The sequence below is a fragment of the Bacillus jepli genome, assembly GCF_047238305.1.
Lineage (GTDB): Bacteria > Bacillota > Bacilli > Bacillales > Bacillaceae_L > Ferdinandcohnia.
Genome location: NZ_JBDFMO010000001.1, coordinates 3055648 through 3113318, shown reverse-complemented (window position 1 = coordinate 3113318; position 57671 = coordinate 3055648). Strand labels below are relative to the sequence as shown.

At 38.6% G+C, this 57671-nt stretch carries 57 protein-coding genes and 2 pseudogenes (2 of these 59 only partly in view); 15 read left to right on the top strand and 44 right to left on the bottom strand.

Annotated features, from left to right (window positions below; genetic code table 11):
• The 10 genes from ABC371_RS15930 to ABC371_RS15885 form a co-directional block, all read right to left on the bottom strand.
• Positions 1-26: the beginning of a CaiB/BaiF CoA transferase family protein gene (locus ABC371_RS15930; protein ID WP_412897674.1), read on the bottom strand. Its footprint begins 1153 nt before the window's first position; the window shows 26 of its 1179 coding nt (coding positions 1-26); its start codon is at positions 24-26; the stop codon falls past the left edge of the window.
• Between the two features lie 64 nt (positions 27-90).
• A complete protein-coding gene (locus ABC371_RS15925; protein WP_412897673.1) occupies positions 91-1221 on the bottom strand; it encodes a CoA transferase in 1131 nt (376 codons plus the stop codon).
• A gap of 246 nt (positions 1222-1467) precedes the next feature.
• The gene (locus ABC371_RS15920; protein WP_412897672.1) at positions 1468-2595 is read right to left on the bottom strand and encodes an NAD(P)-dependent alcohol dehydrogenase; all 1128 of its coding nucleotides are present in this window, start codon (positions 2593-2595) and stop codon (positions 1468-1470) included.
• 47 nt (positions 2596-2642) lie between these two features.
• Complete coding sequence (locus ABC371_RS15915; RefSeq protein ID WP_412897671.1) at positions 2643-4103, bottom strand: aldehyde dehydrogenase family protein; 1461 nt, start codon at positions 4101-4103, stop codon at positions 2643-2645.
• Positions 4104-4268: 165 nt separating this feature from the next.
• A complete protein-coding gene (locus tag ABC371_RS15910; RefSeq protein WP_412897670.1) occupies positions 4269-5486 on the bottom strand; it encodes a cytochrome P450 family protein in 1218 nt (405 codons plus the stop codon).
• A 142-nt stretch (positions 5487-5628) separates the two neighbouring features.
• Positions 5629-6699, bottom strand: a complete 1071-nt coding sequence (locus tag ABC371_RS15905) for an ABC transporter substrate-binding protein (protein WP_412897669.1) — start codon at positions 6697-6699, stop codon at positions 5629-5631.
• Positions 6700-6733: 34 nt separating this feature from the next.
• The gene (locus ABC371_RS15900) at positions 6734-7489 is read right to left on the bottom strand and encodes an ABC transporter permease (RefSeq protein ID WP_412897668.1); all 756 of its coding nucleotides are present in this window, start codon (positions 7487-7489) and stop codon (positions 6734-6736) included.
• Positions 7486-8358 carry an ABC transporter ATP-binding protein gene (locus tag ABC371_RS15895; RefSeq protein ID WP_412897667.1) on the bottom strand — a complete coding sequence of 291 codons (873 nt, stop codon included), beginning with the start codon at positions 8356-8358 and terminating at the stop codon, positions 7486-7488. The genes ABC371_RS15900 and ABC371_RS15895 overlap by 4 nt, the downstream gene beginning before the upstream one ends.
• 654 nt (positions 8359-9012) lie before the next feature.
• Positions 9013-11550 (bottom strand): AMP-binding protein, encoded by a 2538-nt coding sequence (locus ABC371_RS15890; RefSeq protein WP_412897666.1) that lies wholly within the window; start codon positions 11548-11550, stop codon positions 9013-9015.
• Between the two features lie 164 nt (positions 11551-11714).
• Positions 11715-12983 (bottom strand): CaiB/BaiF CoA transferase family protein, encoded by a 1269-nt coding sequence (locus ABC371_RS15885; RefSeq protein ID WP_412897665.1) that lies wholly within the window; start codon positions 12981-12983, stop codon positions 11715-11717.
• A 351-nt stretch (positions 12984-13334) separates the two neighbouring features.
• On the opposite strand from ABC371_RS15885, the gene ABC371_RS15880 reads away from it, so the two are divergent.
• Both ABC371_RS15880 and ABC371_RS15875 read left to right on the top strand, forming a co-directional pair.
• Positions 13335-14543, top strand: a complete 1209-nt coding sequence (locus tag ABC371_RS15880) for an MFS transporter (RefSeq protein ID WP_412897664.1) — start codon at positions 13335-13337, stop codon at positions 14541-14543.
• A gap of 484 nt (positions 14544-15027) precedes the next feature.
• Positions 15028-16020 carry a glycoside hydrolase domain-containing protein gene (locus tag ABC371_RS15875; protein WP_412897663.1) on the top strand — a complete coding sequence of 331 codons (993 nt, stop codon included), beginning with the start codon at positions 15028-15030 and terminating at the stop codon, positions 16018-16020.
• A 52-nt stretch (positions 16021-16072) separates the two neighbouring features.
• Here ABC371_RS15875 and ABC371_RS15870 read toward each other — a convergent pair whose 3' ends face one another.
• A complete protein-coding gene (locus ABC371_RS15870; RefSeq protein ID WP_412897662.1) occupies positions 16073-16768 on the bottom strand; it encodes an AIM24 family protein in 696 nt (231 codons plus the stop codon).
• Positions 16769-16944: 176 nt separating this feature from the next.
• Here ABC371_RS15870 and ABC371_RS15865 point away from each other — a divergent pair, with 176 nt between their 5' ends.
• Positions 16945-17253 (top strand): PadR family transcriptional regulator, encoded by a 309-nt coding sequence (locus ABC371_RS15865; protein WP_412897661.1) that lies wholly within the window; start codon positions 16945-16947, stop codon positions 17251-17253.
• A 19-nt stretch (positions 17254-17272) separates the two neighbouring features.
• Complete coding sequence (locus tag ABC371_RS15860) at positions 17273-18439, top strand: chromate transporter (protein WP_412897660.1); 1167 nt, start codon at positions 17273-17275, stop codon at positions 18437-18439.
• A 353-nt stretch (positions 18440-18792) separates the two neighbouring features.
• Here the strand turns inward: ABC371_RS15860 and ABC371_RS15855 are convergent, their stop codons facing one another.
• The gene (locus tag ABC371_RS15855) at positions 18793-19539 is read right to left on the bottom strand and encodes an AAA family ATPase (RefSeq protein ID WP_412897659.1); all 747 of its coding nucleotides are present in this window, start codon (positions 19537-19539) and stop codon (positions 18793-18795) included.
• 153 nt (positions 19540-19692) lie between these two features.
• Between ABC371_RS15855 and ABC371_RS15850 the strand changes: the two genes are divergently transcribed.
• Positions 19693-20214 carry an HD domain-containing protein gene (locus ABC371_RS15850; RefSeq protein WP_412897658.1) on the top strand — a complete coding sequence of 174 codons (522 nt, stop codon included), beginning with the start codon at positions 19693-19695 and terminating at the stop codon, positions 20212-20214.
• A gap of 40 nt (positions 20215-20254) precedes the next feature.
• Here the strand turns inward: ABC371_RS15850 and ABC371_RS15845 are convergent, their stop codons facing one another.
• From ABC371_RS15845 to ABC371_RS15815, 7 genes are all read right to left on the bottom strand, one after another.
• A complete protein-coding gene (locus ABC371_RS15845) occupies positions 20255-21193 on the bottom strand; it encodes a magnesium transporter CorA family protein (RefSeq protein ID WP_412897657.1) in 939 nt (312 codons plus the stop codon).
• 300 nt (positions 21194-21493) lie between these two features.
• Positions 21494-22738 (bottom strand): aminopeptidase, encoded by a 1245-nt coding sequence (locus ABC371_RS15840; protein ID WP_412897656.1) that lies wholly within the window; start codon positions 22736-22738, stop codon positions 21494-21496.
• Between the two features lie 59 nt (positions 22739-22797).
• Positions 22798-23745, bottom strand: coding sequence for an aminoglycoside phosphotransferase family protein (locus ABC371_RS15835; protein WP_412897655.1), 948 nt, complete (start codon positions 23743-23745; stop codon positions 22798-22800).
• A gap of 104 nt (positions 23746-23849) precedes the next feature.
• A complete protein-coding gene (locus ABC371_RS15830; protein ID WP_412897654.1) occupies positions 23850-24431 on the bottom strand; it encodes a YpmS family protein in 582 nt (193 codons plus the stop codon).
• A 24-nt stretch (positions 24432-24455) separates the two neighbouring features.
• On the bottom strand, positions 24456-25238 hold the full coding sequence (locus tag ABC371_RS15825; RefSeq protein ID WP_412897653.1) for a GDSL-type esterase/lipase family protein: 783 nt from the start codon (positions 25236-25238) through the stop codon (positions 24456-24458).
• Between the two features lie 176 nt (positions 25239-25414).
• A complete protein-coding gene (locus ABC371_RS15820) occupies positions 25415-26260 on the bottom strand; it encodes a metallophosphoesterase (RefSeq protein WP_412897652.1) in 846 nt (281 codons plus the stop codon).
• A 72-nt stretch (positions 26261-26332) separates the two neighbouring features.
• Entirely contained in the window at positions 26333-26884 is a 552-nt protein-coding gene (locus tag ABC371_RS15815; RefSeq protein WP_412897651.1) for a YkoP family protein, read from the bottom strand.
• 141 nt (positions 26885-27025) lie between these two features.
• Here ABC371_RS15815 and ABC371_RS15810 point away from each other — a divergent pair, with 141 nt between their 5' ends.
• On the top strand, positions 27026-27175 hold the full coding sequence (locus ABC371_RS15810; RefSeq protein WP_412897650.1) for a hypothetical protein: 150 nt from the start codon (positions 27026-27028) through the stop codon (positions 27173-27175).
• A gap of 369 nt (positions 27176-27544) precedes the next feature.
• On the opposite strand, the gene ABC371_RS15805 is transcribed toward ABC371_RS15810, so the two are convergent.
• Entirely contained in the window at positions 27545-28135 is a 591-nt protein-coding gene (locus ABC371_RS15805) for an SCO family protein (RefSeq protein WP_412897649.1), read from the bottom strand.
• Positions 28136-28313: 178 nt separating this feature from the next.
• Between ABC371_RS15805 and ABC371_RS15800 the strand changes: the two genes are divergently transcribed.
• The gene (locus ABC371_RS15800) at positions 28314-28934 is read left to right on the top strand and encodes a YitT family protein (protein WP_412897648.1); all 621 of its coding nucleotides are present in this window, start codon (positions 28314-28316) and stop codon (positions 28932-28934) included.
• 29 nt (positions 28935-28963) lie between these two features.
• Here ABC371_RS15800 and cysC read toward each other — a convergent pair whose 3' ends face one another.
• Genes cysC through ABC371_RS15775 form a run of 5 tightly spaced genes read right to left on the bottom strand, consistent with a single transcriptional unit; the run spans position 28964 to position 32733 of the window.
• Positions 28964-29563 carry an adenylyl-sulfate kinase gene (gene cysC / locus ABC371_RS15795; protein ID WP_412897647.1) on the bottom strand — a complete coding sequence of 200 codons (600 nt, stop codon included), beginning with the start codon at positions 29561-29563 and terminating at the stop codon, positions 28964-28966.
• 10 nt (positions 29564-29573) lie between these two features.
• Positions 29574-30722: a sulfate adenylyltransferase gene (sat, locus tag ABC371_RS15790; protein ID WP_412897646.1), complete on the bottom strand. Its 1149-nt coding sequence runs from the start codon at positions 30720-30722 to the stop codon at positions 29574-29576.
• A complete protein-coding gene (locus tag ABC371_RS15785) occupies positions 30709-31440 on the bottom strand; it encodes a phosphoadenylyl-sulfate reductase (protein ID WP_412897645.1) in 732 nt (243 codons plus the stop codon). The genes sat and ABC371_RS15785 overlap by 14 nt, the downstream gene beginning before the upstream one ends.
• Positions 31421-31981, bottom strand: a complete 561-nt coding sequence (locus ABC371_RS15780; protein WP_412897644.1) for a histidine phosphatase family protein — start codon at positions 31979-31981, stop codon at positions 31421-31423. Before ABC371_RS15780 ends, ABC371_RS15785 begins: the two co-directional genes overlap by 20 nt.
• A complete protein-coding gene (locus tag ABC371_RS15775; protein WP_412897643.1) occupies positions 31966-32733 on the bottom strand; it encodes a phosphosulfolactate synthase in 768 nt (255 codons plus the stop codon). The genes ABC371_RS15780 and ABC371_RS15775 overlap by 16 nt, the downstream gene beginning before the upstream one ends.
• A gap of 267 nt (positions 32734-33000) precedes the next feature.
• On the opposite strand from ABC371_RS15775, the gene ABC371_RS15770 reads away from it, so the two are divergent.
• The 3 genes and pseudogenes from ABC371_RS15770 to ABC371_RS15760 all read left to right on the top strand — a co-directional run bounded on the left by ABC371_RS15770 (position 33001) and on the right by ABC371_RS15760 (position 35129).
• Positions 33001-34224, top strand: a complete 1224-nt coding sequence (locus ABC371_RS15770; RefSeq protein ID WP_412899371.1) for an MFS transporter — start codon at positions 33001-33003, stop codon at positions 34222-34224.
• Positions 34225-34239: 15 nt separating this feature from the next.
• Positions 34240-34527, top strand: a complete 288-nt coding sequence (locus ABC371_RS15765) for a hypothetical protein (protein WP_412897642.1) — start codon at positions 34240-34242, stop codon at positions 34525-34527.
• Positions 34528-34650: 123 nt separating this feature from the next.
• Positions 34651-35129, top strand: a pseudogene (locus ABC371_RS15760) (PCYCGC motif-containing (lipo)protein).
• A gap of 466 nt (positions 35130-35595) precedes the next feature.
• On the opposite strand, the gene ABC371_RS15755 reads toward ABC371_RS15760, so the two are convergent.
• The 3 genes from ABC371_RS15755 to ilvA form a co-directional block, all read right to left on the bottom strand.
• Complete coding sequence (locus ABC371_RS15755) at positions 35596-36438, bottom strand: DegV family protein (protein WP_412897641.1); 843 nt, start codon at positions 36436-36438, stop codon at positions 35596-35598.
• A gap of 137 nt (positions 36439-36575) precedes the next feature.
• Positions 36576-36827, bottom strand: coding sequence for a DUF2535 family protein (locus tag ABC371_RS15750; RefSeq protein WP_412897640.1), 252 nt, complete (start codon positions 36825-36827; stop codon positions 36576-36578).
• A gap of 86 nt (positions 36828-36913) precedes the next feature.
• Positions 36914-38185: a threonine ammonia-lyase IlvA gene (gene ilvA / locus ABC371_RS15745; RefSeq protein WP_412897639.1), complete on the bottom strand. Its 1272-nt coding sequence runs from the start codon at positions 38183-38185 to the stop codon at positions 36914-36916.
• Between the two features lie 227 nt (positions 38186-38412).
• Between ilvA and trhA the strand changes: the two genes are divergently transcribed.
• Positions 38413-39066 (top strand): PAQR family membrane homeostasis protein TrhA, encoded by a 654-nt coding sequence (gene trhA, locus ABC371_RS15740; protein ID WP_412897638.1) that lies wholly within the window; start codon positions 38413-38415, stop codon positions 39064-39066.
• A gap of 223 nt (positions 39067-39289) precedes the next feature.
• Here the strand turns inward: trhA and ABC371_RS15735 are convergent, their stop codons facing one another.
• Positions 39290-41254: a LuxR C-terminal-related transcriptional regulator gene (locus ABC371_RS15735; RefSeq protein WP_412897637.1), complete on the bottom strand. Its 1965-nt coding sequence runs from the start codon at positions 41252-41254 to the stop codon at positions 39290-39292.
• Positions 41255-41361: 107 nt separating this feature from the next.
• On the opposite strand from ABC371_RS15735, the gene ABC371_RS15730 reads away from it, so the two are divergent.
• A complete protein-coding gene (locus ABC371_RS15730; RefSeq protein WP_412897636.1) occupies positions 41362-42081 on the top strand; it encodes a hypothetical protein in 720 nt (239 codons plus the stop codon).
• Between the two features lie 124 nt (positions 42082-42205).
• On the opposite strand, the gene ABC371_RS15725 is transcribed toward ABC371_RS15730, so the two are convergent.
• The 9 genes and pseudogenes from ABC371_RS15725 to ABC371_RS15685 form a co-directional block, all read right to left on the bottom strand.
• A complete protein-coding gene (locus ABC371_RS15725; protein ID WP_412897635.1) occupies positions 42206-42700 on the bottom strand; it encodes a dihydrofolate reductase in 495 nt (164 codons plus the stop codon).
• 68 nt (positions 42701-42768) lie between these two features.
• Positions 42769-43068 carry a thymidylate synthase gene (gene thyA / locus ABC371_RS15720; RefSeq protein WP_412897634.1) on the bottom strand — a complete coding sequence of 100 codons (300 nt, stop codon included), beginning with the start codon at positions 43066-43068 and terminating at the stop codon, positions 42769-42771.
• Positions 43069-43325: 257 nt separating this feature from the next.
• Positions 43326-43985, bottom strand: a pseudogene (locus tag ABC371_RS15715) (thymidylate synthase); the annotation flags it as partial.
• A 45-nt stretch (positions 43986-44030) separates the two neighbouring features.
• Positions 44031-44747, bottom strand: a complete 717-nt coding sequence (locus ABC371_RS15710; RefSeq protein WP_412897633.1) for an anthrax toxin lethal factor-related metalloendopeptidase — start codon at positions 44745-44747, stop codon at positions 44031-44033.
• 193 nt (positions 44748-44940) lie between these two features.
• Positions 44941-45531 carry a YpjP family protein gene (locus tag ABC371_RS15705; protein WP_412897632.1) on the bottom strand — a complete coding sequence of 197 codons (591 nt, stop codon included), beginning with the start codon at positions 45529-45531 and terminating at the stop codon, positions 44941-44943.
• 332 nt (positions 45532-45863) lie between these two features.
• The gene (locus ABC371_RS15700; protein WP_116352272.1) at positions 45864-45995 is read right to left on the bottom strand and encodes a YuzL family protein; all 132 of its coding nucleotides are present in this window, start codon (positions 45993-45995) and stop codon (positions 45864-45866) included.
• A 46-nt stretch (positions 45996-46041) separates the two neighbouring features.
• Positions 46042-46824, bottom strand: coding sequence for a class I SAM-dependent methyltransferase (locus tag ABC371_RS15695; RefSeq protein ID WP_412897631.1), 783 nt, complete (start codon positions 46822-46824; stop codon positions 46042-46044).
• 39 nt (positions 46825-46863) lie between these two features.
• Positions 46864-47298, bottom strand: coding sequence for a BrxA/BrxB family bacilliredoxin (locus tag ABC371_RS15690; protein WP_412897630.1), 435 nt, complete (start codon positions 47296-47298; stop codon positions 46864-46866).
• Positions 47299-47413: 115 nt separating this feature from the next.
• On the bottom strand, positions 47414-48538 hold the full coding sequence (locus ABC371_RS15685) for a conserved virulence factor C family protein (protein WP_412897629.1): 1125 nt from the start codon (positions 48536-48538) through the stop codon (positions 47414-47416).
• Positions 48539-48949: 411 nt separating this feature from the next.
• On the opposite strand from ABC371_RS15685, the gene ABC371_RS15680 reads away from it, so the two are divergent.
• Complete coding sequence (locus tag ABC371_RS15680) at positions 48950-49993, top strand: C40 family peptidase (RefSeq protein WP_412897628.1); 1044 nt, start codon at positions 48950-48952, stop codon at positions 49991-49993.
• Positions 49994-50029: 36 nt separating this feature from the next.
• Here the strand turns inward: ABC371_RS15680 and ABC371_RS15675 are convergent, their stop codons facing one another.
• Both ABC371_RS15675 and ABC371_RS15670 read right to left on the bottom strand, forming a co-directional pair.
• Positions 50030-51916 carry an ABC-F family ATP-binding cassette domain-containing protein gene (locus ABC371_RS15675; protein ID WP_412897627.1) on the bottom strand — a complete coding sequence of 629 codons (1887 nt, stop codon included), beginning with the start codon at positions 51914-51916 and terminating at the stop codon, positions 50030-50032.
• Positions 51913-52560, bottom strand: a complete 648-nt coding sequence (locus ABC371_RS15670) for an HD domain-containing protein (protein ID WP_412897626.1) — start codon at positions 52558-52560, stop codon at positions 51913-51915. The genes ABC371_RS15675 and ABC371_RS15670 overlap by 4 nt, the downstream gene beginning before the upstream one ends.
• Positions 52561-52697: 137 nt before the next feature.
• Here ABC371_RS15670 and ABC371_RS15665 point away from each other — a divergent pair, with 137 nt between their 5' ends.
• Positions 52698-52943, top strand: coding sequence for a hypothetical protein (locus tag ABC371_RS15665; RefSeq protein ID WP_412897625.1), 246 nt, complete (start codon positions 52698-52700; stop codon positions 52941-52943).
• Positions 52944-52945: 2 nt separating this feature from the next.
• Here the strand turns inward: ABC371_RS15665 and ABC371_RS15660 are convergent, their stop codons facing one another.
• The 3 genes from ABC371_RS15660 to ABC371_RS15650 form a co-directional block, all read right to left on the bottom strand.
• On the bottom strand, positions 52946-53791 hold the full coding sequence (locus ABC371_RS15660) for a DegV family protein (protein WP_412897624.1): 846 nt from the start codon (positions 53789-53791) through the stop codon (positions 52946-52948).
• A gap of 125 nt (positions 53792-53916) precedes the next feature.
• Complete coding sequence (locus ABC371_RS15655) at positions 53917-54426, bottom strand: hypothetical protein (RefSeq protein WP_412897623.1); 510 nt, start codon at positions 54424-54426, stop codon at positions 53917-53919.
• A gap of 14 nt (positions 54427-54440) precedes the next feature.
• Complete coding sequence (locus ABC371_RS15650; RefSeq protein WP_412897622.1) at positions 54441-56126, bottom strand: formate--tetrahydrofolate ligase; 1686 nt, start codon at positions 56124-56126, stop codon at positions 54441-54443.
• Positions 56127-56517: 391 nt separating this feature from the next.
• Between ABC371_RS15650 and metA the strand changes: the two genes are divergently transcribed.
• Entirely contained in the window at positions 56518-57423 is a 906-nt protein-coding gene (gene metA, locus ABC371_RS15645; RefSeq protein WP_412897621.1) for a homoserine O-acetyltransferase MetA, read from the top strand.
• Positions 57424-57455: 32 nt separating this feature from the next.
• Here metA and ABC371_RS15640 read toward each other — a convergent pair whose 3' ends face one another.
• Positions 57456-57671 carry the final stretch of a class I SAM-dependent methyltransferase gene (locus tag ABC371_RS15640; RefSeq protein ID WP_412897620.1) on the bottom strand. It continues 465 nt past the right edge of the window, so the window shows 216 of its 681 coding nt (coding positions 466-681); its start codon lies beyond the right edge, outside the window; the stop codon is at positions 57456-57458.

Below are 57671 nucleotides of genomic sequence, written 5' to 3'. Positions count from 1 at the left end.
GGGAATTCATTCATTTTTCGTCCCATTTGTCTGCCCCCTTAATTTTTCCGTTAACATTTTCATCCCAAATATTGATCCAATCTAATTGGGTCAATCATTGCGAACATTTACTCCAACAACATCAATCTTACGAATCAGGTTGGCTGTATCTTGAGGTGAAAATTCCTGGAGTTCTCTCGATACAGAAGCCCACGGACGCCCAGGGATTTGAACGACTCTACCATTCTTCGTAGTTAATTGGTCGAAGAAACTACGATAGAGAAGTTGTTTGTCTTCGGTCACCTCTTTGACATTACGTACGGGAGCAACAGGAACTGCATACTTTTGAGCGAGTTCAAGGAGCTCATCTCGAGTGTGATTCATCAGCCAAGGTCTAATTAACTCATCAATTTCTTCAGGATACTCAATAGCTATTGCATAAAGATCCAGGTAGCGGTCTTGCTTTGACCATTCCGGGTTCCCCATCATTTGAAGAAGACTCTGCCATTCTCTATCGCTTCGACATATCATGGCAACATAGCCATCCTTACAGGGAAATAAACCAAATGGATATCGTCCTCCAGACCCCGGTGCACGTCGACCTTCTCTTCTCAGTTGTATATCGTAGTAGGAGGCAACAGCACCATAAATTCTTACGTAAGAGGCCAATACTTGAGTCCCTGAAATTTCAATGTAATGACCTCTACCATTGATTTCAGTCTCATAAATGGCAGCTGTTATGGCGGCAGCACCTTGGAGGCCAAGCTGTACGGCGCCAATACCATACGGCAACGCAAGCGGTTCCCGATCTTGATGACCAACCATATACATCAGACCACTAAGTGCTTGCATAGACAGTTCACCCTGAATTTGTTCTTGATCGTCGCCCCACCCTGTAGGTGTCAAAGATACATAATTCAACTTTGGAGCAATAGCGTGAACCCTTTCAAAATCTAGCCCTCGCTTCTTAAGCTCACTTTGCGGCAAATCTGTGATAAAAGCATTTGCGTGTGGGAGTACTTTTGTAGCAAGTATCGTATCGGTCTCCGCATTCCATGTAATAACATCTTTGCCAGTATCCATGTACATACGCGCATAACTTGTCATATTTTTTTCACGTCCAACATCCTGGATAGTAATGACATCGCTGCCTGCATCAGACATTAGTTTCGCTGCATATCCTGCTGCTCGAGTACGACCGACCTCGATTGTCAGCTTGTTATTGAATAAATTTGAAATCATCCCAACCCCTCCTTCTAGAAATAACTTCTCCCCTTAAATTGTTACGTTCATCTCGAAGATTCACCAAGTATCTGTCTATAATCTCTATATGATTAGCTATAAAAAAGACAACACCTTCGCAATAATTGTATAATTGTATACAATATTAATGAAAGAACTGTCTATCTCAATCAATTAGTTGCACACATGATAAAATTCTCATTTTTTTGATAAAGATGCCTATACCATAGGCATCTCAAACGATTCTTATTCATGTATTCTATGAACATAATCCTCATCGATGATTAATATTGGTTTAATAACTTTACCTGACAATGAATCCTCAGAAGCTTGATTAATCTCATCAAATTTATAGAATTTTACTAACTTATCAAATGCAAAAGAACCGGCTTCATAGAATTCAATAAGCTGAGGAATCGATAATTGAGGAATGGCATTCCCTATTAATACGCCTTTAATGGAACGATTGTACATGGTTAAATCGGCTAGTGGATTTATTTCCATTGATTTGGGTGTTGCGGCAACAGGTGCTGCCACTCCACCAATGGCTAATACTTCAACAGAAGTTCTCATTACTGCCGGCACACCAGTAGTATCTACTGTGTAATTGACCCCTTTGTTCTTCGTAATTTTTTTTATTTCCTCTAAAACATCTAAATTTTTACTGTTTATGGTATGTGTAGCACCTAGTTCTCTGGCAATTTCCAAACGATTATCATGTATATCTATGCAAATAACTCTTGTACAACCTGAGATTTTTGCTGCCATCATTGCCGCTAGACCTACGGATCCTGTACCAAATATGGCAATGGATGACGCTGGTTGCGGCTTTAAACCATTAAATACTGTACCACTGCCAGTGAGAAAGCCACACCCTAAAGGCCCTACTAGACGTAAATCTACAGATGGATCTACTTTTGTTAAGTTTGCTTCATGTACTAATGAATAGGTACTAAATGATGATTGACCAAAGAAATTAGTAACTGGCGTACCATCTTCTCTATTAAATACATAAGAACCATCATCACGAGTACCCAGCAAATTGAAATCAACCCAGTGATTACAGGAAGCGGGATGACCAGTTTTACAATTCTCACATTGTCCACAGTAGTGATAAGAAATGACTACATGATCACCTTTATCGAATTCCCTTACATTTTTACCTACTACTTCCACAATCCCTGAACCTTCATGCCCAAGTACAGTAGGAAAAGAATGAATAGAAACACCAGTACGTCGGCCATCGTCAGAGTGACAAATACCTGAAGCGACTATCTTGATTAGAATCTCATCGTCACGCATTTCTGAAAGAATTAATTCTTCAATTTCATATGGTTCGTTCACTTTATTAACTACTGCAGCTTTTATTTTCATGTTATTCTCCTTTTCCTGTTATTTCTTCTAAATCTATTTCAATAAAATTAAAATGGGTATTGATAATTTTTTGTTTGAACAGTAACCCATTTCGTATAGGTAAATTCCTCCACAAGCCACTCATACCCAAATCTACCAATTCCACTTTGCTTTACACCGCCAAAAGGAACATGAGCTTCATTCAGTGCTGAATTGTCATTGATATGAGTCATTCCAGATTCAATTTCGAATGCTAATCTTTCTCCTTTTTCTAAATCAGATGTAATGATGGAAGCTGAAAGTCCGAATTCCGTGTCATTTGCCAGTCTGATCGCTTCTTCGTCCGTTTCAGCGGGAATAATTTGAGCTACTGGACCAAAAAGCTCAGTATAAGCAAGAGAAGAATCATTTGGAACATCTATAAATACAAATGGCGAGATAATATTACCTTTACGTTGACCTTCAACTGCCAACTTTAGTCCGTCTTGTTTTGCTTGTTCGATAAATCCCATAATTTTATCTGCTTGGCGTTCGTTTATAACCGGACCAATTATCGTATCCGGATCTTTAGGGTCGCCAACCTTCAAACCTTTCACCCTTTCTACATATTTAGTCACAAATTCATCGTAAATATCTTGGTGAACAATGATCCGATTTGAACACGCACAAACTTGGCCATTGTTTCTGAATTTGCTATAAATCCCGATATCTACCGCTCTATCCACGTCTGCATCACTCAAGACGACAAACGGGTTGTTACCACCCAGTTCTAGCGCAACTTGTTTTAACTGTTCACCTGCAATTTTTCCTATGTGCTTACCGACAGCAGACGATCCAGTAAAGCTAATAAAGGGAGAATTATTATTTGTTAAAAATTCATCACCAGATTCTTGCATGTCTGTTAAAATCATATTGAATACTCCAGGAAAAAGGCCACCTTCTTCCAATGCTTTTGCAATAATGGATCCACCTGTAAGGCCTGTTTGTATATCTGGTTTATGGACAACACTGTTTCCTAAAGCAATTGCCGGGAAAATCGTTCTGATCCCCAAGACCAATGGTGAGTTAAATGGAGTGATCGACGTAATCACGCCAAGAGGTATTTTATATACTCGGCTGATTTTGTCAGGGATAACAGATGTATAATCTTTTGGAACGTAAATCTCGTCTACCATTTTAATTGCTGAAAGAACATTGTCCATCATACCAATGAATTCCTGATTGGATTTAAGAATGGTTCCACCTGTTTCACGAGTAATTAAATCTAAAATTTCTTTTTTGTTTTTTTCAAAATACTCTTTCGCCTTTACAAGAACTTCTCTTCTTTGCTCTGGAGTTGTTTTTCCCCACTTTTTTTGGGCGTTCTTAGCCATTTCAAAAGCATCCTTAATTTGTTCTAAATTGGCTAAGTTTACGGTCGTGATCACCGTATTGTCAAAAGGATCGGTGATTTCATAGATTCTACCGCTTTTTCCATCTAGCCACTCACCATTGATAAAACTTTTATTTAAATTTTTAAAAAGTTGCATGGTCATCCTCCTCGGTTATATACGTATATCAAAATCTTGTAAGACCTTTTAGTGATGTGCTTTGAAAAAAGAACACGGGCAGTTCGCACAATCAAAATAATAAATGAACCTGCCAAGCCGCATGTATAACGGAATAAACAGGTTCTCTTGTTTTATTTCACCACATTAGAGGCGTACTGGTAACTGCTCCAAACCTCTCGATACTACCACCCCCGTTTTCCACTTGAGTTCTTCAAGTGTTCCTTCTACTCGGAGATTAGGAAACCTCTTCAAAATGGTCGTTATCGCAATATCCCCTTCTAAACGGGCAAGGGGTGCCCCCAGGCAAAAATGTATGCCATTTCCAAAACCAATATGTTTATTTTTTTTTCGTGTAATATCCAAGTAATCGGGATCTTCAAATATCTCAGTATCCCTATTGGCAGAAGCGATTCCGACAAACATTACATCTCCTCTTTCAATATTTTTGTCATACCAAGTAAAATCTTGGAGTGCCACACGGCTTGTTGCAAACTCAAGAGGACTGTAATACCTCACCAATTCATCAATAGCAGTAGAAGCGACAGTTGGGTCATCTTTCCACAAACGCATTTGATCAGGATTTTGCAGGAGAGCGAACAAACCACTGCTGATCAAACTACCTGTTGTTTCATGGCCGGCTACAATAAGCACAAAAATCGTGGAAGCTAGTTCTTCGGAGTTTAACCTATCTCCATTAACATGAGCCTGGACAAGAAGGCTTGTTAGATCAGATTTAGGATTTTTCTTTCTACTGGCAACCAGTTCATCAATATAGAGTCTGAATTCATTCAAGGATTGATAAATGGATTTTAGATTTCCAAAATTTTGAGAAGCTGTCATGTAATCATCGGACCATTTTCTAATCAAACTGTAATCCTCTTGAGGAATCCCAAGTATCCGACTGATAACAGCAGCTGGTAGCATAAAAGCGAAATCATTGACTACTTCCATACTTCCTCTCTCTTCAATTGGATCCAGTAATTCGTTTGTCAGCTCTTGAATTTCTTTACTCATCCCATTAATCATTCGTGGGGTAAATGCATTCGAAGCTATGGAACGAAGACGAGTATGATCGGGCTTATCCGTATAGAGCATGTGCCGGCTGACTAGGTTCATTTCTTTCTCAGGCAATAACGAAGCATATTGATCTGGATTAAAATAATGCACTCTTTTTGTAAAGCGCTCATTATCTTTTAAGACATTCACTGCATCATTATATCTAGTGATTAGCCATGTCCTTTGTCCATTTGGCATAGTAATTTCGTGAACTGGATCATGTTCTCGAAGTTCTTTATAAATTTTATAGGCATTCTGTTTAAATTCCAGTGAAGATAAATCAAGATTTGGGTACAATGATTTCATAGTGATTCTCCTATCATTTTTTATTTTATTTCCATATTAGTAAAATAAAGCTTTTAAGTAGATTGGTATCAAAATGTAATTATTAAAATTCTGAATTAAATGAAAATATTTTCCCAAAGAAAAAAGGATTACTGAAAAAGTTTTACTTTCGCCCAAGTTTCTCCACGGCTTTTTCTACAAAACTAGTATCTACTACTTTGTCTAAATCTAAAGGCTTATCCTGAGTACCAGTTGACAGAAAATACTCCTGATCTTCTTCCATTGTGTCGAGATTTAATTCTCCATTCGGGCTTAAACCTGCCATAACCATCTTGTCATAAATTGATGGATCTTCAATTTTCCCATGTTTCATGAGGATATCTATTACTTCTTTACGCTTTTCTTCATTTTTATCAACAAATGCTTCATCATAATCTCGGATACCTTTAAGGTATGCAACCATAAAGCGCTCAGCAATATCTGTTTTTTTAGCAAATGTTTCCGCATACATTAAAGCGCCTATCATATGGTCTGGCCAGAACTCATCATCTCGTACTAGTACCTTCCCAAAACCTTCTTCAACTGCTGATGTTAAGGCTGGTTCTACCATTTGTGCTGCATCAATTGCTCCAGTTGAAAGGGCAACTCCCATATTTGATAAAGGGATTGTTTCGACTTGTACATCATCGATAGAAATGCCATCTTGTTGCAGCCACTTATTTAAAGCTGCTTCCGGTGCCGTTCCATTTCCCAAAATTCCAATTTTCTTGTTTTTAAAGTCTTTTGGACGTTTTAGCTGATCAATCTGTTTACTGTCCACCACAATTGCCTGATAGCCAAAATCTTTAAAAGTACTTCCTTTATCCGCTACAATACGGACATTAATCCCACTATTAATAGCATTAAAAAGTCCTGCACTAATAGCACCACCCCCTACATCAAGATCCCCTGAACTTAGCGGAGCAATCATTTTACTCCCACTATCGAACTGCACTGTCTCTATGTCTAATCCCTCTTCCTTGAAATACCCCTTTTCAATTCCAATGTATATTCCAGCATCACTTACTGAACCTACGTGTCCGACCTTAACTTTGTCGATCTTGTTCGAGTCAGGCTCTTTTGTTGAAGTAGGATCTGAGGTTTCTCCACAACCAGCAAGCATAAAGAGTAGAAGTGCAATCCCCGCAGAAAAACATAATTTTTGCAAGGTAGTTCCTTTTAATTTAAAATTCATCCATTCCATTCCCCTTTCAATGAATATTAAGATTTTAATTCTTCCCTGGAACTAGCAATCTCTCAGCCTCATCTAAAAGAAGGGTAGATACATAGCCAAGTATCGAGGTTATTATGAGTCCAACATACATCTGTTCTATTGCAAATATATTCCAAGCGTTCATAATCATATATCCAATCCCACTTTTTGCTCCAACCATTTCAGCTACAACAACCAACACTAGCCCCATACCTAAAGCCAATTTTAGACCTGTTATGATAAGTGGAAGGGAGCCTGGAAGAGCAATGGTGGTAAAAACTCTGAGCCGTGACGCAGAAAAGTTCTTACCTACATCAAAATGGATTTTGCTTATTTGTAACACACCTGCTTGTGTGTTGATTAAGACTAAAAAGAATACACCAAAAGTAACAATTGCGACCTTTGAAGCTTCTCCTAAGCCAAAAATAAGTAAAAATAATGGAACAAGAGCACTTTTCGGAATAGGGTACAATGACGCTATAATTGGATCTACTATAGCCCGTACCCAACGTGACATTCCCATGATTATGCCAAGGATAATACCTGCAATGGATCCTATTGCAAACCCAGAAAGGACACGGTATAAGCTGGCAGAAAGATGCTCCCATAATTCACCAGTCCCTAACAAATGGAATAGAACTTGAATCACCTTCGTTGGAGGTGGAAAAAAACGAGCATCAATCCAATTCATACGTGCACATAACTCCCAAATTAGCAACAATACGATCGGTGAAAGAATCTTAACAATTCGCTCTGAAAGATTCGCATTCATTTCTTTTTCACCTCTAATTCTCTCGCTTTTTGCACTTCGTCATGTATTTGCTCCCATATTTTTTCCTGCAATTCACCGTAAAGTGGATTCGCCCTCATTTTCAGGACCTCTCTTGGCCGAGAAAAAGGTACTTTAAATTCATGTTTGATACGTCCTGGAGCAGCGGTCATAACAAAAATGCGATCACCAAGGATAATTGCTTCATCAATAGAGTGAGTGATAAATACAACAGTTTTTTTTGTTTCCTCACAAATTCGAAGTAATTCTTGCTGTAAAATGGTTTTATTTTGCTCATCTAAAGCTGAAAACGGTTCATCCATTAGGAGTACTTCAGGATCATTAGCAAACGCACGAGCAATACTAACTCGTTGCTTCATACCTCCGGAAAGTTGGTGTGGATATGCATCTTTGAAACGACTTAACCCCACCTTCTCAATCCAATTACTTGAAATTTCATCACGCTCCTTGCGGGGTATGCCACGGTTTTTTAAACCATATTCCACATTTTTCCTTACAGTCATCCACGGAAAAATAGATTGTTCTTGAAACACCATTGATGTTAAAGGGCGTTCGTCATTTTCTCGATTGATATGAATCTTACCGCTCGTTGCTGTTTCCAAGTCTGCTAATGTCCGCAGCAATGTTGTTTTTCCACATCCACTAGGTCCAACAATCACACAGAATTCACCCCGCTTAATCTCCAAATTGTTTGATTGCAAAGCTTCGATGGTTCCCTTTGAGGTTCGAAACAACTTGCTTACATCGCTTATTTGAATTTTGATTTCCCCTTGATCTTTCTTATCTCTCTTCATCATCGTTTCATTTATTTCCAAATCTTCTGTAGGGCTGAATTTTATTGCACCACTCATACAAGTTCCTCCTTTAAACTAAATTACCTACCTGATAGAACAATGCGTTCCAACATATTGAGTATTTCTTTGGTGTAATGTATACTTCGCATAATGCTCCTCCTTTCCCTTTGGAAGCTGAAAAAAACCTTTACTTACTTTTAGTTGATTCAGATCTTATGTAATCGCTACCATTTATATTGTTAATAACGTATAAAATATGGGAAAGGTAAAAACTTAGCGTACTTCAACATGGATGTTCTGCTAGTCCGATTTATAACGTATGTACGACAACGGTGTTCAACTTTTTTCTGAAAACCTAGCAAACTTTTTTGAATTCGTTCGTTATCTTTAAATGCCTCCATTGAATCGTCTAGCATGAGATGATAAAGATAAAAAACTATATGAACTTCTTATTGTATACAATAATACGAATCTCGTGATTAGTCAATGACTTTTTTGATAATTCACTATTTTTAATCATTTCTTTTTTTACCTCATAGGGAATTAGAATGAGCATTTAGAGAAATAGAAAAGGAAATCCAAATACGAGGATTTCCTTTTCTATTTTTTGGTTACTTTACCTACCGAAAGTTCTTAAACTTCTTTTATACAAGAGCAATCAAGAATATTTTCTCTTTTTTTTCAGTTAATGTTATCTGCTCCTGCTGACTCTTAGCTTCTATTAGATGAAGCCTCATCAAATTCAACAATATTTTGACCACCTTGTTCAATCCAAAGTCTCTGCACTTCTTTTCGTACAACTTTACCCATTGCATTTGTCGGCAATGGTGAACGACTAATCCACCATTTGGTAGGCAATTGGAAACGTCCAAGGCTACTCTTAGCATGATTTAATAGCTCATCAATTGTAACTTTAGCATCCAAACGAGTGACGATAACTGCACCGACTTCTTCACCCATTACCTCGTGTGGCAAGCCGATAACTGTTACTTCTGCCACTGCTGGATGGCTAATAAGGGCCTGCTCGACATGTACACTGGAGATATTTTCTCCTCCTCGAATAATGATTTCCTTTTTACGACCACTAAGATATAGGTAACCGTCCTCACTAACATGGCCTACATCTCCGGTATGTAAAAAACCTTCTTCATCGATTGGTGACTCTTCATTCCCTAAATAGCCGCTCATCATTCCAGGAGTCTGCACAAGAATCTCCCCATTTCCCTCTTCATCAGGGTCGAGGATCTTGACATCAACTACTGGCAATAATTTACCTACACAACCAGGACGATCCTCTAGCTGCTTTGAGCTTCCCATTGCGAGTAATCCCCCGCCTTCTTGGAGCCCATATAATGAGCCAGACCCACCACCTGATTTTAAGGATAGAAACGCTTCATTTACTTTTTGGCGAAAATCAGCATCGGCAGCAGAACCACCGACTTGAATCGATGTTAAACTTGATAAATCCTGTTTAGTGAAATCTGGGTGGTTCATCACACGGAGCACCATTGTGGGAACTGCACCCCAAGTTGTAATCTTCTCTTTTTCTATTAATCTCATCACTTCCTCTGCATTAAAGCGGCCAGCCTGATAGACAAGTTTTGCACCAGTTAGCAGCGACGCAGTCAGAACCTGGATACCTGCCCCATGGAAAAGCGGTAATGTAAGTAATGTAACTCTTTGTGGCCGATTTGGATCAATTTCATTTGGTAAACGTTTCTGTGCAACAAGCATGTTCTGGATGTTATTGACAATCGAACGTTGGGATAAGATGACACCTTTGGCCGAACCTGTCGTACCAGAGGTAAACGCTATAAGCGCTGGTGCATCCTCGTCCACCTTTGCTTGAGGAAGTGGAGGCGCTTCATTTCCTAGAAGCAAGTCAGTAAGATCCTCTACCAACGTACCGGTCATTCCCTCTGGAAGAAGCTTTATGGTTTCTTTATCACATAAAACCATCTTTGGGGTTGAAAATTCCAGCGCTCTGTCCACCTCTGCTTCACTCCACCATGGATTACCTAGGACAACGACTGCTCCAAGACAGTGTGAAGCCCAAAAGGCAATCGAACACTCCAATCGATTTCGTGCCAGCATCGCAACACGTGTCCCTTCTTTAATTCCATGACTTTTCATCCAATTCGCTACACGAGCAACTGCTTTTTCATGTTCCGCAAATGTTAGACGAACATCTCCTTGTATCGCATGCGTCCTTTCACTCCATCTGCGGGCATCAATGAGAAATTCAGCGACAGTTCGAGGCCTTTTTGAATATACACGTAATTTTCTACCCTTAACGAGCTTCTCGGAGGTCTCCCTACCCCATCGATTATTCTCCAATTTCGAACTTTTGGGATTACCTTTCGTTAACTGTGCCTTTTCTTCCTCAAGGATTTGTTCAAGCGGAGGAAGGTCTTCACGTGGGCCGAATCGTGGCTCTCGTCTCTCTGCCATAGCAGTTACCCCCTCGGTAAAATCTGGTTTATGCATTAAGGCACCGATATACCCTTTTGAATCTTCAATTGAGGCGCCGACATCATTCCTTAACAGCTCTGAATATAGTTGTCTTTTAGTAATAGTTGCAGCTGTAGGTGATACCTGTGTAGCAATGTACTTTGCAACTTCATAAACCTTATCAAGGAATTCCTCACCTCTAGGAAAAACACCATTTAAAAATCCCATTCGATACATTTCTTCAGAGGTCGTAATTTTTCCTGTGAATAGGATTTCAGCAGCATTTGTAACTCCAACTATACGCGGTAACGTCCACGATAATCCATACTCAGCAGGTAACCCTAACCTTGGTGTAGCCGTTGTGAACTTCGCGCCGGCTGCAGCATAGCGAAGATCGCAAAAATTTGCTATTGCAACGGCAATACCCGCGCAAGCACCATTTATGGCTGCAATTACAGGCACGCGCAACCCCCAATGCCAAACCAAATCATGATCAAACTGCGGGTTTACCCCATATCCAGGCAATGCATATTCGGCATTCTTAACCGTTTCCGAGTAGACCTCTTCTGACTCTGTATAGAAATCAAGTGCTTTCGTGTCAGCACCTACACAAAATTGCTTTCCAGTTCCAGTTACCACCACCACCCGAACTTCTGGATTCGCATCAAGAATGGACATAATCCAACGATACTCTGCATTCATTCGATTCGTCCATGAGTTTCCTCGACCTGGACGGTGCAACCAAACTGTAGCAATTCCATCTTCTCGTATTTCATATTTTGTTACTTTGAGTTCCATTTTTCATTCTCCTTTCATTAAATCCTTTTATATTTTTGAAATGTAAATGTTAAATGTAGTTTATAAAAATGAATGATGTACTTTCGATTGAAAATGGCAATAATAACAACCAGGGCATACAGAAAAAACTATCTCCATGTATGCCTCTATATATCTACCAAAACTCATTCCTTCGCTTTTGAAGATCCAGTACTCGCCATTTTATCCTCGAACTCAGTAACAATACCTTCATTAATCAGCTGATCTATTTCTTTAGTCGTATAACCATACTCTGCCAATACTTCTCGACTATGTTCACCAAGACGAGGGGCGTATCCTCGGGGTTGAGCCGGTGTCCCATGCATACGGATCGGGATGTTTGGAACAGGATAATCTCCGTGTTTCGGATGCTGTAGATTAATAATCGATTCATTATGGACTACTTGAGGATCCGTAAATACATCTTCTAAACGATTGACTGGGCTACAAGGAACACCCGCGGAATCAAGTTTTTCTAACCAATAAGATGCCTGCTTTTGTGCAAAAATCTCAGAGAGGATTGAGATCAGCTCTTGACGATTCTTAACCCGGTCTGGATTACTTGCATATCTTTGGTCATCTGACCATTCCGGTTTACCAATTACATGTGTAAGTCTTCTCCAGAATCCGTCGTTTAGACAAGCAAGGATGAAATAATCTCCATTAATGTCTTGAAATGGCTGATAGGGTACTAATTGAGGGTGGCCACCGCCTTCTGGTCGAACCGGGATCTGGGTTCGATTATAGTACGTTAAGATATTTGCTAAGGTAGAAACTTGACCATCAAGAAGATTCAAACTGATTTTCTGTCCACGTCCATTTAAATCTCTCGCTCTTAGTGCAGCGCTTACAGAAAAACCAACTAAATAAGAAGTCAAAAAGTCTGCAATTGGAACCCCTGCCTTAATTGGCGGGCCATCTTTTTCACCAGTTAAGCCCATCATCCCTCCTAGTGCTTGACCTAGTATATCCATTCCAGGCTGATGGGCCCTAGGTCCAGTCTCACCAAAAGCTGTAATTTGGCAGTAAATAAGTTGGTCATTAAGCTGTGAAAGCTTTTCATATCCAATCCCTAACCTGTCCACAGTTTCAGGCTTAAAACTGACAACGAATACATCTGAATTGCGAACCATTTTTTGAAGAACTTCTTGCCCCTCATAGCTTTTTAAGTCTAAAGTAAGTGAACGTTTGCTTCGATTTACACCATAAAAGTATGCGCTATCGCCATGACCAAAGAGATTATCGATGTATCTAAAACTCTCACCCTCTAGCGATTCAACTTTTACTACGTCCGCACCCATATCCCCCAACATTGAAGTTCCATACGGGCCAGCTCCAATCTGAGATAAATCTACAATTTTAATTCCATGAAGCGGTGGCAAAAAACCTGTAGATATTGTTTTAGAACAGTTCATATTTTTCACCCCTGTATATTGACATAAATCAAACACCTTCCGACAAAAATAGGCACATTTACCTTAACTTAGACTGTTAATAAGTCCTGGAAATATACCCCAAACAACAATCTATCGTGGACAATGTGTATTTGTATACAATAGTACAATAACTAACAACTCATTGTCAATTTATTTTTAGATAATTCATTCAATTTTGTTATTTCAAATGGATAAAAGCTAAATATTTTGCTTTCTTAACGATTTCGATTTATTTCATAATCCGAAAGTTTCGTTAATGAAAATAATCTACAATTGTGATATTATAACTCTACTAGTATATGTAGAATATTTTAGGAGATGGAACAAGCTATGCCGACTTGGCAACGAAATTTATGGGTTCTTTGGATTGGTGTTTTTTTTACAGCTTCCGGTTTTTCAATGGTTATTCCATTTTTACCAATCTTTCTATTGGAAATCGGAGTTCACGACCACACCGAATTATGGTCAGGACTCATCTACGGGGCCGCCTTTTTTGCAGGTGCATTTGCGACTCCTTTTTGGGGAAGAATTGCCGACAAATACGGACGTAAGCCAATGATTGTTCGGGCAGGATTTGCCCTTTTTCTTGTTTACACATTAATGGCCTTCGTCACAAACGCTTATCAAATATTAGGATTACGATTAATGCAAGGTTTACTAAGTGGATTCATACCTGGTTCCATTGCCCTTGTAGGTACCAACACACCGACGAAAAAGGTCGGTTATGCCCTTTCGATGATTTCATCTGCAGCAGCAACAGGTATGATTTTAGGTCCTCTTCTAGGTGGGGGAATGGCGGAGCTTTGGGGTAATCGTTGGGCGTTTGCAAGTGCAGGAATCATAGTCTTCTTGGCAACGATTTTAATAATCTTTTTCGTAAAAGAGGAAAATTTCAAAGCAAACATGGAAAAAGGCTCTGTTATCAAAGACTTTCGCATTGCAATAAACAACCGTCCATTCTTGCTAGTATTAATTCTTACTCTTATGGTCAGCTGCTCAACGATGATTATCGATCCAATCTTGCCGTTATACATTGCTGATATCGCAAGCCACACAAACTATGCGACCTTACTTACAGGTTTTGTCATTTCCTTACCTGGTCTTGCAAGTGCACTTTTTGCACCTGTTTGGGGTAAGTGGGCGGATAAGGTTGGCTTCCACCGCGTCCTATTTATCGGACTTTTAGGAGCAGGAATTGGAACTTTAGCTCAAATCGTCTTTACTCAAATCTGGGGCTTTTCTTTCATACGCTTTGTCTATGGCGTTTTCTTCTGTGCGGTTTTTCCTGCTTTAAACGGATTAGTCGTCAAATCAACACCAGAAGATTTCCGGGGCAGAGCATTCAGTTTAAACCAAACAGCAAACCAAATTGGCGGAATGATTGGGCCGCTTTTAGGCGGTTTACTCGGAGGCTTATTTCCAACGCAAATCCTTTTCACCGTCACAGGTATATTACTCCTTGTAGCTATGACGACAGCATACTTAAATGGCGATCAACGGAAACGAGTAGTGAAACGTGAAGTACTCGCGAAGAAATGAATAGATGAATGAACACGAAAACGCTAGGTTATGAACCTAGTGTTTTTTGTTTCAAAACTTTTTTCAGAAAATTGGATTTTATAATGAACAATCCCAACTTTCACGAATATTTTATCCTAAACCCTTTTCATATATAGCGTTTATGTTATGAGTTTTCCCACTTTTATCCAAAACCCTTTTAATATACAGTGTTTTTGTTATGGTTTTTTCCATTTTTATCCAAAACCCTTTTCATATAACGCGTTTATGTTATGAGTTTTTCCATTTTTATCCAAAACCCTTTTCAAATATACTTTTATGTTATGTGTTTTTCCACTATTATCTAAACCCCTTTTAATATGTCGCATCTATGACAGAACCTTTTCCTTTTTTCTCAATAGCCACACTCTTTTTTATTAGGTTGGTGAAGTGACACCAGCCCAGACCCACACAGTACAAACAAAGCCTACATATGATACAGGGAGTATCAAAGTGAGGTGATGAAATGACAGAAAAAGTATTTAATCTGATTGTAGCTGCTGTCATCGGCTTCCTTTTATGCTGTGGGGTGTATTTCTATGTAACAGAGGACAAAGCAAATCCAGCAACAACGACTCCTGCCATTGAAGCACCACCGACTCCCCCTCCTGTAAACAAAAATCAAAAGCAAAAGCCACCAGCAAATGAACAGAATCAACAAAATCAAGATCAAAACAATGAGAAAGATAAACAAAAAGAGCAGGAAAAAGAAAATGCTAAAAATAATGACAATAACAAACAAAAAGAACAAGAGAAACAACAAGTTCAAAAGAAAGATGACAAAGCAAAACCTAGTGATAATCTACCTGAAATCGTTTGGGGAATTGATTCAGCCAGTGAAACAACCAAGGATTTCTATGCTTGTGTAAAAGAAAACTTCGGTGACCCTGTTGTATTTGGTCGTTACCTCGGCGCGCGTGATGGAATATCAGTAGGACTTACAGCTGAACAAGTGAAAATCATTCATGGTGAAGGTGATTTTATCCTACCAATCTACAATCATTTTAATGACGCTACCGGCTACGATAATGGAGTAGCACATGCAAAGGAAGCACTTAAGCTTGCTAGAGACATAGGAATCCCAGAAGGTGTCGCCATTTTTGCCGATATTGAACCTGACTACCCAGTAGATTCAGAGTTTATCAAAGGCTGGTTTGATACAATCGTAGGTTCAAACTACAAATCTGGAATCTATGGAGTGTTTGATCCCGAACAAGCTTTGTTTAAAGCCTATCAAGAAGCTGGAAAAAGCAATGCTGCTATCCTCAAACAAAATTATATTTGGACTGCCGCACCGAGCGAAGGAGTTACGGCAGAATCAAAAACACCAAAATTTAACCCATCCGCCCCAGAAGGTTCTCTCGCATGGGGGTGGCAATACGGTCTAGAGTCAAAAAGCTGCAACATTGACACAAATCTATTCAAACGAGAACTCGTCAATGTGCTGTGGGGACCTTAACGTGGAAGAAAAAGAAGCATGAGAATCTTTTCTCATGCTTCTTCTATACTAATCAACTATTTGATTGTTGCATATAAACCTCTTCATACGGCTGAACGATAACAAAGCCATCTCCTTCAAATCTCATTTGGATTGACTCCCCACTTCCACGTCCGACGAAGGTTTTAAATGAGATATCCGTTTGGAATTCTGGTTGAAGATTTCCTGACCACGCAACCGTTGCATTCGGGTCGGTGACAACCGGTTTACCTGGAGTTACGCGCAATGTAAGTGGCTCGTAATGAGTTGTAATTGCTACCATTCCACTTCCCTCACAACGGACATTAAACAATCCACCTGCCATCATTCCAGCAACTCGTTTCATTAACTTAATTTCGTGCTTTAAGGATGGTTCAAAGGCAAGAAGATCATTTCCATTCACGTAAATTGCATCATTTTGCAGGTGAAGGATGATGATTTTTTTCCCACTATCGGCCAAGTACAGCTTCCCTTTCCCGTTCGCTTTCATCAATGATGTCCCTTCTCCTGTCAACGCCTTCTTAAACATGTTTCCTAGGCCGTGCTCAAGAATTCCCTCTCGTTCATACTTAATTTTTCCATTATACGCAACCATCGAACCCGCCTTTGCCCAAACCATGCCGTTAAGATTTACCTCAAGCATTCTCGGAGTCTCTAGTTCAAATAGACCTTCCCCTTTGTCCTCCTGCTCCGTATTATTAATGAATTCCGCAATTGAATATTTACTCATTTCACCCACATCCTTTCGTTAGTTTGTTTTACGATTCAAATCTCAAAAGGTTTCAATATGTAAAGGTTTTGTAAACATTCTCGATGTGACTATAAAAAATCAAACTTACATGCTATAATTCCGATATCGAATTTCGATATTGGCTTTCTATATTAACTTGATTGGTGGTAAATAAAGTGGAAGACAAAATATTACGAAAGCTTTTCCTAGGGTTCATTCAGATTCATATATTACACCATGCACAAGAACATCCCATTTACGGTGCTTGGATGCTCGAAGAATTGAGGGAGCATGGCTATAACATAAGCTCTGGAACGCTCTATCCAATCCTTCACACCATGGAGTCAGATGGACTTTTAAATAAAGAGGAAAAAAATGTAGAAGGAAAAATAAGAAAATATTATACAACCACTGAAAAAGGAAGTTCCATCCTTATCGAAGCTAGAAATAAAGCCTATGAGCTATTTAAAGAAATTAAGGATTAATTTTTGAAAGGAGAACAGAATGAAAAATTTACTAGAGATTCTTTTCGTCTCAACTAGACTAGGTCTGACATCCTTCGGGGGACCTGTTGCCCATTTAGGCTATTTCCACGAAGAATACATCCGGAGAAGGAAATGGATGGATGAAAAGACGTATGCGGACCTGGTTGCATTGTGTCAGTTTTTACCTGGTCCCGCAAGCAGTCAGGTGGGAATCGGCATAGGTGTCATGCGTGCTGGTGTGCTCGGTGGCATTGTATCGTTTCTCGGATTCACCCTACCATCCGTGATTGCACTGATTGTATTCGCCCTAATTCTCCAAGGTTTAGATGTTGGAACCGCGGGCTGGATTCATGGTTTAAAATTAGTTGCTGTCGCCGTAGTGGCACATGCCATTCTTGGAATGGCACAAAAGCTAACACCGGATTTACCGCGAAAATCATTAGCTCTGTTTGCGCTAGTCGGGACACTATTATGGCAAACAGCCTTTACACAGGTAGGAGTTATTCTCATTGCGGCAATCATAGGATTTGTTATATTTAAAAATCAAACAGACAGCGAAACTACAAATCTACAGTTTCCAATATCTCGTCGGTTTGCTGCTATTTGTTTGACATTGTTTTTCGGTTTGTTGATTGTTTTGCCGATTTTAAGGGAAGTTACTTCTCTGGAATGGATTGCGATGTTTGACAGCTTTTATCGTTCTGGCTCACTTGTTTTTGGTGGTGGGCATGTTGTTTTACCTTTATTGGAGCGTGAATTTGTACCAACAGGATGGCTTAGTGAAGAAGCATTTTTAGCCGGATATGGTGCAGCACAAGCTGTTCCAGGTCCACTCTTCACATTTGCTGCCTATCTTGGTGCCGTGATGAATGGATGGCAAGGTGGACTACTCGCAACAGTCGCTATTTTCCTGCCAGCGTTTCTACTTATTTTAGGAACACTACCATTCTGGGATTTTCTCCGACGTAACCCTAAAATTAAAGGGGCTTTAATGGGGGTAAACGCAGCAGTGGTTGGAATTTTGATTTCTGCCTTCTATCACCCAATATGGACCAGCACTGTATTTGCGCCAATCGACTTTGCGGTTGCTGCCGTTTTGTTCAGCATGCTTGTCTATTGGAAGCTGCCACCTTGGATTGTGGTTGTAACAGGAGCCATCGGTGGCACTGTTATAAGTTTGTTCTAGACTACCAGTTTGGTAGTCTTTTTTTATTGTTTTCCTTCTTCGTTGATAAGTATTAGATGCTGACCATGAATATCGCCTAATAGTACCATCACTCTTTGAAAATACCAATATGATGGCACGATTAATGCCTAATCATACCCTCACTCTTCAAAAATACCAAATTGACGGTATGAATAACGCCTAATCATACCTTCACTTTCCAAAAACACCAAAATGATGGTACGAATAAGGCCAAATCGTACCATCACTCTTCAAAAATACCTAATTGACGGTATGATTAACACCTAATCGTACCCTCCCGTCTCAAAAATTCCATACCGAAGGAACGAAAACCCCCTGACAACCACCACGTCCTAGGCTTCTTCATCATCCTCGCGAAACAGCTCCTGCAAATACCGTTCACGGCGATTTAAGAACCCCATCGTAATCTGATAGTGCTCGGTCTCCTCATAGGCAATCTCCTCAATCGGAGATGCATCAAAATTGTAAATCTGGGCACCTGGATACCCAAGCAAAATCGGAGAATGTGTCGCGATAATAAATTGCGCATCTCCCCCGTTCTCCAGATCGTGTATTACTCGCAAAAACGCAAGCTGTCGAGCTGGAGATAAAGCAGCCTCTGGCTCATCCAAAAGATAGAGACTTTGACTTCCAAACCGATTCAAAAATAAAGACAAAAATGACTCACCATGTGACTGCTCATGGAGCGACTTACCACCATACCCCTGATAATGAAAAGTAGGATCTTCCTCGGCCAACTGATCCAAGTAAGACGCAAACTGAAAAAAGCTCTCTGCTCGTAAGAAAAAGCCCTGATTGATTTTCGGCATCCATGAAAGCCGAATATAGTCACTTAAAGCGGGTGCCGCATCTTCAAATGTGTAAACATTATTTTTTCCGCCACCACCAGTATTAAACCCACACTGATGGGCGATTGCCTCAAGCAAAGTCGACTTTCCTGATCCATTTTCCCCCACAAAAAATGTCACAGGATTATGAAAATCGAGCTGCTCCAGCCCCCTAATACTTGGAATTGAAAAAGGATACTCGCGTACATTATGTAATTTTTCCGCCAACACTTTCACACTTCGTAAAAACAAGTCCAATCACCACACTATCTTGATACAACCATTTTAACACGCAAGTCCTATTCTTCCACCCATTTCCATTACATTTGGATTATTATATCTTGATAATATCTGACAGACATGATAAAATTCTAAAAATTTATCAATATAGGAGGCGCCTGACAAATGAGATATGTTACGTTAACAGAAATTTTTAATCATCGGATTGCACAAAAGTACTTGTCACGTTCAGGGAAGGCTCACGCGATCGCTTGTGCGTATCATGCATTTAAAATGGCGAAGGAGCGGAATGTTTCTGTCGATTTAGCAACGAAGGCTGCATTGCTTCATGATATGGGACACTACACGTGGTATAAAAACGGAAAATGGGATTATAGTATGTACAAGGAAAATGATATACATGCGATTAAAGGTGCGGAGCGTGCTCACAAATTATTGATTCGTTTAGGGGAAAATCCAAAGTATGCAAAGGAAATTGCCTATGCAATATTATTCCATACGGATTCCTATATCGAGGAAGGCTTTATCAAACGTACACCTCTTCAAGCCATCACAAAGCTTGCGGATGAGATGGATGAAGAAAAAGGCGGTCTTCATCATTATCGTCAAATTGATGAGGACAAAGCGAAGAAAATGATTGCCAGATTAGACGAATTAGTTGAAGAAGAAATGAAAAATCAGCAATAAAAAAGCGTTGATCCCACTACCTAGACCAACGCCATAAACCTTAGAAGAAACGTTTCTTCCAAAAGATATAAGCAGTAATGCTTGATAAAATAAACGAAATCGTAATCGCAATTAAGAAGGAATATTGATATTCCTGGAACGGAATCGATACGTTCATTCCGTAAAAGCTTGCCACCATCGTTGGCAACGATAGAATAATTGTAATCGAAGTTAAAAACTTCATGACAATATTCACATTATTGGAGATCACTGATGCAAAGGCATCCATCATTCCACTTAATATCGAGGTGTGTGTTTCCGCCATTTCAATCGCCTGCTGATTTTCAATGATAACATCTTCGAGCAATTCCTGGTCATCTTCATACATTTTCAAATAATTGCTTTTCAACATTTTCTGCATAACAATATTATTCGATTTCAAAGATGTCGTAAAATAGACTAAACTTTTTTCAAAGTTTAAGAGAGAAAAAAGCTCCTTATTTTTCATCGATTGATGTAATTCTTTTTCAATTAGATCGGTTTTCTTACTAATTTGTTTTAAGTATCTGAGATATAAGGTTGCCATCGTATAAAGAATTTGGAAAGCAAATCTTGTTCTTTTAAAAGTAAAAAAGTTTTTAATCTTCCCCTCTGAGAAACTATGAAAAATTGGATTATCCTTTAAACAAATTGTCACAAAACAATTTTTCGCAATAATAATTCCTAATGGAATGGTGTCATATATCGGGATCTCATTTTCATCCATGGACACTGATGGGATGTTTACAATGATTAGAATGTTTTCCCCGTCTTTTTCAATCCTAGACCGCTCTTCTTCGTCCAATGGGTCCTTGATGAATTCCACAGGTATTTCGAGTGCTTTTGCAATTTCATTGATTTCTTTTTCAGAAGGAGCAATCAGGTTAATCCAGCAACCGTTTGTTATAGTAGTTGTTTCCTGTAACTTCCCCTGCTCATTGGATAGATAAATATTTAACATAAAATAACCTCCTCTTTTTTAACGAGGAAGTCAAAAATCTTCACCAGTTAAAGTTGAATTTTTATTTTCTTTCCAACTTACGAAAATTGGTTCGTTAATGACCTCCCCTTTTTTCGACGCGGGATCAGGGTCGTTACACAAATGACTACTCATAAAAATTCAACTCCTTTTTCATTAGAATACCGTAATATTGTACTCGAAAAATCGGTGTTTGTAACTACTTGATTTTTCCTATCCAAAATTTCTCAAAAAAAGCCCAAGAAAAAGCTTTAGAAAGCCTTTCCTTGGACTCCACCTTTCTTATATTGCCCAATCGCCATTACGGAAAATTGGAACAACTGTGCCATCTTCCTCAATACCGTCGATATCCATTTCACTTGAGCCAATCATGAAATCAACATGAACGGTTGAAACATTCAATCCAGATTCTTTTAATTTAGCTTCATTCATTTTCGTTCCACTTTGAAGGTTCGTTGGATACGCCGCACCAATCGCAAGGTGATTTGATGCATTCTCATCGAATAATGTATTGAAGAAGGTAATTCCTGATTGCGAAATTGGCGATGGGTCTGGCACTAATGCAACCTCACCAAGGCCTGTTCCACCTTCATTATCGAATACTAATTTCTTCATGATCTCATCTCCGGTCTCTGCAGAGATGTCAACAATTTTTCCATCTTTAAAATGAACCTCAATGCCCTCAATTAATGTACCAGCATAGCTTAATGGCTTTGTACTGCGAACTACTCCGTCCATGCGGCGTGTGTCAGGTGCCGTGTACACTTCTTCAGTTGGCATATTCGCAATAAATTCTTCCTCTTTTGGATTATAGCTTTTTGCACTTTCCCAAATATGATTTTTCGGTAAGCCAAGCTTCAAATCTGTGCCTGGTGCTCTATAATGAAGCATGTCAAACTGAATTTCATTTAATTTTGCTGCCTTTTCATTCAAAACTTTTGTATGCTCTTCCCATGCTGCAACTGGGTCATCCTCATAGACTCGGCATGTTTTAAAAATTTGATCCCATAGTGCATCAACCTGTTCTTCTGACGATCCTAAATCCGGGAATACTTTTGCAGCCCAGCCTGCTCCTGCGGCACCTGCAACTGTCCATTTTAAATCATTATTTTGTGTTGCGATCCGTTGCACCTTGAAAGCCTTGGCTGCTTTATTTTGATAAGCAGAAATTTTAGCGGAATCTATACCACTTAAAAATCCCGGGTCACTCGACACAATCGATAGACGACAAACCTTGTGATTAAGAACATGGTCTTCAGATTCCTGTATTTCATAATCTGGTATATCTGTTAACACCTCTTCAGGTTGGTGTAGATAATGTTCTTTGGTAATTTCGTCATCGGACCATTTTATAATCACCTTTTCTGCGCCTAAGGCATATGCTTCTTTTGTCACTAGACGAGCAAGTGGTGCTTGATCCACGGTGATCGTTACTTTTACCCAATCACCTTTTTGAACATTAAGTCCATTCGCTACCAATAGTCTTGCATACTTTTGTAAATTATCCTCGAAGTTTGGTAGAACCATTTCAATACCCCCAAAAAATTATGTATGTTTCTATACTAGCATAACCCGTTTTAAAATTACTAATGATTCCACTTTCCAACCAATGAACGATGCTCAAGTAAAAGCCTTAGCCATTGTGCGGGCCTATCATAGGTTTCAGCTTTATTTTTACAGTAAGGTGTTAAGTATAAGTGCCAACTGAGTGCACGCTGGACACATGCCAATTCATCAGATATACGCAACGCTTTGTCTAATTCCGTTATGGATGCAAATTTTGTCCAAGGCTCTAGGTAAAAAGGACGAAATTCATTCACCATTTCGAGCCATTCGGATTCATCCTTGATTAGATCATTAAGCGCATGCCAGAATATTCGAGTACTAAAAAACGGATGGGAAATCGATGCATCACCCCAATCAAAAAACACGATGTTATCACTAACGATTCGTATATTGTTTGAATGGAGGTCCCCGTGTTCAATTGAAGCTGGCAATATCGAGTCCAGTTGATCACACATGGATAGAAGTTCAGGTTGAAGTGCCATCACCTTTTTAGTTTCTTCTACAGTTAGGCCTGTTCCACACAATTCTTTTAAATAATGCTGGATTTCTTGTTTAAGAATGGGCATTCTACGATCAGGAACACCCATTTCAAGGAGGCTTTCCACTTCTTCTATTTGTGAAATCTGTAACTCAGCATACTCTTGTATGGCCCGTCGCCAAAGTTGTTTATCCTTTATTTTTCGAAGTGGTTTCCCCTTCAAATCTACCATCAGAAACCAGCCTTCTGTTTCATTTGATGCTACTATACGAGCCGTTTTACCCTGGGATTGCAAATCTAAATGCTTACTTACTACAGCCTCATGCCTAGTAGACAGGCCATTTTCCTTATAAAATAAATCTCCACGATTTGTAGGAATTCGTACTACTAAACAAAAAGCTGTATCCTTAACTTTTTCTACACTACCGGTGATTTCATACCCTGCATCTATAGTTACAGTATGTAGCCATTTTTCCGAATGCCCTTTCATAAAAAGCACCCTCTTTACCTATATTTATATCCTTATTATTTCAACAAAACATGTTCCACTCCTTTTATTTATATTAAAAAAGAGCAAATCAATCATGATCTGCTCTAGTCCATTGGAACCTGTAAGTTGAACCTTAACTCGTCCTTACTTAAATCAAAAGTATCCACTTCAACCTTCGTGTCGCTTTTCATTTTCATCTCGGACAAATAGACATAAATATCTTGTTTTTTCGCATCGATCTGAACCCACTCCGGAAGATTGTAGTAGTCATTAATATAGCGTAAAACAAACGTTACTGGTAAGTTCACTTGACCAACTGTAAAAGCCTCCTGTTGTAAAAGCAAATCCCCGTTCTCAAGTACCTCAGGCTTAAAGGTCATGACCATATCAATCTCTTTTCCAAAGACCGTAATCGTCCCGAGCAGCATGACCCGCTCTGTCAACAATACTTTATAGTTTAGCCGATTATCCTTTGCCTCTTTTTTCAAAAAATTGTTGATAACCCTTGTTAGGTCCTCTTTGTTTGTTTCAACAGATAGATTCACATAATCCTTCGAAACAACTTTTTCCTTCGGGGTCACTTCTTTATTAGGCGTAAAAAGTAACCCGATAAAAATGAGGACACATAGCAGATTAATCGTAAGTAGTGTAAGGAATAAGACCTTCCATTTATTTTTTATCTTCATCAAAGACCCCCTCTACGAAGGAAATCACTCTACCATGATTGCTTCAAAAATCCTTTCACTCATTAATTCATACCCTTTTGCGTTTGGATGAAACTCATCTTCTGCCAAAAGATTATCACTTGTCTGGCTAAACACATCATCCACTTCAACAAATTTAGTATGTTCAAATTCAGAAAGAATGTTTTTACTACCTTCGTTCCAATTGTCAACAATCGTATTAATTTCAGTTGAAAGATCGATAAACCAACCGAACGGATTATAAAGCCCTACTAGTACGATTTCAGCATCACTATTATAATTTCGAATATTTTCAAGGACTTTATTGAGGCGAACCTCATATTTTGCCTGTTCTTTTTGGAACACATTTAATGATAAATCAAAAAGATTTTCTTTTACAATTTTCATTATATCATTACCACCGATGGTAATGATAATGATGTCTGCATCGGCAATCCCTTCTTGTACTTCCTCATTCTGCAATCGATTAAGAAGATCTGTTGTTTTATGCCCTTTCACACCGAAATTCTCAAGAGTTACGGATTTTACTTCTTTTTCTCCAAGTAACTTTTCCTCTAGTAAGGTAGTATAGCCTCCCTGCTTTGTTTCATCGCCGACACCCTTTGTAAGAGAATCACCGATTGACGCAATATGAAGATCCTTCGGGATAAAATCATCCGGGATATCCTGCTTCGGAGTTAGGCCCGTATCGTGGGTACTGGTAGCAATTCCTGTTGTTGCTGGCATCCCGCCAGAACATCCACTTAACAATATAATCGTAAAAATAATGGCTAAAAAACGTTGGTTCATTCTGGTCACCCACATTTCTATTTGTGACTGTTGTCTACTAGTTTAGTATTATAGCATACGTAAAAAAACCTTTAACGATTCCAGTTTCAGTGAAACTCTGTAATATTTATATTCGTCTTGAAAATTAAACCCAATCACAAAAATGCTAAAAAGACGCCTATATGGACGTCTTTGCTCTAAACGGCTTGACTAGCACTTTCTTCCCCTAGTGTAAGGGTATGAATAGTAATTTCGGGATTGCTTCGCATTCGAATATTAACGCCCGTTTGTCCCAATCCTTCATTAATGTAAAAGGGTTTCCCATCGTGAGTATGAAGACCTTTTATCATCTTCATTCTAACAAGTTTCCCCATTTTCACCAAGTGATAGGGCTTGGGATAACAGATTTGTCCACCGTGAAAATGACCCGATAATAAATAATCAAAATGATAATCCTTCATTTCAAGGACAAGGTTTGGATCATGGGTTAACACAAGGTTATAGCCAGCCTTTAACGACGCATAGGATTTTTCGAGGTTACTTCGTTTCGAACTAGAATCATCGATTCCAATGATATTCAAATGATGCCCTTGAATCACGAGTGCCTCATTTTCATTTTGAAACGTTTTAACTCCGTGTTCTTCTAAAAGTTGCTTTAATTTTTCAAAATTCTCTTTGCGTAAGAAATAATCATGATTACCAAACACTGCATAAATTCCATGTGTTGGGGCTAGCTTATTTAATACGTCAAGATAAGGCACAAGCTTAGGTATACTCCGTTTGCGATCTAAAAAATCACCCGTAATCGCAATTAAATCAACTTTTTCATTTTTTACTTTATTATATAATTCTTCAGGAGTAATTGATAGATTTTCAAGATGTAAGTCTGATAGGTGAAGAACATTAATTTGTGTTGGATTCACAAAACTTTTTGTAGGGGTAACAATAATTTTATTCAAATTTACATTGTATGTGTTTTTATTTCCTTTTCTAAGAAAATAGAAAACCATCAAAATTAAAATAAAGATGATAAAAAATTCCATAAAAAAACACCACCTTTTCTCCTTCCATTATAATGACTAGAATTCGAAAAGTTAGTGGTAATGATTGGATACCTATCGATACAATTCAAAAAGTGTATGTTTAGACATAAATAAATACATGGGATGTCTTCGGATACTTTGCACCGATATTGTAGAGACAGCCATACAATACATCGGGAGGAACACGATGAACTTAAACCAAAGATAAATTTTATTTGATATCGCAATTGATTCAAAACCTAATCTCCGGCTCCCCTTGTTTAATGCCGTAATGCCAACGAGCCCTTTGATTTCATTTTTCTTAGGATGGTTATGCAGATAATCAGCAACCCCTGGCAATGCTTGCTTCACTTGCTTATATATGAGCCTCGCCTTTGATGTTTCTCCTTTTACACCAAAGAGCTCCCTTAGCAATATCACATTATGCAGATGAATTTTGATTAATAAGTCGTTTTTCTTAATTTCTGTTCCATCTTCCAGAATACATGACCGACCTTTGTATTTTGTTATTTTTACCCTAAGTATCTGATTATCCTCTACATATGTAAGCCTTGTAAATGCATAATAAATTGGATCAAGAATTGTCCAAATGGTAATCAAGCACAGCTTCATCCTCGCAAGCATCAATGAATCCCCTTTTACAATTATTTCATTTACATTTTCTCTAATTGGCATGAATTTTATTTTGGAAAAGTAAGGTAGCATGAGAAATTGGTTCTTTTTACAAACTATAATCATCAAAATAAAAGGAAATGAGGTATTCTCATGAAAAAAGAACGCGAAGATCAATCTGTTTCGAAACAAGAATTCCCAGAGCAAATCTCAAGCGGTTGTCTCACCTTCACAAGCCACGAGTTGTTCTGGAAAGAGCTTGAAACAATTGTAGTGGATGGGGTTGAATCGGCAGAAGATTAATGCTTTAGGGATTTGGCGGATTAAATCCGTTACAATTTTGGGAATTTTTAGAAAAGGTCATGGCATAAAAGTGTGATATACGTTGACTTTTGGATATTTCAGGAAAAAGGTACAACATAAAAACAAGATATGATACTACTTTTGGAAAAAACATGTAAAACCCATTATATAAAGACGAGATATAATATAACTTTTGGATATTTCAGGAAAAAGCCATTTCATAAAAACTTTATATTCGTTGACTTTTGGATAAAATAGGAAAAACCTACTTATAAACGCTTTTTATTGCAGGTTAATCCTGAAATAGAACACTGCATAAAATTGCCCCAACCACGCAAAAAGGACTCCACTGGGAGTCCTTTTTCCAACCTAAAGGATTGTCTTAATATCCTTTATAATTTCATCATACGGAGTGTCTGAGACCCCGTCGTACTCTTTCAGAACCGTTCCATTTTGATCAACTAAGTAAAATTTGGTTACATGCAAGACTTGATCTTGACCTTCTGGTTTAGCAACTAATGCTTTAAAGCTGTCTTTTGCAAATACGGTAATCTCATCCAGACTATAACCGGTTAATAAATGCCAGTTCGATATATCGTCACTATATCCTTCAGCATACTCTTTCAACAATTCAGGTGTATCCACCTCTGGATCCACTGAAAAGGAAACGAAATCAACATCAAGTCCCTCTTCTTTAACCATGCTTTGAAGCTTCGCCATATGAGCAGTCATGGGTGGACAAACGGTATCACACTGTGTAAAAATCATGTCCGCAATCCAAACTTTTCCCTCTAAATCCTTTAAGCTAAAGTTTTCGCCATTCTGATCCACATAAGTGAAATCGGAAACCTCATAATTTAACGCATTCGGAATTCCACTACCGCATGCAGCTAAAACAAAAATAAGTGCAATCACAACTAAAAATTTACCTTTTTTCACGTTTTCACCTACATTCATCATTTTGCCATTCAATAATTTATTTTAAAGAAAATGTGACAAACATACAACCAATATAGCTGTGAACAATTTTCGAACATATTGAATAGCCTGTCAACATAAAATGGACAAGGAGAGTGAGTTTCGGGAGGTTACGCATTATGAAGTTCGATTATTGCTATCAGAAAGGTCATGTTGACCAATGCCTAAAGTTGTAATCACCTATATTTGTATTGTTTTTGGCGCATTTTTACAGGGGCTAGGTATGTCCTTATTCCTGTTTCCTCATAACATTCCTTCCGGTGGTGCTGCGGGGCTCGCGATTTTAATGAACCACTGGGTACAACTGCCTTTAGGCATTTCCCTTTGGATTGTTAATTTCTCCTTTTTAATATTAGCTTTAAAATATTTTGGATTTTCCTGGACAGTCAAAACGATGATAGCTGTAACGATAACATCCGTTACAGTAAGTTATGTATCAACCCTTGGCTCATTCCTTACCCCGTTTTTCTGGCTTGACCTTTTGTGTGGTGCGATGATTTTCGGAGTCGGTGTTGGGCTTTTAATTCGAAGTGGTTCATCAAGTGGAGGGATGGTCATCCCGGCGTTAATGATTGCCAAGTATAATGATTGGTCGCCAGGCAAAGTTATGCTTTGGATGAACTTTTTTATTTTTTTATTAACAGCATCTGTCATTGATATCCGAATTGTCTTTTATGCCATTCTTTGTCAAACAGTATCAACGAATATCATCGATTTTATTTATCACCTTAGAGCACCGACCTTTATCACAACAAATCAGCTCGGTTGGAGAAAAAAATAAAGTAAGAAAGCTAGGTACACTTTCTTACTTTAAAGAATTTCCTTTTGTTTTAAATAGTCAATAATAGTTTCAACCGATTGTGAAATGGTTAATTGGTCTGTTTCGATCACCAATTCTGGATGATCCGGTTCTTCATATGGAGAGCTTATTCCGGTAAATTCGGTGATCTCTCCTTTTCTTGCTTTTTTGTATAAGCCTTTTGGGTCACGATTTTCACAAACAAAAATGGGGCATTTTACATAGACTTCAATAAATTCCCCTTCAGGAAACAACGCCCTCACCTGTTCGCGATCTTCACGAAAAGGTGAAATAAATGCTGTTGAGACGATTTGCCCACTATCTACAAATAACTTTGAAACCTCACCAATTCGGCGAATATTTTCTTTACGATCTTCCTTACTAAACCCAAGCCCCGCATTTAAGCCATGTCGAATATTATCCCCGTCAAGGACATAACTCTGCACCTTTTTTGAAAAAAGCATCTGGTCAAGGGCATTTGCTAACGATGATTTTCCAGAACCTGATAAACCGGTAAACCAAATCACACAGCTTTTATGGTTATTTTGTTGTTGTCGCTCGTATTTCGTTACTGTTGATTGATGCCATATAATATGTTGTTTTTCGCCCATAGTCCCCACCTTATATCTTCGAATATTGTTCAGCCATGCCTCGAATGAGGACCTCGACTACCTCTGGTCTGCTAAATTCCTTTGGTGGTTTTTTACCCGCTTGAAGCATTTCTCGTACCTTTGTTCCTGACAAGATTACATGGTCTTCCTTATGGTGCGGACATGTTTTGGCAGACGCCATATTCCCGCATTTTTTACAGAAGAAACTATGTTCAAAAAATAATGGATAAATCCCAAGTTCCTCTTCCGAAAAGTGACTAAAAATATTTTGTGAATCATAGGTACCATAATAATTTCCAACCCCTGCATGGTCACGTCCTACGATAAAATGTGTGCACCCATAATTTTTCCGAACTAATGCATGAAAAATCGCTTCTCTTGGTCCTGCATAACGCATCGCAGCTGGAAATACAGAGAGGAACACTCTGTTTTTCGGATAGTATTTTTCTAGAAGAACCATGTAGCTTTCCATTCGAATATCACTCGGAATATCATCCGCTTTCGTTTCTCCAACTAGCGGATTTAAAAATAACCCATCGACCACTTCTAAAGCAGACTTTTGAATGTACTCATGTGCCCGATGTACAGGATTCCTTGTTTGAAATCCCACTACCTTTTTCCAACCCAAGTGTTCAAATACTGCTCTTGTTTCGATTGGATCCAAATAAAAGGTCTCGAACTTCTTTTTCTTTGGCCGTTTGACAAGATGGATCGGTCCGGCGATATACACGTTAGGTCTTTCATATAATTTGTTGACGCCTGGGTGCTTGGTGTCTGTTGTTCGATATACCTTAAAAGCTTCCACTACTTTGTCTGGGATATATTTTTCAGTCACTTCTATAACTCCGTATACTTCACCATTTTGAACCAATCGTGCCTTTTCGCCGATTGCGATTTTTTTTGCTGTTGAATGGTCTACTGCTAATGTGATTGGAATAGACCACGGAAGACCATTTGCAAGTCTCATGGAGTGCAGAATGGATTCGTAATCGGCCTTTCCTATAAAGCCTTCAAGCGGACTATAGGCCCCTACTGCAAGTAATTCCAAATCACTTAGCTCCATATTGCTTAGTTCAATTTGATTGTCGATGTCTTCATGGTTAATCGATGGATTATACCGATTAACCAGTGTACCGCCATGCGGTTTACTTAATGCCACTTTCAAAACCTCCATTTACATGTAATCCGCATTCTGTTTTATCGGAATTAGCCCATCTTCCTGAACGCAAATCGCCATTTAGTACTTGGTTCGTACAGGGTGCACAGCCAATGCTCGGATAATTTTTGTCGTGCAATTCATTATAGGGAAGGTTGTTAATCTTGATGTAAGTCCAAACATCATCCCACGTCCAGTGAATAAGCGGACATATCTTTATGTTTTTAAATTTTTCATCCTTATTGAGGTATTCCGTATTTTTTCGGCTTGGTCCCTGTTCTCGACGCAATCCCGAAATCCATGCCTTCGTTACAGATAGAACCTCATTTAATGGTTCAATTTTTCGAATTTGGCAGCATAAATTAGGATTTGTTTTCCACAGTTCATCACCGTATTTTCTTGCTTGTTCCGTCAAATTAAATTCCGGTTTCTTCATTTCTATATGGAGAGTTGGATATTTTTCTTTTATTTTATTGATGAGTTCATATGTTTCTTTAAAATGAAGCCCTGTATCTAAAAAGACAATTCTTGCCTTTTTATTTACTTTTGATATGAGATCGATTAGAACAATTCCCTCTGCCCCAAAACTGCATGCGTACACAATATCCTCGGCTGAATATGTGTTATATGCCCACTTTAAAATGTCGTAATAGTCTTTGTTGTTCTTGACAACTTCTGTAACGATTTCCTCGTTCCAATTTTCATATGTGATGGCGCACAATCTGGAGTTCCTCCTCTCCAACCTCGATTGTTAGCGACTGGTTGTTTTTTATTTCGAGGTGATTCATTTGATCGATGTTGCCAAATCTATAATAGGATAGGCAAGCGCGAATCCATGACCCATGCCCAAATACTAAAATGGACTTGTAATCCTTGTATTTTTCGATAAATGTGATCACACGTGTTTCTAGGTTTGCTATTGATTCCCCTAGCACGATTTTACGCGGGTTTGTATACCAGTTTTCTTTATGGGTTTCGATTAATTGCTGTTTTTCTTTCCCCTCGAATTCACCGAAATCAAGTTCATTCAACAAAGGCTCAATTTCAAATTGGTTATACCCATAGGCTCTCGCAGTATCTTGTGTACGGATAAGCTCACTGGTTAAAACTAATGAGTATTGGTGTCTTAATTGTTGCTTATTTTTTTCGATTGCCTGTTTATTTTCATAACTAATTTCTAAGATTGGAATGTCACGATTGCCTTGGAGAACTCCTTTTTCATTCCAGTCGGTGGGAAGATGTCTGATTAAGGTAAGTTCCATGTCTTTTCCCCCATGAAAAAGGTTTCGCTTCGTAATCCCACCCTTTGTGCTTCCAATACAAGTACATCATTGAGTTTGACGTTGCCAAGATTGACATTTGTGCCAAATTGATTGATGAAAAACATTTGCTGCTTAGGTGTTGGTGCTTCGAAAATAAGCTTATTGACGTCAATATCTTTCGAAATCCGTTCAATTAACTCCTTGTTAACACTTCCATTAGAATTGTAGATTCCAGCAGTTCCTGAATCTCTACCTTCCGTAATGACATATTTACAGCCCGCCGCTAATAACAAGTTAATTTCATATTCCCATTCAGATAATGGCATTTCTTTGTCTTGATCCTTTGAACCCACTTCAGCAATCACATTAAAATGTTTTTTGCATTTTTTGATGAGTGAAAGCCTTTTATGAAGTGGGATATCCACTGTTCCGTTTGAAATTTCAATCCATTCAATCCCAAGTTTTTGTAGACTTTCGGTATATTCATCAAACTTTTCCTGAACATAGCATTTTTCAAATAGCGTTCCGCCGCAATATGGAATGACCTTATATTTTTTATAAAGATTGATTTTTTCTTGTAGGTTAGGGGTTACATACGCGGAGCCAATCCCGATTTTCGCAATATCTATATAAGCATGGTAATCACGTAAATACGCCTCTAATAGGGCAATAGGCGTTCCAAAATCAGCAATAGAAGTTATTCCATAGCTTCGTTCGCCCTTTGTTCGCAATGGAACATCTAGAAAGTCCATCGGCATAAATCCTCCTTTGTCAACAAGCGCTCATTCGTTTGTTTAATACTCTTTTTGTTACATACACCCATCTTCTTACAGTTGCTATGTTATTCAAAAATAGGTAAATGGTGTATAGAATGGGCTTTTCTATTGCTCCTTAAACTGGAAACTACTTACTGAATAGGTATCGTCACAATTTGAAAAAATAGTAAGGCATTAATTGATTCAAATTTGACACCGTATATAAGGAGATGCAAAAACTTGTCCAACAAAAAGAATTCAGCAATGACAATTGTTGCGATTGGTTCAATTCCACTGATCCTTGTACTAGGCAATTCAATGCTCATTCCTGTCTTACCTCAAATGCAAAAAGAATTAGATATAAGTCAATTCCAGGTGAGTCTTGTCATTACTACTTTCTCAGTAGCAGCAGCGATTTCCATCCCATTGCTCGGTTACTTCTCAGATCGCTTTTCTAGAAAAGCCGTCATCATACCTGCGCTCATTCTCTATGGTATAGGTGGATTACTCGCTGGGGCTGCATCCGCATGGTTTTCTAGTCCATATTATTGGATCATGGCTGGTCGGGTGATGCAGGGTATTGGAGCAGCAGGTACTGCACCTATCGCAATGGCACTTACAGGTGATTTATTTAAAGGTGGCAAACAAAGCCGTGTCTTAGGGCTAGTTGAAGCCTCAAATGGCTTTGGAAAGGTTATTTCGCCGATTATCGGGTCATTACTCGCCCTGTTATTTTGGTATGCAGCCTTTTTCGCTTTCCCAGTCTTTTGTTTACTATCAGTGCTTCTCACGATTTTTTTCGTGAAAGAGAAAAAACAAAAGAAGGAACCCCCACCACTTAAAAAGTATGTGCATGGATTATTTTCGGTATTTAAAAATGAAGGTAGATGGTTATTTACAGCCTATTTGGCTGGCGCAACTTGTTTATTCACCCTGTTTGGTATTCTCTTTTATTTATCTGATGTACTTGAGAAAACCTATAATACAGATGGAGTTCTTAAAGGATCGATTTTAGCCATTCCCCTTTTATGTATGACGACAACTTCCTATATTACCGGGAGTAAAATCGGTAAAAAGATGCCTTTAATGAAAAAACTCATCATCATTGGATTACTTCTCATGACTGCATCATTTGCGTTGTTAGTCTTTTTTGAAAGCCTCATTCCGTTTATTGCCGTTCTGGCTATTAGTAGTATCGGAACCGGTCTTGTACTGCCGTGCATTAATAGCTTTATCACTGGTTCAGTTTCAACTGAAAAGCGAGGTTTCGTTACCTCTCTTTATGGATCTGTTCGGTTTTTAGGAGTGGCTGTCGGGCCCCCTATTTACGGTTGGTTAATGAATTGGTCCCGTGCCGGAATGTTTTTATCCACCGCTTCGTTAACCCTAGTCGTAGGTCTTTTATGCATGATTTTAATTCGAGTGAAAAAGAAAAAACCAAGCAAGGAAACAAATGATTCTGTGTTCAAGAAATTGCAGTTCACGTAAAAAGGAGGAATTGTCTTGCAAATATTTGTTTCCCCAGAGTTAATTAAGGAAGAATGCCAAATTTTAAATATCGTCAATCAAGATAAAAAGGCACTCGGCTATATTGCTTTCTTCTTTGATGATAAAAAAATGTATGTCTATGGACATTGTGAGGAAACGGGTGTTAGTAAGGATTTCAAAGATACCATCACACCGTACATTCAAGGAATGGCCAAAGCAAAGCCGGACTTAGATATTCTCTCTTATATTTCAATTGGCGGAGAAAAACTGGATTTATCAGATGAAGAATCAGAAAGTGAGTAAGGATATCGGTTTCGATATCCTTTTTTGCTGTCTTTTCTTATTTTGACAAAACGGTGAAATCATTATGTGAAAGGAATTGATTTGTTAAAATGAGCTTACAGTGATAACGAAATGTTTGTTTTTATGAAAAAAACTATTGTCTTTCTCTTGCTTGTTCTCGTGTTTGGGTTATTTGGCTGCTCTCAAAATGAGGAAGGTCATGAGGCCAGTGACGAAGAACATGTAATGGGAGATATACGAGAGGAAACGGCTTCATTTGATGTGAAGCCATCTTTTTTAGATGGTAAATCAGAGGAAATGGTGACCATTTATAAAGCTGCTGCCATGCATCAGGTTCTATTGGAATCAATGCCTTGCTACTGTGGGTGTGCGGACTCAGTAGGCATCGAGATAATTATGATTGCTTTGTTCATGAGAACAAGGGCGATGCGGTCGTTTGGGATGATCATGGTACTAAATGTATGGTATGTTTAGAAATCGCTGCTACTGCCGTGCTAGAATATTCAAATGGGAAATCACCAAGCGAAATTCGGGCAATGATTGATGAAACCTATAAAGAGGGTTACTCTAATCCTACACCAACTCCAATGCCAGAAATCTAAAAAAATGACGTATGAAAATTCACACGTCATTTTTTGCTTTTCGACAAATTATATTTGAGTGGAGCGTTGTAGTATATAGCGATAATAGTTCCTACGAAATTTTCCCATGAGATTCTTCCTCAAAGACATTTCGTCCAGTGGCCTTGTACGTTTTGTCCTCGAAGCGCTCTATCAGAGACATTTTGTGCGGGGACCTTGTACGTTTTGTCCTTGAGGCGCTCTATCAGAGACATTTTGTGCGGGGACCTTGTGCGTTTTGTCCTTGAGGTGCCCTATCAGATAAATTTCGTTCGATAACACTGTACGATTTGTCTTTGAGGCATTCTATCAAAGACATATAATTGGTATAGTTTAAATGTTTTGTCCTCGAAAAAATCATGTCAAAAACATCTACAAGGTCTCTATTCACTTTTCTCCTATTGAAAAAAGTACCCTGGAGTATTACTCCAAGGTACTAATAATCGATCTATTCTACATAATACATAAACCCAATTGCACCTGGGCCAGTGTGGGTGCTGATGACCGGTGTGGTCTCTACGATATCCACATCGGTATATCCAGTTAGCTTTTTAATCGCATCCTTTAAATTTGATGCAAGTTCCACTGCATCGACTTGGGCGATTGCCACACCTTTTATCGTTTTATTACTTACATCCTCTGCAAACTTTTCACTTAAGAATTTCACGATTTTCGAATGGCTTCTTACTTTGGAAACCGGTGTATAGACTCCATCCTGCAAGGAAGCAATTGGTTTAATGTTCAATAAAGAGCCAATTATTGCCTTGCCTTTACCAATTCGGCCACCTTTTACTAGGTTTTCTAAAGTGTCAACGGTTACAAACAGCGTAGAATTTTCTCTAATTTCCTCAACCCGGTTTACTATCTCGTCTTTTGTGTGCCCTGCCTTTGCCATTTTTGCAGCTTCGACAACCTGAAATGCTAAGGCTCTAGAGATATACATAGAATCAATCACGGTGACTTTCGATTCACTTATTCTAGCTGCATTTTCAGCAGACGTCACTGTCCCACTCATACCACCTGTCATGTGGATGGAAATAATTTCACTTCCATCATTTCCTAATTGATCGTAAAGCTCTACGAAATGTCCAACTGCAGGTTGAGAGCTCTTTGGTAACTCGGCTGATTGCTTCATTTTTGTTAAAAATTCATGAGGAGTGATATCCACACGATCTAGAAACGTTACCCCATCAATTGTTATGGATAATGGGACGACGGAGATACCAAGTTCTCTTACTAGCTCCTCTGAAAGATCTGCTGTTGAATCTGTTACAATTTTCACTTTTGACATACGTTCACTTCCTACGTCTGGCATACATCTATTAGTAATAGCTTGTCCATATTTTAACGGGTAAATTGCTCATATTTAATGTTTAAAAGCAAAAAAAAAAGCTGATTTTATTGTTTTAAAATCAGCTCATTCTAAAACTATGCGTTATATTTTAACATATCTAGTTGAAAAATACGTTCGTAATCAGTCCATTTTAGAACAGTCTTCAAATATTCTCGAAACGAATAGATTTGGTTTGGACTTGATTTTGACATGATTTTCGACAAGAATACCTGTAAACGAAAATCGAGCATAAAGTGATACGTGTTGCCTTTCTCCAATACTGGAATTTCAATTACTTTAACCTTCTGTCCATAACAATTTTTGAACTCTAGGCTTTTGAATAGCAAACTATCAGTCCTTTTTCACCCGTTTCTTTTATTATACATGAGAACAAGCTCTTCGTCTTTGTCTAAATATGTTAAAACATTGAATTTTAAATCAACAAATTAAATAATGTATTTTCTTTGTTTAGTTCACGGAATGGAAACCCTTTTTTCATCATTCTGTTCACTAAAGCGTCATAGTCATCTTTTTGCTTAAGCTCGATCCCAACAAGGGCAGGTCCATTTTCCTTATTGTTTTTCTTCGTGTATTCAAATCTGGTAATGTCATCGGTCTGTCCTAATACATCCAGTAAGAACTCGCGCAATGCGCCCGCTCTTTGTGGGAAATTCACGATAAAGTAGCATTGCAAGCCTTCATACAGCATCGAACGTTCTTTGATTTCCTGCATTCGGCTAATGTCATTATTTCCACCACTAAGTACACACACTACGGTTTTACCTTTTAGCTTATCTTTGTACAAATCAAGAGCCGCTAGTGATAATGCACCTGCAGGTTCCGCAACGATGGCATTTTCATTATATAAGTCCAAAATGGTTGTACAAACCTTCCCCTCAGGAACAACAACAATATCATCTACAAGCTCTTTACTAATTTCATATGTCTTTTCGCCGACTGTTTTTACGGCTGCACCGTCAACGAATTTATCAATTTTCGCCAAAGTGGTAACCTCACCATTTGCAATCGAGGTTTTCATGCTTGCCGCCCCCGCTGGCTCAACACCAATCACTTTTGTATCAGGAGAAATACTCTTCATATAGGTTGAGATACCTGAGATAAGTCCACCTCCACCAATCGCTGCAAACACATAATCTACAGGTTCGGCACAATCGTTTAAAATTTCAACCGCAACAGTTCCCTGGCCCGCCATCACATCTGCATCATCAAATGGGTGAATAAACGTCCGATTTTCTCTTTCACAGCATGCCACTGCTTCCTCATAGGAATCATCAAATGTGTCACCAGTTAACACAATATCAACATAATCACGACCAAAAGCTTCTACCTGCGAGACCTTTTGTCTTGGAGTAGTCGATGGCATATAGATTTTACCTTGAATTTTTAGCGCAAAACAAGAAAAAGCCACCCCTTGGGCATGGTTTCCAGCACTGGCACAAACAACTCCATTTTTCAGTTCATCTTCAGTTAAATTTTTGATACGATTATAAGCTCCTCTGATTTTGAAAGACCGTACAATTTGTAAATCCTCTCGTTTTATCAATAAGTTACATTCGTAACGTTCAGAAAGTAATTCATTTCTTTGTAAAGGTGTATGGATTATAACATCCTTCAATGTTTGATTTGCTTTTATAATATCCTCTACATGGATCCCGTCTAGTTTTTGTTTTACTTCGTGTGCCATGAGCCCCATATCCCCTTTCACGTATTTCTACAACAACACAGTACAGTATTGAAGATTTAATTTGTTCATTATAACACGAATTGGTCTATCTGTCGTAAAGTTTTCTAAATATTTTATTACTTTTTAAAATGAAAACACTTCCATTTTTTCATTCATGTATAATTTGTATTATGGGATTGTTAGCAGTATGATGAGAAGAAGAAAAATGAAGTATGAGGTGAAAATTTATGACATTTCGGCAAGAAACATTAAAGGAAGAAATTGCAAATGCCATTACACATGGTCTTGGTGTTTTATTAAGTATTCCAGCACTTGTATTGCTAATCGTATTTGCTGTTAAATATGGTGACGTCTGGCATGTTGTAAGCTTTTCGATCTTCGGGGCAACGATGTTTCTCCTTTATCTATTCTCAACGCTTTTGCATAGCATCACACATTTAAAAGCCAAAAAGGTATTTGCAATCTTAGATCATTCAGCGATTTATTTATTGATTGCCGGAACCTACACACCTTTTGTTTTAGTTGCAATTGGAGGCTGGCTAGGCTGGACGATCTTTGGAATTGTCTGGGGATTAGCTGTCATCGGTATCGTGTTTAAGGTCTTTTTTGTAGAAAAATTCATGATTCTTTCAACTGTTTGCTACGTCCTCATGGGCTGGCTGATCGTCATTGGCATTAAACCATTGTATGAAAGCATTGGATTCAACGGCTTTATGCTTTTGCTAACGGGTGGAATTCTCTACACGGTTGGCGCTGTGTTCTATGTATGGAGAAAGCTTCCGTTTAATCATGCGATTTGGCATTTGTTCGTATTGGCGGGTAGTGCTGCGATGTTTTTCTCCGTGCTATTTTATGTCGTCGATGTACCGTTTATATCTTAAAAAGAAGCCCGAATATTTTGTTCAACCGGTTTTCTTGCGAGAGAAAAATTAGTTTAGCAGGAAAACACAGGGAAACAGAACTTTTCACAATATAAATCACTAGAAACAAGGCTTAGAGAAATTTCAACTCAAAGCCTTGTTTTTTTATTGATTATTAAACTAAACTTACCAATTAGGAAAAAAAACTTAAAGTCATTATGAAGGACAAATATATAGAAGTTCTTTAACTCTGCAGCATCAAGTGAATGAATTGAGCCCTGTTCTTAACGCCAGTCTTTTGATATATATTTCCAATGTGTTTTTTTACAGTTACAAGGCTAATGTACAAATCATTTGCAATTTCCTCATTTGTTTTACATGCTAATATTAAATCTACTACCTCTTGCTCTCGTCTCGTAAAAGAGTATTTGTGAGACAGAGGCAAGGTATACCCTGCCTGTTCCATCTTATTATCTAAAAAAGAATAAAAGTTTTCACCACGTAAATCAAGTACGAAGGTGGCGGCCGGAAAATTCTCACCAAAATCATAGTGGATGAAATCGGGTATTCGCTGAAAGCCTATTGATTCTAGAACCATGGCAAGACCAGGATAAGCAATCGAAGTGACAAGAAGACGATTGGGACCTATATAGGATAAAAGACCTTTTAAAATATCTGATCGGACTATTTCTTCCGTCATGGGAACGATTGAATCAAACATCCTAAGAAACCAATTGGATCCTTTCTTTAAATCAGATTCATTAGAAGCATAATGAAGATAATGTCCAATTACGGGCTGTTCAAGTAAATAGTCGATGTACTTATGGATGGGTAGCACGATAGATAATCCAATGATCTCCCTATCCTCATTCCTTAATAATCGAACACTGTCACTACCAAATTCAAGCAATTCCTTGGGACGAATCAGGTCAAATTCATTACAAATTAGGGTAACATGTTGTTCTTCCGTCATTCCGTCTAATTCTATTAGTTCTGCTGATACAGTCACTGTTTGTTTTCGCCTTTGGATATAATCCTGTACTTCATCATACATCGAGGGATTCATCCATTCAAAATAATTTGTCGATTGAACCTTGCCTTTAAAATATAAGTCTTGTATATAAGGAACCCCTGTGAAGAAATAAAAATGATAGAACTCCTCGATTAGTCCATCATGTTGTTTCTTAAAAGAATCCTTTAGTCGGTGATAAAAATAAAAAGCGCATCGTTTTATGTATTCATTGTAAAGGTTTGGCAACCTTCGTTGGAAATCGACATTAACCGCTTCCCTAACAAGATCATGGATAAACCAGCCTTTTTTCGAAGATCTACAAAAGGAAAGATTCGTCAGTTGATGGAATAACGATGAGGAAATCTCCTCCTGCAATACATACTCTAAAATTTCTTGATTAAACTCAAACAATAATGAAGAGACTGTAACCAAGTCCTTAAGCTTACTGTCTGGTATGCACTGATACCAATATTGACTCATCTCGTTAATAACTCCATTTTTTACATGCTCCAGCGAAACCAATTCGTTGGACTGAATCATAGAAAGGGCTAAGGCTATAGAGAGTGCATGGCCACGAGTAATTTTCCAAATTGAAGTACATGTATTCATGTCTAAGTGATGAATCGATAGTAGATTCATAACCTCCTGATAGGAAAAGGGCTGAACCTCCATGGATGATATTCGCCTCTGAGGATGTAAATCCGTTATCCAATGAATGGGTAACATCTGCGAACACGTTATAATTATCCGCACCCGGGGATCTAGTTTGCTAATGAGATGTAATCGAACGAATACATCCTGAGATAAAAGGTATTCATAACCGTCTATCACAAAAATAACAGATTTATTTTTTGCGATTTCATTAATAATGGAAGTAGCCCTCTGAAGAGAATCGATTACCAGTGAAGCATCATATTTGTCTTCCTTACATAGGGTTCGAAACAAATTTTGAACAAACAAGCCTTCAGAATACATTGAATCTTTACCGTTTACCAAAATCCATTCGAAATTCATGCCCTTTGCAATCCCTGCAAATTGGTCCAACAATGTAGTTTTACCTACTCCACTAATGCCTTGTAGATACAACATTTTCCCAAACTGACATTTGTCTTGTCTCTGACGTAGGAATTCCTCAAATTGTCTATACTCACGCTTTCTAATCAGATGGTAATTATCATCTACAATACCTAAGGTCATTCCCATAACCTCCAGTGAAAAAGTATACCTAAGTATAATATTATTCAAAAATGAAATGCATTACAATATATTGGAAAATAACCGAAAATTATTGGAGGAAGATGCATATGAAAGTAACCGAAGAAAAACTGTGGCTTCATTTTCTATCGAGGTGGATGTTTCTTTTACCTCTGCCCATTGTCCTTTTGCTTCTCTGCGCAGGGATGTTAGTGAGCTTAAGTGGAGATTCCCCCATCGAATTGGCCTTTATGATTGTTGGATCTGAATACCCACAATGGCTAAGGCTGCAAGGACTTGCACTTAATTTACTATGGGGTTCAATGGCCGTTTTTTTCATTGCATTAGCTCGACTCTATCGAATGGAATCCCCCATCAAAAGCACTTTCTTAGCAGCAATGGGCATTGGATTCATTATTCCAATGTCAGCAGGTAATCTTCAGTGGGCAGCAGCTATGGATATTGCAAAACGTTATAGCAATGCCTCAACCGAACAGCAGGAAATCATCGAACAAATTCAAATGACTGTTTTCCAAATTGTAGAATCAAGAATTGATGTGGCAAATTTATTTTGGGGGTTAGGTTTCATACTAATTTCCCTTATGGCTCGAAAGACAATTCCGATGTTTATTCATATTTTATATCTTATTTCCGCTGCTATCATGTTATTAGTCTTTTTTTCGAATATTTTGGGATTCACTTTTCCTTTCGCTGCCATTCCAGTATTCTGGCTTGTCACTCTAATTGCTCACATCTCCCTTGGAATTGTGTTTATTAAAAAGAAGAAAGTTGATACTTCCATTGTGATATCAACCCCTGAAAAGATGTAATCAAATAAATCTATAAACAAAGTTTAACAGTATGTTCAATAAAAAACGCTGTGATTTCCAATGTGGAAATCATAGCGTTTTGGGTTGTTAATTTTTGGGATACACTACGGTAAACCCATTTAATTTAATTCTGCGGGATTTTTTCATATACGAAAAACGTATACTCATATGGATTTTTTTCGTCTTTAATACCTTTTTCCTTTGAAATGACCTGCCACTCTACTTTATCAAATGCTGGAAAGTAGGTGTCTCCTTCAAATTCCTCTTCGATTTCGGTTATGTATAGACGGTCTGTGTAAGGAAGTATTTCTTTAAAAATCTCAGCCCCACCAATCACAAATAGCTCCTGTTGTGTTTCTTCACTCATTTTAACGATTTCATCAATAGAATGAATCACTCTACAGCCATCTGCCTTGTAAGAAGTGTCACGTGTTACAATGATATTTTCTCGACCAGGTAGAGGTCGTCCAATTGAATCATACGTTTTTCTCCCCATGATGATAGGGTGACCCATCGTAACCCTTTTAAAATAAGCTAAATCCGCAGGCAAGCGCCATGGAAGATCATTGTCCTTACCGATTAGTTGGTTTTTATCCATTGCTAGTAATAATGAAATCATGTTTATCATCCTCACAAAAAAAGATCCTAAGGTCGATTATACCTTAGGATCTTAGAAATAGAAATGCTTTAAACGGCAACTGGTGCCTTAATTGTTGGATGAGGTTCATATCCCACAATTTCAAGCTCGTCCATTTCAAAATCAAAAACAGATTCAACAGCCTGATTTAATTTAAGAGTCGGAAACGGACGAGGGTCACGACTTAGCTGTATATTTACTTGCTCTATGTGATTTGTGTAAATATGGGCATCCCCAATTGTATGGATGAAATCTCCTACTTCTAACCCACATTCAAATGCGATTAAATGGGTTAAAAGGGCATAGCTTGCGATATTGAAGGGAATTCCGAGAAAAAGGTCGCCTGACATGATCTTCGACTAGGTTCGCTACATCTAGCCCGTTCTTCTATGAACTGCTGTATGTCTTCATACAGATGAGACTATATCACGATCCAATATGGACCCCTACCATTTCCACCTGCTTAGGTGTACTCCCAAATGGGATAGTCGTTAGGCATTTATGTTTCAATAAGAAACAATTTAGCACGGGATTGTCTTTTTCAAGAGTTTCCCCGTTTAGGCAGGTTTTCATATAGGGATTACTCCCTAAAGGCGCTCATTTATTAACGCTGGTACAACTGGCAACTTAATTTCCCTTCTGCCACGTAAAACTGAAACAGACTGTGACATGGCGGCAAGGCCATGAATTCCACATCTCCAGGGTTGTAGCCGACAACAAGGTGACGCCTGCTATCTGGATTATTTTTGATTTGATTGATGACATTTTTCAATTGGTCAATAGTCTCACCACGTGATGTTTCCCACGCTCTCCACTGTTTCCCATAAACCGGACCAAGCTCGCCGTATTTAGCAGCAAACTCATCATCCTCTAAAATTCGTCCTTTAAACTTGTCCATTTCAGCTTGATACAACTCATTAAAATCTGGATCCTTCTGGCTTCGATTACCGAAATCCGTCATATCTGGTCCATCGTATTCATTGCTCTCAACCCAATTTTTAAAAGCCCACTCATTCCAAATATTATTGTTGTTTTTAAGAAGATACCTAATATTCGTATCCCCTTTAATAAACCAAAGCAGTTCGCTCGCAATGAGGCGAAAAGGAACTCTCTTCGTTGTAAGTAAAGGAAAGCCTTCACTTAGATTAAAACGCATTTGGTACCCAAACACAGATACTGTCCCTGTTCCAGTACGGTCCATTTTTTTTGTACCATTTTCAAGTACATGTTGTAATAGACCTAAATACGCATTTTCTCCATGTTTCAATAGATTCACTCCCTACTAAACTTCATGCTAATATCTTACTACATTTCATTGCTGAGTTTCACCTAAATCGACAAAAAATTGGTAAGTCATCGGTGCTACTAGCTTCAGTTGATTTCTTGACTGGTAAGATAGATAATACATCGCAAAGGTTTCAGCGAAGTATTCTTCGGGATAGTCACTAAAATAAGCACGATTCGGGAATAATTCATTTACTTCTTTTTTCCAAATTGATAGAAAAGTTGGATCCGCGCTGATTGAATCTAACACAAAACTGTCAATCGAATGGGCTAACTCATGGAGCTCTAAATTGATAGAACCATGCCCTTTTCCTTTTTCACTATACCCGATTTTTGCGAGAACGACCTCAGAGCCACCAATTCCAGGCACATCGTCCCATGTCGGACCATTTTGACTATACCCGCGGGGCTTTTCCCCCTTCAGATAGGCAGCAGTAGGCTCGTCCGTTAAAAAACCAGTAAAAAGCTTCAGTACAACGCCATCATCAACCAATCCTCGTAGAATGAGTTCATCAATATGATTAACCCGTTCAATCATTTGCGCTGCTGCAGCTTCATTAAACTTCGTCTCCGGTAATAAAATAATCTCTTTTAACGTATCATAGTTTTTCAAATTTGATGTTTGTGTATATAGTGTCAGTGATTGATAATCTTTTAGTGGAATTCCATGAGGCGACGCTTCACCAGGATGATAAGTAAAGCCGACTAGTACAAATAGAAGTGTAAGAATACCTATTTTTTTCATAAGAATGCTCTCCCTAAAAATGTGAATAGATTCATAGATGCATAAAGTGCACTCTTCTTTTAAATTGTAAAAATAGTATAACATATTTTAAAAACCTAGTCTGCTAGATAAGGAGTGGAAACTTCTACTAAGAAAAAACAAAAAGGCAGTTCAAAAGCTCGTAAATTCGGCCTTGAACTACCTTTTCCTATTATTAACTTAGCCATTTCGGCGGAGTATTTTTATCCCAATAAATATCACCTAACGCATGATGTGTTTGAAATCCATCATGATGAGTGTGGTAATGGAAATTAAACCAATAGCCATCCTGTGGTGGATGGTCTTTGCGCACATGGAAGCGAACAATATCCTTCCCACTTGTTGTATCAAAAATATGGAAAATCTTTTCCCCATTTCCTCCAGAAGGTTGCTCTGAAATTTCAAGGTGATCAAGTTGTTCAGTTGGGTATTGCTCTGCTAATAATTCAATGACACTTTCAATTTTCGGTAAAATTTGAGTGCGGAATTCATCTTCAATTACAGGTCCGATTTTCCTTCCGAATTTCTCGAAAGACTTGGTTTCTGCCTGTGTCATCGCATACGTAACAAAGCTTCTATTATCATATCCATAATTCGATTCAAACTCAGAATATAACTTTGATTCAGCATTTTGTTCATCTATTGCATTTCTACTTGGTTTATCCGAATTTGGTTGCTCCATTGTGAGAGCTGGTGGAGGCGCTACCAATCCAAGTGTCAAAATAGAAAAAGAAACAACTAATGCTTTCCGCAACCATTTTTTCATAACCTAAACGCCCTTTCAACACATTTACCCATACGCCTATTTTAACACAATCTCACAAAAAGTTTTACTATGAAAATAGCAAAATATAAAAAAATAAGGATAAATGCCCATACTAATCAAACAACATTAGGATTTATTTAGAAAAAATAAAGTTCATAAAATCTTCATTATTTGATAAAATAGAGTTACCATACATATTTGAAAGGTGGATTCATAAAAATGGATTGGATTTTTGGTATTGCAAGCGTAGTAACATTAGCATATTTTATCTTTTGTTGTGTGGCTGATTAATAAAACCCGCATTCGAAGCGGGCTTTTTTTGTAGAAACAGGTTACATATTCTTTTTCTTTTTCCTTGACGAATCCATTGCCATTCTTCCTGTTTCTTGATTCGTTGTTCCTTGCCCTTCTACATTTGCAGAACTTAATCCAACTGTTGAAGGATCTTTTTTACGTTTTGCCATGATCATCACCTCCGTTATTTAAAATCTCCAAAGGTGTGACAAAATATCAAGAACCCTCTATTTCAATGACTCCAAAATGGAATTTTGCTGTCTTTCGTTTGAAAACAGTGAATCCATATCTCTCAAATTGTTCACTCTTCCAGTGGTCCTTAAGTACCACTTTTTGTCTTGCGACTCGCTTTGCTGCCTCGATCACTTCAGGAGTTAGAGTGGAATAAATTGCGAAATTACGGAGTCCCTTAATCCCTTCCGATTCTTCAATTGTTTCTTCAAACATTGGATCAAAATAGACGACATCAAAGCTGTTTGTAGGGCAACTTGCTAAAAAACGTTCAAATTTCACATGCTGCACTTCAATCCGGGCCATCGCCTCATTCATCACCGAGTAAACGGTCTCCCAACTTTTCAACCCGCCTTTTAAAAGATAATACAAATACTTGTTTCCTTCTAAAGACACAACTTTACCAGTCTCACCGACAACCAAGCTCGCAACAATACTGTCAGAACCCAAGCCTAGTGTACAATCTAAAATGGTGTTTCCATTCGCTAATCCTGAAGCCTGAATAAATGGATCATGTTCTCCTTTGATAATTCGCTTCATCCGAAACATGGCAGAATTCGGATGAAAAAAGAGCGGATTATCTCCATCCCTAGGATGAATTTCAATTCGATTTTTCCCAACAACAAGAATATCGTCTTCGGTTTGTTCTTGAAGTTTATGGATAGATTGTTTATTTCTTCGAAGAAATGGAACTGCGAGTTCCGCAGCCACATTTTTAGCCAATTTCACCATTCCATCATTCGTTCGTCCTGCAGTTGTTACAATCATATCATCACCTACACAAAAAAGATGTTGTAATGACATCTTTTAGCAGTGCTTATTTAATGCGGAAGTTATATTTTCCATAATGCCTTCCATTGAGTTAGTTTCAATTTCATGTCGAGGAATGAAGTGTAAAACTTCCTTGCCTTTTAGCAATGCCATTGATGGAGATGATGGCTCATAGCCCTCGAAATACTCTCTCATCTTTGCAGTTGCATCTTTATCTTGGCCAGCAAATACGGTTACAAGATGATCCGGCTTTTTCTCGTTATTTAGAACTGCTTGTGTTACAGCTGGTCTAGCAAGGCCTGCCGCACAACCACAAACAGAGTTCACAACAACAAGTGTTGTTCCATCCGCCTTTTCCATGAAATTTTCTACATCTTCTTCTGTTTGAAGCTCTTCAAAGCCCGCTACTACTAGTTCTTGGCGCATCGGCTTCACGATTTGCTTCATATATTCATCATATGCCATTGACATATAGAATCCCTCCCTTTTTTTTCAATAAAACAAGCATACTATTTTGAACATGCAAAATCAATTTTCAAACACCATCTTATGCCATTTACTTCTTATAAATGTACTCAATTGCCTATTAGTTATTCCTGCTTTCCGTCATTTGCTTCCAAACAGAACCCTTTGCTTCCTCGCCACCTTCAATTCTTTCGATGGCTAGTTTGATTTGCATTTTCACTTCAAATTCCGGATCATCTTCTGCTGCTTTAAGTGCATCAAGTGCTGTTTCATCGCCAACCTCATATAAAAACATGGCAGCACGCCATCTTACAAGCTTGCTTGTATCCTTTAAAGCCTCGCACATCGCACCAATTGCAGCTGGATCGCCGATATCTGATAAACAATCACCTGCTGTTCTTCTAACTGTAACGGACTTATCCTTTAACGCCTCATACAGGTATGGCAATACAACTGGCTTTTCAATCATCCCTAAATAAACAGTGGCTAACCGACGGATTGACGGTTTTTCATCTTTTAAGGATTTCGCAAGTACTGGTAAATCATCTTCTTCTGGATCCATTTGCTCTAAACTTGCATAGCGGTTTGTCCAATCAGGATCATCCAACATCTCCAACGTAACTTTATAAGATTGACGTTTTGGGACAGTTGGTGCTGATGTTTGCTCCGAAATTTGCTGTACAATACGGTCCAGACGCTCTTTCGGGTAGGCAGCCGCAAGCTCATCAACTACTTCCTTTCCGATTTCATCGTGATTGCCATACCGCACGCCTTGTTCCTTCCATTCGCGTTCCAGCACAACATTCCCCGAAACTTCTTGAGCACGCAGCAAGCTTTCTCTGAACGCGTCAGGTAATCCAAAACGGAACTCTTGTTCACCGTCATGGAGCTTAACTTGCATGGGAAGACCTTTATACATTTGCACAAAAACCTTTACTTCCCCAAAATGTTCGTCGAGTTTCGGTCCTTCTTTTTCTCCTTCAGTCACATCTTCCCCAAAGACTTTACGTACATTTGGTAATAGCTCCTGCCAGTCATATCTTGCATTTCTTTCAACTGCTAAAAAATCGGCAACATGATAAACACCTTTAATGCCTTCGATAGCCATAATTTCTCTAATTAGTGGTGGTGCTTGATCTATGTTTTCCTTTTTATAATTATTGCTTTTTCCTTTGGGTAGTTCCTCGTCTAAAATAATCTTCATTGTATTCGGACTAGGTGTTGGTTCAATTGATTTTATTTTCATATCTACCGCTCCTTCTCCTACGAAATCAACTACCGTAATTGTAGCACACGCAATTACCAATAATCCATTACAAGAGCTTATGATAGGCGCAGTCCAGTTGTGAATTTGTAAATTTTCTGCAAAACCCTCTTACACCTTGAAACAACCGTGTTTTGCTACTAATCATACTTGTCTTATTTTAACGCTTTTGTACTAAATATCTGAATTTTTGTCATAATAGCTTATTTACCGAAATATCTTAAAATTGTGCTCATGTATGAGTTGTTTTCGCTTTTGTTGTGATAAGGATTGAAATCGTAATACATCTTTTCCTTAGTTAAGGTACACATCTCTTCCATAGCATTTTTATCCAACAAGCCGTTCGAAAACTACATTATTTTTGCTTTTTGCAAACATCAAGGAGGAACTTCAATGAAAAAACGCTATGGAGCCCGCGATGCTATTGTGGTGACGTCACTTGCGGCTGGATTTTTCTTTGGCGCCCCACTTGCAGCAGATGCATCAGAAAAGCAAAATCTAGATCCGTTACTAGACAAAAACTATCAATTTGATACAAAACAGGAACTACGCTATGGCCACACCGGTTATTCAGTTCGCTTTCTTCAATTTGAGTTACATAAATTAAATTTTTACTATGAAACAATCGATGGTCACTATGGGGCATCCACTCAAGAAGCTGTTAAAAGATTTCAAGAATTATATGATTTAAAAACTGATGGAATTGCTGGAGAAACAACACTGGAAAAACTGAACGAGGTGATCCTGCAACCAAAACCAGCTTTCTACACAATTGGTGACGAGGGACCTGAGGTAAAACAGCTACAAACCAAATTACAAAGACTAAGATTTTATAGTGGTTTGATAGATGGAAAATTTGAATCAGTAACCGAAGCAAGTGTAAAGGCTTACCAAAAGAAATTTAATTTAGAAGCAAACGGTCTAGCAACGGAAGAAACGATTGACCACATTATGAAAAATAAAAATGTAAGAGGTCTCACCATCAAAAAAGCTACAGTTGTGACGGCTCAGGCTCAGGCTCAGCCAAGGACAAACAATCCAGATACCAAGGAGGCAGCAACAGAACCAATTGAAACGCCACCTGTAGATGCTAGTGTAATTTCAATAGCAATGAGCTATATGGGGGTACCTTATGTCTGGGGCGGCACTTCACCAAATGGCTTTGATTGCAGTGGTTTTTTACAATATGTGTATGCCCAAAAAGGCGTTAGCCTCTCACGAACAGTTCCTGGCATTTGGAGCCAAGGAGCAAATGTGTCTGCACCAAGCGTTGGTGATATTGTCTTTTTCCAAACGTATAAGCCAGGTCCGTCACATGCTGGTATTTACCTCGGCAACAATAAATTCATCCACGCAGATTCGACGGATGGTGTGAGTATTGATGATATGACGATTAATTACTGGCAATCACGATACTTAGGTGCGAAACGATTATAAGGTAAAAAGCCCGGCTCTAAGGCCGGGCCACTCTTCTTATTCACTTATCATTTCAGATAGTTCTGCCCATCTTTCCATCAACTGGTCAAGCACATCAGATTCCTTTGCGTGCTCATCCATTGCCTGCTGGGCTTTTTGGTAGTCACTTCCGGCTGCCTCAATTTCTTTCACAAGTGCGGCAACCTTCTCCTCTTGGGCTTCAATTTTCCCTTCAATCTCATCCCATTCAAGCTGATCCTTGTAGGAAAGCTTCTTTTTCTTTGGCTTCGGTGCCTCCTGGGATGATGCTTTTTCAACCTTTATTTTTTGTACAGCTTGAGCCGCATCTGCGGTATTTTTTTCAAGATAATCCGAATAGTCTCCAAAAAAGGTTGTAATCTTATGCCCCTCTCCAAAAACCAAGAGCTGGTCTGTTACCTTATCCAAGAAGTAGCGATCATGTGAGACCGTGATTACCACACCTGGGAACTCTTCTAAATAGTCCTCGAGGACGGTTAATGTTTGAGTATCCAAATCATTTGTCGGCTCATCCAATAATAATACATTTGGTTCACCCATAATGATTTTCAACAAATACAGCCGTCTTCGTTCTCCACCAGAAAGCTTCCGAATTGGTGTACCATGAGTGTGCATGGGAAATAAGAAACGCTCCAGCATTTGGGCTGCTGAAATCATTTTTCCATCAAGGGTATGAATCATTTCAGCGGTTTCTTTGATGTATTCAATCATTCGTTTATTAACATCCATATCCATGCTTTCCTGTGTATAGTAAGCAAGCTTCACCGTTTGCCCAATCTCAATTTCGCCTTCATCCACTGGAATGCTACCCGCAATGATATTTAATAATGTGGATTTACCACTTCCATTGCGACCCACAATTCCAATTCGGTCACCTGGCTTAATGAGCAAATTCACATCTTCCAAGATTTTCGTTCCATTAAAGCTTTTTGACACATTTTTTAGCTCAATGACCTTTTTACCTAGCCTACTGCCGCCAACTGAAATATCCAAGGTTTCGGCATTCACTGTCTTTTTACCATTCTCAATTTCTTCAAATCGTTGAATCCGTGCTTTTTGCTTTGTCGTTCTCGCCTTAGCACCACGGCGAATCCAAGCAAGCTCACGTCTATATAAATTTTGCCGCTTTAGTTCAGAAGCCTGCTCCTGCTCAATCCGAAGCGCTTTTGCCTCTAAAAAGCTACTATAGTTCCCGGTATACGTATAAAGATTACCCTCATCAAGCTCGATAATTCGATTTGTCACGCGGTCTAAAAAGTACCGATCATGGGTAACAACTAATAATGCGCCATTGTATTTAGCAAGATAATCCTCAAGCCATTTAATCGTATCGTAATCCAGATGGTTTGTCGGCTCATCTAAGATCAATAAATCTGGAACCTCAATTAAACTCTGGGCAAGGGCTACACGCTTCTTTTGTCCACCTGACAGTTCCATTACATCTTGCGAAAAATCCGTTATTCCTAGTTTTGATAAGACTGCCTTTGCGTTTGAATTCGCTTCCCACGCATTTGCTGCATCCATTTTTTGCTGTAGGTCATATAGTTTTTCCTGATTCGTCGTGCTCATCGGTTCCTTTTCGATTCGAATCATCGCTTCCTCATATTCTTTTAACAAACGAAGGAGTGGTGTATTGCCTTGAAAGACTTGGTCGAGGACAGTATTTCCGATTGAAAAATCAGGCTGTTGCGGTAAATAGCTGATAGTGTAACCCTTTGAATGGGTGATTTCCCCATGGTCTGCCTCTTCTACACCTGCAATGATTTTTAAAAGAGTTGATTTACCGGTTCCATTGACACCGATGATACCAATACGTTCATTATCTGTAATGCTAAAGGAGATATCCTCAAACAATGTTTTTTCAGCATAGCTTTTTGATAGATTTTCAACGGTTAAAAGCCTCATAACTGTCCATTCCATTCTTTATAAAATTGTTCAAGAAACGCAGACATGAAATCATGACGTTCCTGGGCTACTTCTTTTGCTGCATTCGTATTAAGAGTATCTTTTAATTTTAATAATTTCTCATAAAAATGATTGACTGCTGTCGATTTTCCGTTTCGGTATTCTTCCTTTGTCATAACTTCCCGATATGGTAGATTGGGATCATAAATTAAATCACCATGTGCTCCCGCGTAAGCAAAGGTGCGCGCAATCCCTATTGCGCCGATTGCGTCCAAACGGTCAGCGTCCTGGACAACCTGTCCTTCAATGGTTTTCATTGGTGGCCGGTTACCACCCTTAAAGGACATGGTCGAAATGATTTCAATGATCTCTTCTTGTTCAGGTTCTGCAATAGGTAAGGAAGTTAGCCATTCACGAACTTTCCTGAGGCCTTCTTCTTCTGAGTCATTTAATTTTTCGTCTGCCACATCATGTAATAATGCTGCCATTTCAACAATGAATAGATTGGCTTTTTCTTTTTGGGCAAGTTGGATAGCCGCTTTTCTAACGCGTTCAATATGCCACCAGTCATGGCCACTGCTATCATGTTCCAAACTTTTTTTAACGAATGTAGTAGTTTTTTCAATTATTTGTTGCTGCTCCATTATATCCTCCACCGACTTCAATTTCGTAACCATTGTAACATAAAACGCCCCAACTATCAGTCGCGCACCTTTAAACCTTTGCATAAAATAAAAAAGCTAGAGAGACTCCAGCTTAAAGTGAAAGGTGGTCAACATATATGTATCATTCAAATAATATCTATCGGGAAATTGGAACAGCATGGTATGGACGTCACGTCGTATTGATTTCTTGTAATCCCCTTACCAATCAATTTTTACAGATTCATAAGAGCCTTCATGCTCCGACAGAGCCTCCACATCCAAATTGTGCGGAAACAATCTCCCAATTTTTAAGTATCGGCTATAAAATTGCTGCCATTGCTACCCTGTCACATAACGAGGTGCAATATGTGCTAGTCAAATAGAATTATTTATTCATCCAGCTGATTCCGATTGTGTTTTCACCAGCATGGACGCCTATCGCTACCCCAAGCGGGTAAGCCTCGATCGAAATATGATCAGGTGCAAATTCTCTAATCAATTCTTTCCATTCCTTTGTCTTGGAATCGTCCAAGCCGTATAAAATATAGATCTCATCCAATTTCTCACTCTCTACTGCATCTTTTAGATAACCTAATATTTTACTCGTTGCCTTATTTTCAGAACGCACCTTTTCTTTTACAGACAGAGCCCCATCGATGATCTGTATGACCGGCTTGATTTGCAGCATACTGCCTAGAAAATATTGAGCTGTGTTCATTCGTCCACTTCGATGCAATTGCTCTAAACTGCCGATGATGACATATGTTTCTAGTTTCTCGGCTAATTCGACAATAAGCTTTTCAACGTCTGCCGAAGTCCCACCATCCTGTATAAGTTTCATTCCTTCTTTTATTAATTTAGTCATAGGATAGGTTAGGATTTTTGAATCAATGACCGTAACAGGGATATTCACCAATTCTGCTGCTTGTCTTGCAGACGATACAGTCCCACTTAATTTTTCAGAGATATGAACAGAGATAATCTCATCATATCTATCTTCAAGACTAGTATATAATTCCACAAAGCTCCCAATTGAAGGCTGTGATGTCTTTGGAATGGTTTTAGCTGTTTTTAATCGTTCAAAAAACTGTGTTGGAGTAATCGTAACCCCATCAAGGTATTCTTCCTCATCAAAAAAGATTGTCATCGGGATGACATAAATATCCTCATGATTGGAAAGCTCTTCATCTAAAAATGCTGTACTATCTGTAACCCATGCGATTTTACCCATAAATTCGCCTCCTTCTTAATACGCTATAACTATTTTACTATATATCACATAAAATATTATAGAAATAATTAAATTATCTGAAAATTTAATACTTTAGATGTAGAAAAAAGAGGCAAGATTGCCTCTTATAATATCGCTTTATGAAGTTGATGAATGGAATCAATGATATAGTTTATCATCTCGAGTAAGTCATCAATATGATCTTCAAGTATTAATCGGCGAAAAATAATTTTACTATTGCATATATATTGATCTTTTGTACCGTATTGAAACGAAATTTCCTGTTGAATCCCTCTTGTTTCACCCCAAACGGTGGTTAGTACCTGTTGGACCATAGGGCAATCATCCAATGACTCCAATTTAAAAACAAAACCAATTTCAAGCACACAACCTGGATTTCCGTCTTTATTTCTAAGTTCTGTAACCAGATTATCGAGGTCCATTTTCAAATCCATATAGGCATGGATTTGGTCAATTGTTTTATCTTTGAAGGCAATGTGGTAATTCCTTCCCATTTTTGCCAAATCAACCTGGTCTTGACGATCGATAATCACGATCTTTCCTTCTAAGTCTAAATCATAAAGGGCGCCTTCGATGACGACCTTTAAGTTTTCAAATACAGTTGGATCAAACATATTTATACCTTCCTTTAAAACAATCCGACGGCTTTTCCTTCTTCAGTTACATCCATGTTGAGTGCAGCTGGTTTTTTTGGAAGTCCTGGCATGGTCATGACATCACCGGTTAATGCAACGATAAAACCAGCCCCAATAGAAGGTCTGAATTCACGGATCGTAATCGTAAAATCACTTGGACGTCCTAGCAGGGTTGGGTCATCGGACAGTGAATACTGTGTTTTCGCCATACAGATTGGCAGGTTGCCCCAGCCAAATTTCTCGAAATCACGAATTTGTTTTTTCGCCTTAGAAGAAAACTCCACATCCTTTGCTCCGTAAACCGTTCTCGCAATCGTTTTTACTTTGTCTTCAATGGAAGTTGATAAATCATAGATTGGTGCAAAATGATTCTCTCCAGTCTCGATGACTTCAAGAACTTTCTTTGCAAGCTCGATTCCACCTTCACCACCCTTTTCCCAAACCTCTGTTAGGGCAACTGGATATGAATGTTCCTCACACCACGTTTCAATTTTCTCTACCTCTTTTTCTGTATCTGTAACAAAGCGATTGATAGCGACAACAAACGGCAATCCAAAAGCTTGAACCGTCTCAATATGTTTTTGCAAGTTCTCTAAGCCGTTTGTTAAAGCCTCGACATTCTCTTCTTTAAGATTTTCTTTTACACCTCCGTGCATTTTTAAAGCACGATTTGTCGCAACTATGACAACTGCCTCTGGCTTAATATTGGCATATCTTGCTTTAATGTCTAGAAATTTCTCTGCACCAAGGTCTGCACCAAATCCACCCTCTGTTAACACATAATCGGCTAATTTTGACGCCATTTTTGTGGCAATAACAGAATTACAGCCGTGAGCGATGTTGGCAAATGGTCCACCATGAATTAATGCAGGTGTGTGTTCAAGTGTTTGAACTAAATTTGGTTTAAGTGCATCCTTTAATAATAGCGTAAGTGCGCCTTCTGCACCAAGATCACTAGCTGTGATTGGTTGTTTATGTATATCATAACCTACTACAATTTTAGATAATCTTTTCTTCAAATCCTGCAAATCGGTCGCAAGGCAGAAAATAGCCATAATTTCAGATGCTACCGTAATATCAAATCCGTCCTCACGGGGAACACCTTGCATCGGACCTCCAAGCCCAACAATCACGTTTCGTAGAGCACGGTCATTTAAATCCACAACTCGTTTCCAAGTAACACGTCTTACGTCAATTTGAAGCTCATTTCCTTGGTGGATATGGTTGTCAATTAAGGCTGACAATGTGTTATTTGCTGTCGTAATCGCGTGAAAATCACCGGTAAAATGCAGGTTGATTTCCTCCATTGGAATTACCTGTGAATACCCACCACCAGTTGCACCACCTTTAATTCCCATTGTTGGCCCAAGGGATGGTTCTCGCATTGCGATCATTGCACTTTTCCCGAGCTTCGCAAGACCTTGTCCAAGTCCAACCGTAACTGTCGACTTCCCTTCACCAGCTGGCGTAGGATTAATTGATGTTACGAGAATGACTTTGCCATCCTTTTTCTTTTCTAGGCGTTTCATCACATCCAACGATATTTTTGCTTTGTAATGACCATAGGGTTCGACTTCTTCTTCAAGTAAATCAAGTTGCTGCACAATCTCCTTTATCGGCTTTAACTCAGCCTCTTGAGCAATTTCAATATCAGACTTATATTTCGTTGAAAATCCCATGTACATTACCCCCATGACTTATTCATAAAATCAAACCTTATCATTCCTATCTTACAATATTCAGTATACCAGTTAAAAGAAAAACCTCTAGTACATGCATTTCCTTTACCACGTAAAACGAATGAAGATATTTTGATTGATATTTATGTGTGAATTGTTGTAAAATTTCAATTATAGTAGAAAAGCGCAAGTGACTTGATCGAGGAACATCGACTAACTACTGCCACGTCCTGTGGCAAACGTCGATGTCAGCACTTCCTGTGCAAGTCCGACAAGCATAAGAAAAGCCGGCGAGAAGGATGCCTTTTATCCTTCTTGACGGATTGGCTAGACCAGAGAGGGGCTAGTCGCTGGAGCTAGACAATATACGACCAATAGGGGGATGATAAGATTGCCAATTAATATACCTCATGACCTTCCAGCGAAAGAAGTGTTAGAATCTGAAAATATATTTGTGATGGATGAGGACCGTGCCTATAGCCAAGATATTCGTCCACTTAATATAGTAATCTTAAACATTATGCCTGAAAAAGAACGAACAGAAACTCAGCTTCTTAGACTACTAGGAAATTCCCCATTGCAGCTGAATATTACACTTTTATTCCCAGAAACTCATGTCGCAAAAAACACTGGAAAGAATCATCTTGATAAATTTTACACATCATTTTCTACTATCAAGCATAGAAAATTTGATGGAATGATCATTACGGGAGCTCCAATCGAACACCTCTCATTTGTGGATGTGAATTATTGGGAAGAACTCAAAGAAATCATGGAATGGACGAAAACGAACGTAACCTCGACCTTACATATTTGCTGGGGAGCACAGGCAGGGCTTTTTTATCATTATGGGGTTAAGAAATATCCTCTACCTGAAAAATGTACAGGTGTATTTCACCACCGCTTAGTAAATAAGGATGTTAAACTTGTACGTGGTTTTGATGATTTCTATTTTGTCCCACATTCCCGGTTTACAGAGGTAACACTTGAGGAAATAGAAAATGCTGAAGAGTTAACCTTGCTGTCCGTATCCGATGATGCGGGTGTGTGTCTAGTAGCCTCAAATGATGGTAAGCATATTTTCTTAACAGGACACCCTGAATATGATGTCAATACATTAAAAGAGGAATATGAACGCGACCTTGCAAAAGGAAAGGAAATTATCCCGGTTAACTATTTTCCTGATAATGACCCGACCAAACCACCTATACACAGCTGGAAATCGCATTCTTACCTGCTATTTGCGAACTGGCTCAATTATTATGTGTATCAGGAGACACCATATGATTGGGAATAAAAAGAAGGTATCTCACGGCCGAGATACCTTTCTTAATTCCTCTTTAATAGAAACACCCACATAAATGATAATGCTTGTTTTAGTTCCTTAGGTAACCCCTTTATCTTCTCTTTGTTTACAGCATCTTTATAAACCGGTTGGCCATCGACAACCGTCCAGCCATTCTCCGAAACCAATTGTTCAAATTCCCATGGCATCATCGTGTTTTGAATGACTTTTTTACCGTACAAGCGTGAATAAGCATGTTG

Coding starts and splice junctions, on each gene's coding strand:
- ABC371_RS15910 (WP_412897670.1), bottom strand. CDS start 5,486: ATGAAATCATTGTACCCAAATCTTGATTTATCTTCACTGGAATTTAAA.
- ABC371_RS15840 (WP_412897656.1), bottom strand. CDS start 22,738: ATGGTTCTACCAAACTTCGAGGATAATTTACAAAAGTATGCAAGACTA.
- ABC371_RS15805 (WP_412897649.1), bottom strand. CDS start 28,135: ATGATGAATGTAGGTGAAAACGTGAAAAAAGGTAAATTTTTAGTTGTG.
- ABC371_RS15775 (WP_412897643.1), bottom strand. CDS start 32,733: ATGGACTTTCTAGATGTTCCATTGCGAACAAAGGGCGAACGAAGCTAT.
- ABC371_RS15655 (WP_412897623.1), bottom strand. CDS start 54,426: ATGTTTGATCCAACTGTATTTGAAAACTTAAAGGTCGTCATCGAAGGC.
- trhA (WP_412897638.1), top strand. CDS start 38,413: ATGACATTTCGGCAAGAAACATTAAAGGAAGAAATTGCAAATGCCATT.
- ABC371_RS15695 (WP_412897631.1), bottom strand. CDS start 46,824: ATGATTGTAACAACTGCAGGACGAACGAATGATGGAATGGTGAAATTG.
- ABC371_RS15885 (WP_412897665.1), bottom strand. CDS start 12,983: ATGAACTGTTCTAAAACAATATCTACAGGTTTTTTGCCACCGCTTCAT.
- ABC371_RS15925 (WP_412897673.1), bottom strand. CDS start 1,221: ATGATTTCAAATTTATTCAATAACAAGCTGACAATCGAGGTCGGTCGT.
- ABC371_RS15845 (WP_412897657.1), bottom strand. CDS start 21,193: ATGTTAAATATTTATCTATCCAATGAGCAGGGGAAGTTACAGGAAACA.
- ABC371_RS15880 (WP_412897664.1), top strand. CDS start 13,335: ATGCCGACTTGGCAACGAAATTTATGGGTTCTTTGGATTGGTGTTTTT.
- ABC371_RS15650 (WP_412897622.1), bottom strand. CDS start 56,126: ATGGGATTTTCAACGAAATATAAGTCTGATATTGAAATTGCTCAAGAG.
- thyA (WP_412897634.1), bottom strand. CDS start 43,068: ATGTCAGGCGACCTTTTTCTCGGAATTCCCTTCAATATCGCAAGCTAT.
- ABC371_RS15710 (WP_412897633.1), bottom strand. CDS start 44,747: ATGAAAAAAATAGGTATTCTTACACTTCTATTTGTACTAGTCGGCTTT.
- ABC371_RS15735 (WP_412897637.1), bottom strand. CDS start 41,254: ATGACCTTAGGTATTGTAGATGATAATTACCATCTGATTAGAAAGCGT.
- ABC371_RS15755 (WP_412897641.1), bottom strand. CDS start 36,438: ATGTCAAAAGTGAAAATTGTAACAGATTCAACAGCAGATCTTTCAGAG.
- ABC371_RS15670 (WP_412897626.1), bottom strand. CDS start 52,560: ATGGAGCAGCAACAAATAATTGAAAAAACTACTACATTCGTTAAAAAA.
- ABC371_RS15905 (WP_412897669.1), bottom strand. CDS start 6,699: ATGAATTTTAAATTAAAAGGAACTACCTTGCAAAAATTATGTTTTTCT.
- ABC371_RS15665 (WP_412897625.1), top strand. CDS start 52,698: ATGTATCATTCAAATAATATCTATCGGGAAATTGGAACAGCATGGTAT.
- ABC371_RS15825 (WP_412897653.1), bottom strand. CDS start 25,238: ATGAACCAACGTTTTTTAGCCATTATTTTTACGATTATATTGTTAAGT.
- ABC371_RS15725 (WP_412897635.1), bottom strand. CDS start 42,700: ATGATTTCATTATTACTAGCAATGGATAAAAACCAACTAATCGGTAAG.
- ABC371_RS15850 (WP_412897658.1), top strand. CDS start 19,693: ATGAGATATGTTACGTTAACAGAAATTTTTAATCATCGGATTGCACAA.
- ABC371_RS15810 (WP_412897650.1), top strand. CDS start 27,026: ATGAAAAAAGAACGCGAAGATCAATCTGTTTCGAAACAAGAATTCCCA.
- ABC371_RS15875 (WP_412897663.1), top strand. CDS start 15,028: ATGACAGAAAAAGTATTTAATCTGATTGTAGCTGCTGTCATCGGCTTC.
- ABC371_RS15835 (WP_412897655.1), bottom strand. CDS start 23,745: ATGAAAGGGCATTCGGAAAAATGGCTACATACTGTAACTATAGATGCA.
- ABC371_RS15895 (WP_412897667.1), bottom strand. CDS start 8,358: ATGAGTGGTGCAATAAAATTCAGCCCTACAGAAGATTTGGAAATAAAT.
- ABC371_RS15800 (WP_412897648.1), top strand. CDS start 28,314: ATGCCTAAAGTTGTAATCACCTATATTTGTATTGTTTTTGGCGCATTT.
- ABC371_RS15730 (WP_412897636.1), top strand. CDS start 41,362: ATGAAAGTAACCGAAGAAAAACTGTGGCTTCATTTTCTATCGAGGTGG.
- ABC371_RS15685 (WP_412897629.1), bottom strand. CDS start 48,538: ATGAAAATAAAATCAATTGAACCAACACCTAGTCCGAATACAATGAAG.
- ABC371_RS15890 (WP_412897666.1), bottom strand. CDS start 11,550: ATGGAACTCAAAGTAACAAAATATGAAATACGAGAAGATGGAATTGCT.
- ABC371_RS15830 (WP_412897654.1), bottom strand. CDS start 24,431: ATGAAGATAAAAAATAAATGGAAGGTCTTATTCCTTACACTACTTACG.
- ABC371_RS15700 (WP_116352272.1), bottom strand. CDS start 45,995: ATGGCAAAACGTAAAAAAGATCCTTCAACAGTTGGATTAAGTTCTGCA.
- ilvA (WP_412897639.1), bottom strand. CDS start 38,185: ATGGCACACGAAGTAAAACAAAAACTAGACGGGATCCATGTAGAGGAT.
- ABC371_RS15815 (WP_412897651.1), bottom strand. CDS start 26,884: ATGCTTGCGAGGATGAAGCTGTGCTTGATTACCATTTGGACAATTCTT.
- ABC371_RS15680 (WP_412897628.1), top strand. CDS start 48,950: ATGAAAAAACGCTATGGAGCCCGCGATGCTATTGTGGTGACGTCACTT.
- cysC (WP_412897647.1), bottom strand. CDS start 29,563: ATGGGCGAAAAACAACATATTATATGGCATCAATCAACAGTAACGAAA.
- ABC371_RS15915 (WP_412897671.1), bottom strand. CDS start 4,103: ATGCAACTTTTTAAAAATTTAAATAAAAGTTTTATCAATGGTGAGTGG.
- ABC371_RS15770 (WP_412899371.1), top strand. CDS start 33,001: ATGACAATTGTTGCGATTGGTTCAATTCCACTGATCCTTGTACTAGGC.
- ABC371_RS15870 (WP_412897662.1), bottom strand. CDS start 16,768: ATGAGTAAATATTCAATTGCGGAATTCATTAATAATACGGAGCAGGAG.
- ABC371_RS15820 (WP_412897652.1), bottom strand. CDS start 26,260: ATGGAATTTTTTATCATCTTTATTTTAATTTTGATGGTTTTCTATTTT.
- ABC371_RS15690 (WP_412897630.1), bottom strand. CDS start 47,298: ATGTCAATGGCATATGATGAATATATGAAGCAAATCGTGAAGCCGATG.
- ABC371_RS15660 (WP_412897624.1), bottom strand. CDS start 53,791: ATGGGTAAAATCGCATGGGTTACAGATAGTACAGCATTTTTAGATGAA.
- ABC371_RS15920 (WP_412897672.1), bottom strand. CDS start 2,595: ATGAAAATAAAAGCTGCAGTAGTTAATAAAGTGAACGAACCATATGAA.
- ABC371_RS15705 (WP_412897632.1), bottom strand. CDS start 45,531: ATGAAAAAATGGTTGCGGAAAGCATTAGTTGTTTCTTTTTCTATTTTG.
- ABC371_RS15860 (WP_412897660.1), top strand. CDS start 17,273: ATGAAAAATTTACTAGAGATTCTTTTCGTCTCAACTAGACTAGGTCTG.
- ABC371_RS15780 (WP_412897644.1), bottom strand. CDS start 31,981: ATGGAACTTACCTTAATCAGACATCTTCCCACCGACTGGAATGAAAAA.
- ABC371_RS15900 (WP_412897668.1), bottom strand. CDS start 7,489: ATGAATGCGAATCTTTCAGAGCGAATTGTTAAGATTCTTTCACCGATC.
- ABC371_RS15675 (WP_412897627.1), bottom strand. CDS start 51,916: ATGAGGCTTTTAACCGTTGAAAATCTATCAAAAAGCTATGCTGAAAAA.